We start from the raw sequence: 57,671 nt of genomic DNA, 5'->3' as shown, positions 1-57,671 counted from the left end.
TTAATTTTTACTTATGTTTGGGCTTTAGACCAGCAAGGAGACTGGGATTATGTCGATAAAATCTGTAATGTTTTTGAATCCAAAGGTGCAGTTGTTTATTTTGTGGAGCTTGAAGCAGATATTGAGGAAAGGCTTGAGCGTAACAAGAGCCCACATAGATTAGAACATAAACCGACAAAAAGAAACATTAAAGAGTCTGAACATCATTTAAGATCGACGATGGAGAAGTATAGGTTAAACTCATTGGAAGGAGAAATCACAAAAGAAAACTATATAAAAATAAACAATACACATTTGAGTGCAGAAGAAGTTGCTAAAGTTATCAAAGAAAAGTTTCGCTTATAGAAGAAAAGAGAGGTTATTAAAAAGGTTGTTTCCTAGGATGTTCATGAAGACAGGAAACCTTTCAAAATAGTAAAAGCTTTCCTCATTGATTGTTCATGAGTACAGAGATCAATGAAAATAAGACAAAGGTGGAATCATGAAGCGTTCATGAGTACAGATATCTTTGAAAATAGGACAAAGCTGGAATCATGAAGCGTCCATGAGTACAGAAATCTATGAAAATAAGAAAAAACTGGAATCATGAAGTGTTCATGAGTACAGAAATCTTTGAAAGTAGAACAAAGCGGGAATCATACGTTCCTGTGTCAGCAACCCCATTCAAACCATCATTATATAGTATAAAAAAGCCTTCCCAAATTTAGGAAGGCTTTAATCATATTACATCATATTTATGTAAACAATCCCCAATACGACCGCAAGCACAATCCGGTAAATAGCAAACGGCAGCAATTTGATGCGGCTGATCAATGCTAAGAAAAAGCGGATTGATAGCCAGGCGAAGAAAAAGGCACTGATAAAACCGACAGCAAAAAATGGAATGACGTCTGTCGTTAACATGTCCATTTTTTTAAGTAATGAAACAGCACTGGCTCCGAACATGATCGGCACAGCCATAATAAACGTAAAATCAGCTGCAGCTCGATATTTAAGCCCCATTAGTACTCCGCCTGAAATCGTTGCACCAGAGCGGGAAAAGCCAGGCCATAAAGCAATACATTGGAACAAGCCAATCAAAAGAGCCTGTTTATATGTAACTTCGTCGATTGAAGCAGCTTCGAAATGTTTATTTTGCTTTTTAGCTTGCTTCGTTTTCCAGTCAGCTAAAATCATGAGGAGTGCACCTGCTATCAAGCCAATGAGAACAGTTTCCACTCTAAATAAATACTTGTCGATAAAACTTTCAAACGTAAAGCCGAACACTACTGCAGGCAGGAGCCCAATAATGACATGCGTTAATTTTAAACGCGATTTTGACTTTGTAACAGGTACTATTTTTTCTGAGCCACCGATGTTAATACCGACCAAGCTCCACAATCGGGACCAGAAAACGATGACAACAGCCATGATTGATCCAAGCTGGATCACGACTTTAAAAGTGTTGGCGACTTCAGGTGAACCTAATAGTTCCGCTGATTTCAACAGCATATCATCAACAATAATCATATGACCTGTTGAAGACACAGGGGCAAATTCTGTCAAACCTTCTACAATTCCAAGAATCAAAGCGACAATTAAATCCCAAATATTCATAGATAAGTCCTCACTTTCATTACAATGTATTATTTTACATTTCTTTATGGAAAAAGAAAAGGCTTCTTAATCCCAAATCTATCACATATTTTAAATTAAAATAAATATATTTTAGTATTATGAAGATGGGAAGTCATATAGTATAATAATTTTTAATAATTGTTTTTCCAGGTAACTGGTTGAACAAATTCAAAAAACGCAGGAGGTGTACACCTTTCATTGAAAGGTGAACCATTTGGACATAGTCAGTTTACTCTTAATTGCAGTATTGATTGTTTTAACCGCATTTTTCGTAGCGACGGAATTTGCCATTGTCAAGATTAGAAGTTCGCGCATTGATCAGCTTGTAGAAGAAGGTAAGCCAGGAGCAAAAGCGGCAAAGCTTGTTACTACACATATGGACGAATATTTATCTGCGTGCCAACTGGGAATTACGATTACAGCACTTGGAATCGGGTGGTTAGGTGAGCCCGCTATAAAAAGTCTGACAGATCCTATGTTTGCAAAAATGGGCATCGATCCAGCTGTGTCACACATCATTTCTATTGCGATTGCCTTTTTAATCATTACCTTTCTACACGTTGTCGTCGGGGAGCTGGCACCGAAAACAGTGGCCATTCAAAAAGCAGAAATGATTACATTACTTTGTGCAAAACCAATTATTTGGTTTTATCGGATTTTGTTCCCGTTTATTTGGATTTTGAACGGTTCTGCTCGTTTAATGGTGCGAATGTTTGGTTTCAAACCGGTATCAGAACATGAAGTATCCCATTCTGAAGAGGAACTTCGAATCATCTTGTCTGACAGCTACAAAAGCGGTGAAATCAATCAAGCAGAATTGACGTATGTAAATAACATTTTTAAGTTTGATAATCGTATTGCTAAAGAAATCATGGTTCCTCGTACTGAAATGGTTTCTCTTTCAACAGAGGAAGATATACAAGATTGGATGCGTATTATTAAAGAAGAAAAACTAACACGTTACCCAGTCTATGAAGGCGACAAAGATAATATTGTTGGAATTATCAATATTAAAGATATTTTAATGGCGCAAATTAAAAACACTGGGCCTGATACAGACATGAAAATAACTCGTTTTCTAAAGCCTGTCATTCTGGTAATCGATACAATTCCCATTCATGATCTCTTGCTGAAAATGCAACAAGAGCATACACATATGGCAGTATTGTTGGATGAATATGGCGGTACATCAGGACTCGTAACGGTTGAAGATATCATCGAAGAGATTGTCGGTGAGATCCGCGATGAATTCGATACAGATGAGATTGCGGAAATTACTAAAATTAATGATGAACATTATTCGTTCAGCGGAAAAGTGCTTATCCATGAGGTGAATGATTTACTTGGAATCGATTTATCAGATGAAGAAGTTGATACACTTGGCGGCTGGATTCTATCGCAAAATTTTGACATAGCCATTAATGAAAGTATTCATGCGGAGGGCTTCACTTTTACAGTAAAAGAAGTTGAAGGCCATCAAATTCAATTTGTAGATGTTCGGAAAGCTGAGGTTTCTGTCGAAAATGACAGTTTACCCATTGAAAGTATTCCATAATAATGATCGCTCGCAACTTTAGCGGGCGATTACTTTTAGAAGTAGGGAGCATAAAATCATCAATGCTTCTATTAATATAATGTAAGCGGTTACCTAATGAAATAATGATTGGGGGATAACAGCGAATGGCATTTGAAGAATCAAAAATCAGGTTTAAAGGATCCATTTCACCAGTTATTACACCTTTCGAAGAAGATGAAAGCATAGATTTCAAGCTATTTAAACGGTTGATAGATTGGCATATCGAAAGTGGGAGCCATGGCATATCGGTTACAGGGACAAGCGGCGAACCAAGTTCATTAACCGTTGAGGAACGTGAACTTGTCATGGAAACTGCGATGAAAACGGTGGATGGAAGGGTCCCTTTTCTTCCGGGTACCGGCTCAGTCAACCATCGGGAAACCCTTCGTTTAACGAAGGCAGCCCAGGAAATGGGAGCAGATGGCGCGATGGTCATCGTCCCGTATTATAACAAGCCAAACCAGCAGGCTCTTTACAACCATTTTAAAACGGTCGCTAAATCCGTAGATATTCCCATTATCCTCTATAACATCCCCGGAAGAACGGCAGTCAATCTCGAAGTCGATACCATTGCGAGACTAGCAGAAGATTGTCCGAACATCATTGGTATTAAAGAATCCAACAAAGACTTCGAACATGTAAATCGTGTACTTTTAAAATGTGGACGAGACTTCAATTTATACTCCGGCATTGAATTACTCTGCTATCCAATGCTTGCGATCGGCGGAGCGGGACATATTAGTGCAACAGCAAACGTCGCTCCTCGCCAAGTAGCCGAAATCTATAATGCTTGGGCGGAGGGTGATGTAACACGAGCCCAACATATGCATTTTGAAATGATGCCTTTAAATGATGTGCTCTTCAGAGACACGAACCCAGCACCGGTAAAAGCAGCTCTAGGCATGATGGGGAAAATAAAGCCAGTATTACGCAAACCGATGGAGCTGCCATCAAAAGAAATCCAGCAGGAAATTCGGGAAACCTTGATGCAGTATGCGCTAGTTTTATAGGAAATCGGCGAGTGGCTCGTATTTTGGGCCGAGTGGCTTGAATCTGCGTGCGAGTGGCTCGTAAATTCTCCGAGTGGCTTGAATCTGCGCGTGAGTGGCTCGTAAATTCTCCGAGTGGCTTGAATCCGCGCGTGAGTGGCTCGCAAATTCCCTGAGTGGCTTGAATCTGGTCGTGAGTGGCTCGCAAATTCCCTGAGTGGCTTGAATCTGGTCGTGAGTGGCTCGCAAATTCTCCGAGTGGCTCGAATCTGGTCGTGAGTGGCTCTTAAATTCTCCGAGTGGCTTGAATCTGCGCGTGAGTGGCTCATAAATTCTCCGAGTGGCTTGAATCTGCGCGTGAGTGGCTCATAAATTCCCTGAGTGGCTTGAATCTGCGCGTGAGTGGCTCGCAAATTCCCTGAGTGGCTTGAATCTGGTCGTGAGTGGCTCGCAAATTCTCCGAGTGGCTCGAATCTGCACGTGAATGGCTCATAAATCACTTGATTGATCCGCAATTTCACCATAAAAAAGGAGGGTGATCCTAGTGGAACAAAAAACCGTAGAAATAACTAGTTTGCTAGCGCAATCCCAACAAGCAGACGTCAAGCTTTATATCGATGGCAGGTTTATGGAAGCGCAAGACGGAGAATACTTTGAAAATCGGTCGCCGTTTACAAATGAGGTGATTAATCGCATTGCTAAAGGTGGCCAAGTTGATATTTACCAGGCTGCAGCTGCTGCGAAACATGCATTCAAGCATGGCCCGTGGGGTAAGCTGAAAGTTGCTGAGCGCATGGTTTATATTGAGCGGATTGCTGATCTAATTGATAAGGAGGTTGAAGAGATTGCTATTTTAGAAGCTTTAGATACAGGCCTACCAATTAGCCAAACAAGAAAAATGGTATCACGAGCGGCGGAGAATTTCCGTTTTTATTCCCGTATGGTTCAGACAAGAATGCACGGGGAAGCGTATATGCAAGATGATGAGTTCCTGAACTACACTGTTTATAAACCGCTTGGGGCAGTCGGATTGATCACGCCATGGAACGCTCCGTTTATGCTGACGACTTGGAAGGTTGCACCTGCGCTCGCAACTGGAAATACGGTCATCTTAAAACCGGCAGAATTATCGCCGCTTTCAGCGAATAAACTGGCTGAAGTGATCCATAAAGCTGGTCTTCCGAACGGTGTATTTAATGTCGTGCACGGGTTTGGTGAAATAGCGGGCGCTGCCCTAGTTGAAAACACGGAAGTGGAAGCAATCTCCTTTACAGGTGAAACCACAACCGGCTCCACCATCATTAAAAATGCAGCCGATTCTTTGAAGAAAACATCAATGGAACTTGGAGGTAAATCACCGCTCATCGTTTTTGAAGACGCCGACTTGGACCGTGCGCTCGATGCCGCTGTATGGGGGATTTTCTCCTTTAATGGCGAGCGCTGTACAGCTAACTCTAGACTTTTTCTCCATAAAAATATAAAAGATGATTTTATTTCCGCCTTAAAAGAGAGGGTCGCCAACATAAAAGTCGGTAATCCAATGAATCCTTCCACCCAATTAGGTCCGCTCATTGATCAAGCTCACTATCAAAAAGTCACCGGTTATATAAAAATGGCAAAACAAGCAGGCTGCGAAGTTATTCAAGGGACAATCCCTGACGAATTAAAAGCAGGCAACTTTGTCCCGCCAACCTTACTCCTTAATGCTACGAACGATATGAAAATTAGCCAAGAAGAAATCTTTGGGCCAGTCATGGCAGTCATCGAATTTGAAACAGAAGCTGAAGTGATTGAAATGGCAAATGATGTGAAATATGGGCTTGCAGGATATGTCTGGACGAACGACATGAAGCGCGCGCATCGTGTCGCACAAGCTGTTGATGCTGGCATGCTGTGGATTAATGCGCAAAATGTGCGCGATCTTAGAATTCCGTTTGGCGGATCAAAAGCAAGCGGAATCGGCAGGGAAGGCGGCCATTATGCGATCTTAGAATTTTATACGGAACCAAAAGTGATTCACGTTGCGCTTGGCGAGCACCATATTCCACAATTTGGGAAGGAAAAATAGGAGGAGAGGGGAACCTACTATGCCCGCAAAAACTGGCCAGCAATATATTGACCGATTAAAAGCGGCGAAAAATAATATTTATATCCACGGTGAAAAGGTGGAGGATGTAACAGTGCATGCTGCCTTTAAAAACGTGATTAAATCGATGGCAGCATTGTATGACCTCCAATATGACAAGCCAGAGAAAATGCTGTACACCTCACCAACTACCGGAAATCAGGTCGGGAAGACTTTTTTACAGCCCACGACAATTGAAGATTTAATTGCTCGTAGGGAAGCAATCACCGAATGGGCGCGGACATCGGGAGGTATGTTGGGGCGTTCTCCTGATTACTTGAATGCCGAAGTGATGGCCATGGGAGTTGCCCATGAATTTTTCAATGAAGCGGATCCCATGTATGCGGCGAATGCAAAAAAATACTATGAGTATGCGCGGGAAAATGACATTAGTTTAACACATACATTGATTCATCCACAGGTGAACAGGGCGAAAGCACAATATGAGCAAAAGGATGCGAATGTGGCGCTTCATCTTGTAGAAAAAAGAAGCGATGGCATAATCGTGGATGGGATTCGGCTGCTCGCTACACAGGGCAGCATCACCGATGAAATTCTCGTTTTCCCTTCCACTGTGAAAAAAGCGGGTGAACTGGATGATCCGTATTCCTTGGCATTTGCCATACCAAATAACACTCCGGGACTGAAATTCATTAGCCGCGAATCGTTTGATTACGGCAAAAACACATGGGATCACCCACTCTCAGCTCGTTTTGAAGAAGGTGATGCAATCGTTTCTTTTGAAAATGTTTTTGTTCCGTGGGATCGTGTCTTCGTTTGTGGAAATTCCTCGATATGCAACCGGACGTTCCGGGAAACGAATGCTGTCGTTCATATGGCGCATCAAGTTTTAGCAAAAAATATTGTAAAAACGGAATTTCTTCTAGGTGTAGCATTGTGCATGATGGATGCGATTGGTATTGAACAATTCCAGCATGTCCAAGATAAAGGGACGGAGATTATGCTCACATTGGAAACAATGAAGTCCCATTTATATCGCGCGGAACATAATGCAAAAATGGATAAATGGGGCATGATGACACCCGATTATTCGGCTTTAGACGCCGCGCGCAATTGGTATCCGCGGATCTATCCACGAATTGTGGAGATTCTCCGTATTCTCGGTGCATCAGGATTAATGGGCATCCCGACACAGGCTGATTTTGAAAATGAAGAAATAGGCGCCATCATCCACCGCGGACTGCAAGGGAAGAATCTTGAAGGCTATGAGCGTGTCCAGTTGTTCAGACTCGCTTGGGATATTACGATGAGCGCATTTGGCAGCAGGCAAATGCATTACGAATACTATTTTTTCGGCGACCCAGTGCGGATGGGCATGACTTATTTCGAAGGATTTGAAAAAGATCAATATAAAGAGATGGTCAACGAATTTCTAAAAAAAGATTCATCTTCAAAGCCAAATTTTGCGGAAGTATGAGGGGGAAGAATGATGAACTTTAATATTATCCGCTGTGCAAGAACCATTTTACATGTCACAGACTTGGAGGCATCCAGGAAATTTTACATCGATGCACTCGGGTTTATTGAAACGGAGTCTGACGCCGAGCATCTTTATTTACGGGGTCTTGAAGAACATGGCCATCATAGTCTTTTACTGAAAAAGGCAGATAAACCGGCGGTTGAAGCATTGAGCTATAAAGTTTCCTCCGAAGCGGACTTGGAAATGTTATCGGAATTTTTCACGAATAAGGGCTATAAAAATAGGTGGATGGAAGAAGGAGTGCAGCATGCGATTGGGCGTGCGCTCCGTATTCAGGACTTATCCGGGCTTCCAATCGAATTTTTTGCTAAGATAGAGATAGTGGAACGCTTAATTCAGCGCTATGATTTATATAAAGGGGCCCATATCCAGCGGATTGACCATTTCAATTGCATGGTTCAAGACGTTGAAGCAGCGTATCAATTTTATATACAAGAACTCGGATTTGCCTGCTCGGAATATACCGCAGCCGCAGATGAAAAAATTTGGGCCGCCTGGCTGCATAGAAAACAAAGCGTCCATGATGTGGCCTTTATGAACGGTGAGGGACCTCGCCTTCACCATACAGGATTTTGGCTGTCGGAACCAATGGCGATTATTCATGCCTGTGATGTTTTAGCTTCAATGGGTTACGGTGGAAGTATCGAAAGAGGGCCTGGCCGCCATGGCTTGTCCAACGCATTTTTCTTGTATTTAAGAGATCCCGACGGTCACCGCATTGAACTCTACAATGGTGATTATTTAACGAGTGATCCTGATTTCAAACCCGTTCGCTGGGATATCAATGATCCACGGCGCCAAACGTTTTGGGGGCATGCCGCTCCTGATTGTTGGTTCAACGAAGCATCAGCGGTACTCGACATTGTGACTGGAGAGAAAATAGCAACGGGTATGCCGAAACTCGAGCAGCGCAAGCCGGAAACTATTATTTAGGAAGGCCTCGAGGGGAAGGGCCTAGCAAGAAGGGAATGTTGAAAAATATGGATGACCGCCTATTTAGAACAGCGATGGGTAAATTTGCGACCGGTGTTACGGTTATTACGACTGAAATTGGTGGCACTGTCCATGGCATGACAGCAAATGCATTCGTATCCGTTTCACTCGATCCGAAGCTTGTTTTAGTGTCTATTGGAGAAAAAGCGAATATGAATCAGCTTATTAAAGAGTCTGGGAATTTCGCGATCAGTGTTTTGAATGACAAGCAAGAGGATATGTCTGCTTATTTTGCAGGCCAAATTAAGGAAGAAAGAAATATCGATTTTGGCCGCTTTAATGGTATGCCTGTCATTAAAGATGCGTTGGTCAATATGACGTGCAATGTTCATAACGCTGTGATCGCTGGAGATCATACGCTTTATATTGGAGAAGTCACAGATTTAATGGTGCAAGACGGTGAACCGCTCGCCTTTTTTAATGGAAAATATAAAAAAATCATTTAATTTTATCCCGACAGTAGAAGACTTGCTGTCGGGTATTTTTAACAAGAATGGAGTGGGAATATGAGCCGCGCCAAAGCGATACTATGTGGGTCGAATGATTGGATGGAACTACTTGTCAATCCTGTTGATAGTACGGTTGAAATGAATGGAAAGACGAACAATGTTTCCGAATTGTTATGGAATCCTCCTGTATCGGGCACTATTTACGGCACTCTATTAAACTATCGGGGGCAATTGGAGAAAATAAAGGCTGAATTGAATCACCCCCCGTACAATGAACCCCCAAAGGCACCCATTCTTTACCTAAAACCTTTCAACACAGTGACGGCCTGCAATTGGCCGATTCCACTGCCTACGGGTGTTTCTGAGCTTGAAGTCGGTGCTGCCCTTGGAGTAGTCATTGGGAAAAAAGCGATTCGTGTTTATCCTGAAGAGGCAATGAATTATATCGAAGGTTACACAATCGTCAATGATGTGAGTATTCCTCATGATAGTTTTTTTCGGCCAGCGATTAAACAAAAGGCAAGGGACGGTTTTTGTCCAGTTGGTCCTTGGATTATCTGTCGGGACGCGGTATCTGATCCAGGCCAATTAGATATTCGTGTTTATGTAAACGGAAAGTTGAAGCAGGAAAATAACACTCGTCATTTGATTCGCTCTATACCGCTATTGATCGCAGAGGTGACCGAATTTATGACGCTGAATAGAGGGGATATTTTACTCGCAGGTGTTCCGGAAAAGGCCCCGCTTGTCAAAGAAGGCGACCATATCCGGATTGAAATTTCTGAAGTTGGCGCTTTGGAAAATACAGTTGTCCCGGAAGGGGAATTATCGATATGAAGCGAGCACGAGTAGCGTGTTTTGGTGCCGTTCATGAAGCAGTAGAAGTAGAGGGCAGGTTGCAGCTTGCGGACGGACGCACCGTTTCTGAGAAGGAAGTGGTTTGGCTTCCACCGGTTGAACCACGCACGACTTTCGCCCTTGGGCTAAATTATGCTGACCATGCGAGTGAACTTGATTTCAAAGCTCCAGAAGAACCACTCGTTTTTCTAAAAGGACCGAATACGTTTGTCGGTCATTTAGGTCAGACGCGTAGGCCTTCCAATATTTCTTACATGCATTACGAGTGCGAGCTTGCAGTTGTGATCAGTAAAAGAGGAAAAAAAATTAAACGCGAAAACGCCTATGAATATGTGGCAGGCTATACAATTGCCAATGATTATGCGATTCGTGATTACTTAGAAAATTATTATCGTCCTAATTTGCGAGTGAAAAATCGTGATCATTGTACACCAATCGGCCCGTGGTTTGTGGAAGCGGCTCATATTGAAGATCCAATGAATCTGGCGCTTCGCACATATGTAAATGGGGTGTTGACGCAAGAAGGTTCTACCCGCGATATGGTATTTGATATTCCTGATCTCATCGAATATTTGAGCAGTTTTATGACATTAAACGAAAATGACGTCATTTTAACAGGCACCCCGAAAGGAACAGTGAATGTGGTTGCAGGTGATGTAGTTGTAACAGAAATCGAAGGTCTTGGCAGATTGGTGAATACAATTGTAGGTGATGAGATTTTTTAAATAAAGGAGCGGAATTTGATGCCACATATTATTGTTGAATACACAGACAATATTAAAGATGAAGCCGATATTGCCGGCCTGCTAGAAAAAATCAACCGATCGATCATTTCTCACGGAAACCTTTTTCCGGTCGGGGGAATTCGCTCAAGAGCGATTGAACTTCATGATTATTTTATCGCAGACGGAACCGGCAATGACGCATTCATCCACATCACTATGAAAATTGGTGCTGGCCGGTCGGAGGAGGAGAAAACGATTGTTTGTGACCGGCTTTTCGATGTGGTGAAAAAGCATTTGGCACTCTTATTTGAAAAACACTACTTGGCTATATCTATGGATTTATACGAATTTAGTGAAGCAGGAACTTACAAATGGAACAATATTCATGAAAGATATCAAAGCTAAAAACCTTAACGAATAAAATACAATATCACTGATAAAACGGGAAAACATGCCGCCATTAATGCAATGACGGCACCGGCAAATTTCTTCTTCTCAACTTTCCAGACCGAACGGGCGTATCCGAATGTATAGTACATTAAGTATAAAGAAAATAATATTAATAAAATCTTCAACCGAATAATCAGTCCTTATCCTGTTTTTTAATGGCAGCAGGTTTTAACGTTTCTCCGAAGCTCTCAATCATCACGTCATAATTTACTTCTACCTTGGCATCTGTATATTTTTTTTCCCAATCGTAGTTTTCATACTCTGGCATCGTCCAAAATTTTCTCCTTGCTTCTAAGTACCATAAAAATGGTTCGCTTTTGAATTCGTCTTGCGTTCTCTTGATAAGTTTCATCGTTTGCTTTTCCATTCTTGCTTTAATCGATTGTTTAAGTCGTTTTTGATTTTCGATGTTTGTAGAGTAATTTGTCAGACTAGGGTTAGAAAATACTTGTATTCTTATGGGCATCGATACATTGATCTCTGGCGGCGATTTTTTCGTATTCACTTTCACTTTTGTATGACCTGGTTTCGTCATACGTACAGTAATTCGGTATTTGTCATTTATGGGATCAGGAAAAGATTCAATAAATGTATGTCCCAAGGCTTTTCTCCTTAGAAATAAGGAGATTCTTGTCTCTTCCCCGGTTAATGTACCGATCATTCTTCCGTCTTTGAAAACAGCGGACCCGATCATTTGGACAGGGTCTCCAGACTGCTGAGGAACTTGCCCTGCTTTATAGTCGTCCTCATTTTTTCGAACGTTCTCATTTTTTTCAGTAGTTGCGTAAATCGCTAAAAATAGCTCGCCTGAGAGGCGTTGAAAATAGCGATTTAAATTGGCATAAGGAACATAACCGGTATCTCTCCATCTTTGTTGCATAAAGGCATAATATTTATGCGGGCGTGTCTCCATTTTTGGCTTATTCTTTTTAATGAACTCACTTGCTTTTTCTTTACTAACAACTATATTTGTTTCCCGCCGCATTTCCGGATCTACGATGGAAGATGCTAGGATATGGTGGATCCATTTTGCCTTTGCCAATTCTTCTCCAATAATAATTGTTCGTAAATGCCCAAAATTGAGCTTTCTGGGAACGACGCTGTTTGCTAGTTCTTTCGCAGATAAAATATCTGGTGCTGTAAATGTTACGATATCACTTGGTGGTTCGTTCGGTGCAGCTGCTTTACTTGATGAGCCGACCTGCGGGTTTGCAATTTGAAAAGTAACTTTAACGAGCTTATCTTCCGTTTTATCAAGCCCGAGAGCGACGACATAAGCTTGTTGTTCCAATTCCGCTTTACCTAAACATCCGGAAAGAAAAAAAAGGGGCATGACACTAACTAGAATAAGTTTACAAGCTTTCACTCTTTCACACGCCCCTTCCACCGATCTACCGTCCATAAAAAGAAAGGGAGTAGAATAAAAATCCAAGAACTACTGATAAATAATATTTCTCTTAACGTAGTAACTTGGAAAATATTTTCCTCATGTAAGCCCAGAAGTAAGGCTAATCCTGCAAAAGGCAAAATAAGTGGTTCAAATTCAGTTAATTGTAATGCTCCAGCGAAAAGATAAGCTGATAAATACAAAGTAATGGCAAAATGGATGGCGGCAGAAATAACCCAAATCCCTAGAAATATTGCTTCAACATGTGTGATTATTTCTCCTAAAGAAGCAATTCTTGTTAATTGCTGATACGGATAAGCCATATTGATAATTTCGGGATAATCAAAGACCATCGTGTATATGGCGAGAAATACAGCGATGATTGCACAAGAAAATCCCAGACCTAAAAAGGAGGCTAACCGAAATGATTTGTAATTGCGAATGAATGAAAAAAAAACAGCAAACAAGATGATGTCGCCGTAAAGCGAACTATGAGTGATACTCTTTTTCATTATATGTGTAACTCCTGGACCTGCAATCGGGAAGAGTCGAACCCAATCTAATTCTTTCCAAGATAATATAATAAGCAAAATCAACATGATATGAATGGTCGGAATAAGAAACCAGGCGGTTCTGCCAATCGCTTCGAATCCCCTTTTCGCTACTAGAAAACTAGCAACTCCGAGCAAAAGGAATAAAAGTAAAAGAACAGGTGCCTTTGGGTAAAACATGACGTTAACAATATCGATATAACTACGACTGTTAATGAATGTACCGCTAAAAACAATCAGAAACAAACCGAAGCCGATTATACCCCCAATATATTTTCCTGTCAGATTAAATAATAGTTCCATCAAACCTTTCTCGTGTTTTTTTAATAAAGATAATAACAGAAGAAATGGAATGAGGATGATGACAAAGGAGAATATTGGCATCATCCAAGCAGCATTTTTCCCGTCTGTAAAAAGGAAGTTTGGCGTCGTATCTGTAGCCTTAATTCCAATATCAAGGATAATGATCGAAAAGAATTCTCTCGTTCCTATTTTCCCATCAGCCGTTTTGATCATTAGCCTTGATCCCCTTTCGGTTTCCCTGCCCTTGCCTTATCCTGTGGAAACGCTGAAAAAGGACGCAGCCACTGTTTCCAGACAGGGGGCCTTACGAGCATGTCCTTGGATGATGGGAGGTGAGGGGATAGTGGTGCAAAAAAAGGAACCCCATATGATTTAATGGAAACTAAGTAGGCAATCAAAAACGACAGAAATACTGAAATTCCAAAAATACCCAAAAAGTTAGCTGCTAACAAAAGGGCAAAGCCTAAAATTCTAATCGCCACATTTAAACTCGTATCTGGAATGGTAAAAGAGGCTAAGCCTGTGACTGCAATTACGACTACTAGGGTTGGACTGACAATATTAGCCTCAACAGCAGCCTGTCCGAGAATAAGTGCGCCAACAATACCAATCGTAGGACCGAGCGTGTTTGGTACTCGTACACCAGCTTCCCGTAAGATTTCAAAAGTAATTCCCATAATGAGGATTTCTACGAAAACAGGGAAAGGAATTACTTCTCTCGTTGCAGCGATTGCTAGCATTAAGTCTGTCGGAATCATTTCCGCATGGAATGTCGTCACAGCAATATAAAGCGCGGGCGTGAACACTGCTACGAATAAAGAGAATAATCGGATGATCCGAATAAAATTCCCGTATGGCATACGCAAATATTGATCTTCCACCGTATGAAATAAAGCCCAAAATGTAATCGGTACAACTAAAGCATCAGGAGAGTTATCCATCACTAATATTATGTGACCTTCCAGTAGAAAGGAAGCAGCTCGGTCAGGCCGCTCAGTCGTCAAGGTTGAAGGAAAGAGAGAATAAGGCCTTTCTTCCAAATGCTGTTCCATAATAGAAAGTGTCATTACTGTATCACTATTGATTTCGGTCAACCTTTTTTTTACTTTCTCCACGATCGCAGGATCAGCGATTTCTTTTAAGTACATAACAGAAATTTGCTGTGGTGCTCGATCGCCAACTGTAATAGACTCACACATTAATTTAGGATCCCTAATTAGACTACGGATTAGAGAGCGATTTACCGCGGCCGATTCGATGAATGCAATTTTTGGTCCTACAATCACGGTTTCCGCGGTAGGCTCCGCTACAGAACGATTTTCGAATCCAACCGTTTCGACGGATATTGCGATCTCTTCATTCTCAATAACAATGATTGTATTTCCGTTCACTAAATCTTTCACGGCATCTTGGATGCTTGTAATTTCCTTCGCATTAGCGGAAGTAAGTACATCCTTAATTAACGAGGATACAAAATCCGCTTTTTCAATATCAGTGTCAGGCTCTTCCAGCAAAGGTTCCACGATATGATTATCAATGAGATTCGTATCGACAGTCGCTTCCACGTACAATATCGTTATATTCTTCTCATAAAAAGGGAGATGAAGGTCCCGTAATTTAAGCGCAGTGTTGGCTGGATAATCGAAAGCTTTTTTGAATTTATTCACATTGGTAAGCAAATCTTTCGTCAAGAATTCTTTCTTATTTTTTTCTTCTAGAGCTGTTTTTTCTTCTTTTAAACTCTTCGTCTTTTTAAAAAAAGCCATCCATGACAACCTCCAACCAATGTAGGTGAATATTGTCAGTATGTGCCTAAAACTCCAAAAAATACGCCAACCCCGGAATAAGATTCCGGGGTTGGCGTTGGATTGTTGAGGTTATTTTATTTTCGGTTCTTTCGGTCGCAATGTTAATCCTAATTCTCGTTTTTCTTTGTTTAAAGCCTTATATAGGGAGAGCATCATTAATATCATGATGATTGAAAACGGAAACGCGGCAATGATGAGTGCGTTTTGAAGTGCTTGCAATCCTCCACTATATAAAAGAATGGCTGCCATTGCAGCAAGAATAGCTCCCCATGTGAGTTTAACCATGTTCGGCGGTGTTAATGAGCCATACGATGTTTGCATCCCGAGAACAAATGTTGCCGAATCTGCCGATGTGATGAAGAAGATCCCGACTAATAAAATGGCAACAATTGATAATAGCGATGAGAAAGGCAGCTCATTAAAAATGGCGAACAATACTTCCTCTGTCGCGAATTGAGTTAAATCAACGCCACCAGCTTGTTGAACGCTGATCGCAGTTGTTCCAAAAACTGCGAACCAAATAAAGCTGACGATCGCCGGTAATAGTAGGACGCCAATTAGGAATTCGCGAATTGTTCGCCCTCTTGATACACGGGCAATGAATATTCCTACAAATGGTGACCAAGAAATCCACCATGCCCAATAAAAAATGGTCCAATCATTAATCCACCCTCGATAATCATTATTAAGCGGGGCAATTCTGAAGCTCATTCCCACGAGATTCTGAATGTAACCTCCAAGCGTATCAGTGAACAAGTTTAAAGTAAATAAGCTTGGACCGATGAAAAACACGAGTACTAATAATAAAATAGCGAGGTACATATTCGTATTACTTAAATACTTAATCCCTTTACTTAATCCTGACCACGCGGACATGACGAATAATACTGTAACGATAGCAATAATAATGAGTTGGACAACAAAATTGACTGGAATCCCAAAGAGGTAGGCAAGCCCACCGTTAATTTGTGCGGCTCCAAAACCAAGTGTTGTTGCTACACCGACAACAGTCGCTGACACTGCGATCACGTCTATTATTGTGGCGATCCTACCTTGGGCATACTTACCTAAAAGCGGGCTAAGCGTGGCACTGATTAATCCTGGCGCACCTTTACGGTAATTGAAGTATGCGAGGGATAATGCGACTAATCCATAAATGGCCCAAGCGTGAATTCCCCAGTGGAAAAACGTAAATCTCATCGCATCTTTCAGTGCTGCATCAGATCCCGGTTCAGCAAGAGGAGGATATGCTGCGAAGTGAGAAAGAGGTTCTGCGGCCCCCCAGAAGACGAGACCGATCCCCATGCCTGCACTAAAAAGCATGGCAAACCATGTGGGCTTGGAATATTCAGGCTTTTCTCCTTCCTTGCCCAGTCTGATGTTACCGATAGGGCTGAAAATTAGTAAGAGACAAAAGCCAACAATGACAGACACTAAAATTAAATAATACCACCCAAAACTAGATGTAATGAATGATTCCACATTGGAAGTTACGGTTTCGAAACTTTTAGGCGATACTACTCCGAAAATAACTGCGACCATTAAAATGACGAAAGAAATCCAGAAAACCTTCGATATTTTACTCATATTTACACCTTTCCTATGGGAGGATTTTTACGTATAGTTTCCCATAAACTAAGTGCTCTTATTCGAGCATTGGTTTTACCTTAACAATGATTTAAGCTTTTATCAATTAAAAGGGCCATTTAGAAAATGATGCAATTTGTCATAATCTTCTACAGTATCAACATCAAAAAACAGCTTTTCATCGTCAAAATCAAGCATTTTACCATGTCGAAAAAACTCTCCGCGTAAGAGATTTTTTGCACCTATGTCTCCTTTTATTTCGAGAATTGTGGGGAACATGAATGAGGAAAATAAGACCGGCGGTCTAGTAATATGTTGATACGACGCAGCGACAAATTTGATTGAGGGCTCTTCTTTCATGAGAGTAATCATGTCATCGATCATTTGGTTCGTTATAAAGGGTTGGTCCGCGAGTAATACGATAGCGGCATTAGCTTTCTCCTTTTGTGCTTGCAATATCCCGCAGCGTAATGATGCTGATTGGCCCTCTTGAGCGGAAGGACATGTGATGAGATTGCATTTTTCATGAAGTGCCATTTCACGTGGCAACCAGTCTGGTTCATTATGTTTCGTAATCACGTATACCTTTTCCAGCGAAGATGTCAATGCTGTTTGCAATGCCAAGCTTCCAACTGTCCCATTCGCAGTAGGGAGTGCTAATTTATTTTTCCCCATTCGGCGGCTATTCCCTGCAGCGAGATAAATTCCGATGATATTCATTCGTTTCTCCGTCTTGCTGCAATCAGTTCCGCAACAATGCTGACAGCGATTTCCTCTGGACCTTCTGCACCGATAGATAGCCCAACCGGAGATTGAAGCCAAGGAGGAATCTGTCCATCCATTACCCGTTCTGTTCGCTTACGAGATCCTAATATGCCGATATAAAAGAAAGGCAATTTTTTTAGATATTGTAAAATTTTCATATCCCGCTGAAAATCATGGGTCATGATCACGACCGAATCCAAGGGATGAAACGCAATGTTTTGGATGGTTTCCTCAATATTGCCTACATAGAGAGAGTTTGCCGTGGGGAAATTTAATTTAGAGCAAAGCGCCTCACGCCAATCCAGCATGTGAACAGCGTAGCCAGTTTGTCCGGCTAATTGGGCAAGCGGACGAGCATCTTCACCCGCTCCAATGATATAAAGGTTCGGCTGAGGCCAAATTACTTGAAAATAAAAAGCTTCCTCGCCGTTAGTCTGCATTCCTGCATGTTGATGAAAAGGGGGAGTAAATTGCAATATGTCTTTCCGTTCGATTGGTAAATCTCCTTGCCAATGACCAAATGTATCTCCGCTTTCATTAATAAAAATATATTTGGTGACGTTACTGACTGATTGAATAAACAGAATAGGTTCTATTTTTTCTAACTGCCTTATTAATATAGTTAGTGATTGTCGGAATGCCAAATCAATATCTCGGACCAAAACAGAAATGATTCCGTTACAACCCGCGCCTGTCCCCCAACCGAGATCGTCTTCTGCACTTAAATCATAGCGATAAATTTCCGCTTTTCCAGTATCGAAGATTTCTTGCGCTCTGGAGTACACATCACTTTCAAGACAGCCTCCACTTAAAAGCCCGACACGTGATCCATCCTGTTTTACTAACATACAAGCTCCTTCTTTTCTATAAGCCGATCCATCGACATGAATAATGGTGGCGAGGACAGCAGGCTGATGATCAGTCAAGGCTTCCTTAACCAATTCATGAAAAGAAATCATTTCTCCACCTCTTTCGATTCAAATTTATGATTGGAAAAAGTACTTTTATCGATGATTTCTTGAAGTATTTTCTTCTTTTTATGTGAGTTAAATAGGAGTGGAAATGAACGTCCATTATATTTTTAAAAGAAATGGCTAAAACTACTGAGCATAGAAACAAAGAGGGCAGAAGCCTAGAGAAGATCTTAGATGCTTCAGCTCACGAAATAGATCCCGATATCATTATCATCGTAGCCCGCTAAAATTAAAGGGAGAAGGGTATGGTTATGGGTAAAAAAAAATTGACAACTCTCCAAAAAATAAGCTTGATTCTTAAAATGTCAATCGGATCAGCCATTTCATGGGAAATAGCAGCTATATTTGGTTCGAAACACCCATACCTCGCTCCCATTTCGGTTATTCTTTGTTTACAGGCGACCATGGTCAAGTCGGTCCGATTTTCTATTTCCCGTATTGTGAGCACGATTATTGGTGTCGCTTCAGTTCTTATTCTCGCATCATCCCTTCACCCGAATGGATGGACGATTGGTTTGATTATGTTTATCAGTCTAATTATCCCATTCGTTTTTAAAGGTAATAGCACAATGCTTCATCAAACAGCCTTGAGTGTCCTGTTCGTTTTTGTTTTCGAACATAAACTCCATGGGTACGGAATAGATAGAATCCGGGATACTATTATCGGAGTGATCATCGGGTTATTGCTGCATATGTTCTTTCATCCGCCAAATTTTACAAAAAAGGCATTAGAAGAGGTGGAAGAATTGCCGAACCTATTAATGGAAAAACTGGAATCATTGTCAGTCTGGCTTGAATCCGGAGCATCCGGAAACAATTATTTCGAGGAGGAGATGAATCGAATCCATAAACAGTTCTTTCAAGCGGAACAGCGGGTCAAGAAAGCAAAATCAAGCTTGCACTATAACCCTCTATCACAGAAAAGCAATACTATCCTCAGCAGGGGGGAGGCCCAATTGAAAACAATGAATGAGGTTGCGGTCGATCTTAATGCCATGTACGAGATCATAAATATGTGGAAAAAAGCAGGCACTCTCTCGAAAGAGGAAATGGCAGTATGGACTCAAAACTTTTTATTAATGGCATCCACTCTTCAAAGTTGGAAAGAAGGGAAAACCATCACAGACATCCAATTAAAAGAAACAATTACCGATGAAAACTATTCCTATCCCGCACTTTGGCATGCCCGCCAATTTGTCCACACACTAAAAACCAAATCATAACCATCATTCGGCAAATAACGACAAAATTCGGGTGGTGCCTGTCACCCCCCGAATAATACTGCTTTTACTGCAGCCTTAATTTCTTGGTATCCTGTGCAGCGGCAAAGATTCGATTTTAGCCATCTGTCGATCATTTCGTCATCGGCGTTCGGATGATGCTCAATTAATGCATAGCAATTCATAATAAAACCAGGCGTACAATAGCCGCATTGATATGCCCAATGGTCGATAAATGCTTTCTGAATAGGCGCTTTTTCTAATCCTTCAATCGTAGTAATTTTCTTATCGACTCCTTCGATTGCCAGCATCATACAACTATTAACGGGTTTTCCATCAATTAAGACTGTATAAGCACCACAATCTCCCTGCCAATTCAGAGTCTTTAATATGTATGTGACGATGGGTTTTCTTATGTAGGATTGTTTATCCAAACGAACGACATGAAAATTAGAAGGCAAGGACAGTTGTGAGGCATAGGCTTCCGTATAAAGAAAGCCTTACGCGAAGTTAATCTTCGCGTAAGGCTTTTTTTTTTTGAGATAAATTCTCTGTCTAGCTCCAAGGCACGGAACTGCGCTCGATTTCCCTTGAGCATCAATTTATCCACTCAACTAGCAATGGCCCCGTGCTGGCTTTACCTATAGCTATTCGTTTTTCTCCCACTTTATTTATGTTGGCCGACAATTTGCTTGATCGGTTTTCCATCGATAAAGCTCGGAGCGTCTAATTCCATCAGCTCATATAAGGTCGGTGCAATATCAATCGTGCTAATGTGATTGCGAAGCGTTCCTTTTTGAAAACCATTCCCCGCCACAAAAAATATCGGCTGGAGTGCACGGCGTTTCGGATCGCCGCCGTGATTGCCGAGGTCGTCAGCCTTATTCACTGTTTTGTCGTCATCTTGAGCGATATAGTAACCTTTTGCTGCTATAAGCATGACGTCTCCCGCATTTTTGTGATCCAACATTTCTTTTTCATTATTTCCATTTGCAATGACCTGTTCAAAAGGGCTTTCACTTATATTAGTCAGGACCTTCACCATTCCTCCCCATGCAGTCGCCGTTTCGGAAAGGCTGGTATCTTTGTTTTTAACACCGTCCCACCAATCTTTGTATAAGTATGGTATGGTTTTTATTTTTTGGAAGTAGTTTTGTTTTACTTTCATCCCTTTAAAAATCCCGACAATCTCACTTTGCAGTTTTGAACGTTCTTCTTCGGAAACGATACCGTCTTTTTCTCGTCCTTTTAAATTAAGATATATATGAGCGATTCCTCCGCTCGCCACCGCATAGGCTTTAGATGAGGCAGTATCAATTTTTCCGTCTTTACTTATTTTCAATAATCCGGCTTTCTCTAGTTCTTTATTAGGTGATATTTTGCTATGGACGGGCTCCATCCCATGGTCGGAAACTAAGAAAATTCGATCCTTTTCATTCATCGAATCTAAAACTTCACCAAGAGATTTGTCGGCCAGCTCATAAGACCATTGAACATAATTCATATATCTTTTCGATTTTTTCTTGGAAAACCCAGGCTGTCTCGGATCAACCAGCAAGTATTTATGCTCCTCATGGTCAATTTGCGGATAATATAACATTAATAAATCAGGTTGATAGTGCTCTTTTATATGAAGGGACACATCGGTACTCCACTTAGCAAAACGTTCGCTAATTTCCTCATATTCCTTGCGCGTAATCCAGTTTTCATCAAGCGCCTTATCATCATCTTGGATGGGGAGAAATCCAAATCTTGAGGAAATATCTTCTTCAAAGCCAGAAGGACCATGGATGGCGGCTGAGGTGACTGCGGTCCTGTACAATTCTGCATGTAAGAGATCTCCATTTGTTTCTTTTAATTTAAACCAAAATCCAATGTTTGGATGATCTTTAAGATCCATTGTTATAGATCCCCATTCATTTTTTTTGACAATCTCTGCAGATGCTGTATTTTTATTCGTGGAAAAATAATAAGTATCATAATCTCTTTTTCCATTATCCGAAGTGTCTACTGCTAAAATATGTACTTTCAAATTCGAATCATTTTTAAGCTTTATTGCCATCGTTGCTTCTTTCACGGGGCTGTAGCTTTTTGGCAACCGTGACCAAGATTCAGCTCGTTTAAATGTTAATGATTCGAGCGCACTTTCAGCCCAAGTATTTCCATAATAAACCGAATAAGTTGCCTCATTACCTTCTTCAGGATTAGAACCTGGAAATAAAACAGTGGCAGATGTTTTACCTTGTTTATGCGCTTCAGTCCATATAGGGGTGACATCTAGGGGAGAAAAGAATGAGCTATTTTTCTCGTTGATTTTTTGTCCCGGTTTATGAAGATTATTACTAATCATTCCAGTTTTCTCAGGCAATGCTCCAGTAGAGATGGCCGCATGGGATGTTGCTGTAAGGGAAGGGTAAATGGTCCTGAAGTTTTCCGCAAAGAATCCAGAATCCCTTACTTTTTTAAAATGGGGAAGAGTACCATCCTGCATATAATTCTTGGTGAAATCATAGCGCATTCCATCAAAAGAAATGACGATATTTGTTTGAGGGTTATTTTCTTTTGCACTAAATAAGGATGGTGAAAACAGCTGCAATCCTATTAATAGGATGAATGTGAACAGGAAAGTTTTTATATTCATAGACTTTACTTACCTCTTTCTTAATCTTGGTAGTAGGTTAAAGTCATTTTCCCTTTTCATATGTTTTAAAACTAAATACAAAAAACCCTTGTAGGAGGATCCAAGGGTTAGTTACTGACTTTGTGTATCTTCGAATATTGTAGATGCTCACTTAAAAGGTGGAGTGCGAGATCTTTATCATTGTCCTTTAAAGCTTCAAGGATGAGTCTGTGTTCCTTAATCGCTTTATTTCTTTGTACATCGTCCATGTGAGAATGAGAGACATTTGCAAAATATTGGACAATGATATCCGTTAATTGCAAGAAGAGTTCATTTTTTGTTGCCTTAATTAAACCTCTATGAAAATCAATATCCAACTCTTTGAATTTAATAGGATCGATTGTTTCGCTCATTTCAGAAATGATATGATCGAGTTCTTGTAAATGTCCGATATCCGTTTTTTCGATAATTTGCTCAATGGCGGCCTTCTCAAGAAGCTGCCTTAGCTCAAATAGTTCTTCAATTTTTTCATTATTCATTTGCCAGAAGAAAAGTAAATGATTTAAAATGACGCTTGAATCGTCCGTATTTACAAAAGCTCCTTCTCCGTGCCGAATAATAATGATTCCTGTTGACTCTAGAGTCCTTAAGGCTTCTCTGACAACGACTCGGCTCACATCAAGCATACTCGCCAAATCCCTTTCTGATGGAAGCTTATGACCTGTAGTCAATTTGTTATCAACAATATATTGACGCAAACTATCACTAACTATTTTACTTAAAGTGAATCTTTCTTTTTCTTCAATAGGTTTCAAAACGATCACCGACTTATTTTTTTATATAAAATGTATTTAATTCTCTTCTTCCCATTCATCCAGTAAGTCATATAAATGATGCAAATGATTTTTCATTGCTTGCTTTGCTTTCTCCACGTCTTTACTCATAATTGAGTCAATAATCAATTGATGTTCCTTATAAGAAACGATATAACCATCAAGATTAACAATTTCCTCTAGATGGTTCATATTAAAATATTCTGAGATAAACGATGAAAGCTGAATAAAAGTTTCGTTGCCTGTGGAATTAAATAAAGCACTATGAAAATGTAAGTCTTCACTTTTAGGCTTTTCACCTTTTTTTGCTTTTTCAAGAATGGCTTCATTCCAGATGGCCATTTGCTTAATTTGATCTACATCGTAATTTTTTATCGCCAAATCAATGGCACCGAGTTCTAAAATGATTCGTGTGTCTATTAGTTCTTTAAATCTTACTTTATCGAGCTTTAGTAATGGTGATATTTTTTTAAACAAACTTAAAAGCTTTATTTCTTTAACAAAAATTCCGCTTCCTTGCTTAATCTCGATAATCCCTTGGGATTGGAGGGTTTTTAACGCTTCTCTAACTATGGTTCGGCTTACACCAAGCATATTGATCATTTCTTTTTCAGAAGGCAGGCGATCCCCAGGCAGGCATTTTTCTTCAGAAATGTAAGTTTTTATTCGATCACTCACAACTTCTGCCAATGTTTGTTTGCGCAGTAGCACGATTTTCTCTCCTGTCGTATATATTAGGACTATTAAAAATATAATATACAATTAATCAAAGTTAGTACATGAAGCTATTAAATAAATTTTTAAAAAATAGATTGACATTTTATCTGAAAGCGTTTAATTTAAATGTTGTAGACGCTAACAAAACCGAAGTGGTTATACCATCATATAGCTGGTAGGACCATAATACACTTTGGAAAAAGTTTTATCAACTGGAAAAAAGTGTGGTAATTTCATTTACTCATACTTAAGGTGGTATGACCATAGTATGATGAAATCGCTAGGTTCAAATTAAACAAAGAATAGGATGAGATTTATGTCAGCTTGGGATTTGGACAAGTTTAAAGGTGTATTTGTTGCAATGTATTCTGCCTATGATGAGGCCGGAGACGTTTGTGAGGAAAGAGTAAAAAAGCTAGCACGTTATTATGTAGATTCAGGCGTGAAAGGATTATATGTCGGGGGAAGTTCCGGCGAAGGGATTCTTCAAAATGCTGAAGAAAGAAAAAAAGTGCTAGAGGCAGTGATGAAAGAGGTTGGTGAAGAACTGACAATCATTGTGCATGTCGGTGCCAACTCTACTAGAGAGAGTGTAGAGCTTGCAGTTCATGCGGAAAAATGGGGTGCAGATGCAATTTCAGCTGTTCCAGCAATTTATTATCGATTATCAGAAAATTCCGTAGAGAAACATTGGCAAGAAATGATTGATAGCACATCTCTACCGTTTATTATTTATAACATTCCACAAACAACAGGCTTCCATTTAACACAATCTTTATTTAAGAAAATGGCTGCCCAGGAGAAAGTCATTGGCATTAAAATGTCTGGCGAAAGCGTATTTGAACTTCAACAGTTTAAAGCGAATGGCGGAAAAGAATTTATCGTTTATAACGGGCCAGATGAGCAATACTTAGGTGGAAGAATGATGGGAGCAGATGGCGGAATTGGCGGTACATATGGAGTAATGCCTGAGCTATTCTGTCAATTGGATACTTACTTTAAGCAGGGTGAAATCGAAAAAGCACAAGCATTACAAGATAAAATCAATGCTATCATTACGAAACTATTGAGCTATCCTTCACTTTATGGCGCTACGAAAGCAATTTTAAGTTTAAGAGGCGTTGAAACGGGAGCACCGCGTTTACCGCTATTGCCCGTGGAAGAGAAGCACTGGGAAGACTTGAAAAAACTTAACGAAGAAATTGAAAGTGCAATGAAGGTTTACGCTTAAATCTCTTCGTTTGGAGATAAGGAGGGAAAATATTGTCAACAAGAGCAACTGCCTTAAATACGAAGAATCCTAAAAAGGAATCTTTAACGCAAGTAAAAAGTGTAAAACAATCCAAGTGGGAACAAATGAAAAAAATGAAATTGCTCTATATCATGCTTTTATTTCCCGCAATTATGCTATTTATTTTTAACTATCTCCCAATGTATGGGGTGATTATCGCCTTTAAACACTTTTCACCGGGACTTGGTATTTGGGATAGTCCATTTAATAACTTTGAGCACTTTAAAAGATTGTTTACAGATTTCATGTTTATAAGAGCGTTAAAGAACACGCTGCTGATCAGTATTTTAAAAATTGTAATCGCATTCCCAGCGCCAATCATTTTTGCAATTTTGCTAAATGAGATTCGTAATCAAAAATTCCTAAAAGTGACGCAATCGATTTCCTACTTACCGCATTTCATGTCTTGGGTTATTTTATCGGCAATGGTTATCGAAGTATTTTCTCCGCAAAGAGGAGTCGTCAATTTCATCATTACAGCTTTTGGCGGAGATCCAGTTAACTTTTTAGCAAGTAAAATATTCTTTATCCCTGTCCTAATACTCACCGATATTTGGAAGGAAATTGGATACGGAGCGATTATTTATTTAGCAACCATCGCATCGATTGATCCGGCACTTTATGAAGCCGCTGATATGGATGGAGCAGGCAGATTTAAGAAAATGATCCATATTACATTGCCTTCCATTATGCCAATGGTTATCATCCTATTCATCCTTCGTCTAGGAGGTATCTTGAATGCAGGCTTTGACCAAATCTTAAACTTGTATAATCCACTTGTATATGAAGTAGCAGATATTATCGATACGTATGTGTACCGAAGCGGGTTGGAGCAATTCCAATTTGATTATGCAACCGCGGTTGGTTTGTTTAAAAACGTCATCGGCATCATCTTCATTTTAGGCGCGAATGCAATTATTCGCAGAAGAAGTGAACATGGAATTTGGTAGAAAGGAGGATGAGCATGCAAAACAGCAAAAAGTTTTCATTATTTGAACTACTATTAATCATTGGATTTACGCTATTTTCGATTGTCGTATTGTATCCTTTCTGGCAAACGATCGTCATTTCATTTTCCGATCCGAAACAGATATCTGGACTAGGAATGAATCTATGGCCAGAAAGTTGGATTCCAGATGCGTATCAATATGTGTTTAGCTACGGAAGCATTATGAAAGCATATGTAAATACGATTGTTCGTACTTTATCAGGAACATTTTTAATCGTCGCATTCACGATGTTAGCCGCTTATCCTCTATCAAAAAAGGATTTGCCATATCGAAATACAATCACAATCTTCTTTTTAATCGCTATGTTTTTCTCAGGCGGAATTATTCCAGATTACTTATTAGTTAAGAATTTGGGATTACTTGATACGAGATGGGCGCTAATTTTACCGTCTGCTGTCAACGTGTTTTATATCATAATTATGAGAAACTACTTCATGACCATTGATAAGGGAATTGAAGAATCCGCAATTATGGATGGGGCAGGCTATTTTACGATTTTGACAAAAATTATTTTGCCATTATCTAAGCCCGTCATTGCAACAATTGCCCTATGGGCAGCTGTTTACCACTGGAATGAATGGTTCCACGCATTGGTTTATATGCAAGATGATGCGAAAACCGTTTTACAAATCATTGTTAGGGATATGTTGACCGCGATGGATGCATCTCAATCTGAAAACGCGGCTGCCATTGGAGCAGGTGGAGGTTCTGGGAACTTGCTATTAGCTAATGTGCGCGCTGCGACTGTTATGATTTCAATTGGGCCGATTGTTTTGGTATATCCATTCGTTCAAAAATATTTTATTAAAGGTATTATGATTGGATCACTCAAAGGATAAGAGGGGGAAGAAAGATGAGAAAAGCAAAACGCGCGTTTTTAGGTACCTTCATGGCAGCTGCATTAGTTATCTCGGGCTGCGGTTCTAAGTCAGGCAAGAATAATGAGGAGCCTGTCGATGTATCAGCGCTTCCTGAGGCTGGAGATTTCTCGGAAGAAGTAGCATTAAATCTTTCAGGATCTTTTACAAGAGGTAAAGCAAAAGATGGAAGCTATGTTCAAAACCGATTAGAAGAGCAATTTAACGTTAAAATCAAAAATACAAAGGTAGATACTTGGGATGCAGAACAAACAAACTTAATGGTTGCTTCTGGGGACTTACCTGACACATTTTCATTCACAGCGGGTGGTCAAACAGCACAGGAAATGTTTGATTCAGGTTTAACGAGAACAATTCCTAAAGAAATGCTAGAAAAATATGCACCACGTTATATGAAAATGTTAGAAGAAAATCAGCCTGGACCAATTATGAATTTAAAAGAAGGTTCAGATAATGAATATTTACAATTGCTTGGACAATATGCACACGTAGATGGTTTAGCTTGGGGACCAACATTACGTCTTGATTGGCTAGAAAAGCTAGGCTTCGAAACACCGGGGAAAATGAAAGCGGTTGGGCCAAGCGGCGGACGTGAGAAGATTTACTTTACTGAATCTGCTTACACGATAGAAGAGTTAGAGGAAATATTAAAAGCATTCACTTTTAATGACCCAGATGGAAATGGTAAAAATGATACGTATGGTCTATTACCAGCGAATAATAACTTAAACTGGGCAACTTCACTTATGGGCGCTTTCGGTTTAGGTACTGAATACAATTTTATCGAGAATGATCAATTAGTTAGAATGGAAGTATCAGAGAAATATAAAGAGTTCCTGAAGTTAATGGCAAAATGGTATAAGATGGGGATCATCGATCCAGAATTTACAACATTAGATGAAAAAATGGGCTGGGAAAAGTACAAAACTGGAAAAATCGGTTACTTTATTGCACAACCTTCATACTTGGCAATGGATGACTGGGCAAGAGGACGCGCTCCACAAAATATCGTAGAAAACCCTGATTCAACTGCGAAAATCCTTGCAACAGCACCAGAAATTGGTCCAGATGGACAACAAGGTCTTAAAGCATATTTACCAGTTGTTAACTTAGCAGACTCTTTCTATATTGGAAAGAAAGTAACAGATGAGCAATTAGCGCGTATTTTACAAATGTTTGATTATATCAACTTTGATAATAATGCAAGATGGACAGTGTTCGGTGAAGTTGGCGAACATTCTGAGTGGGAAGGCGAGCCTAATAAGTCAGCACTTAAAGTTAAACCTGGTTTATCTTTAGAAGAAGGTGACACTGGATTCTGGGCTTACAACTTCCGTACGTATGATAAAGAAAGAGTACAATGGATTAATTCTGAGTACACATTGAAATTAAAAGATGAGTTTTATGCTCGTGAAGATGTTAAAGAAAAAATGTTAATTCGTCCGTATAAATGGGATCTTTTAAATCAAACAAAACTGAAAGAACTTGAAAAACGTTATAGCGGTCAGCTGAACACAATTGTTGATGAGTTTAGAATGAAAGCCATTGTCGGAGAAGTAGATATCGACAAAGAGTGGGATAAATATGTTGAAAATTGGATGAAAAACGGTGGTAAAGAGCTTCTTGAAGAGCTAGATAAAGCACCTTTAGTTACTGACCTTTTACAAGGTAAACAATAATGGAAGGCTGTCCCACGGTGCATTGCACTGGCGGGACAACCTTTTTCTAATGTATTCAATCTAAATGATAGGGAGATTTGCAGCATGCCAAATATTAAAACGGAAGCGGTTTATTATCCTGGTTTTGCCGGTTCAAAAGCATATCGAATTCCATCTATGATTACAACATCTAAAGGAACAGTTATCGCTGGGATCGATGCAAGAATTGTAGACCAAAGAGACAACCCGAATAAAATTGATGTGAGCATTCGACGCAGTGAAGATAATGGAAAGACGTGGGGACCGATTCAAAAGCTCGTTGCTTATGCCGGAGAAGGATTGGACGGAGCAGCAGCGATTGATACGTCACTTGTAGAAGATAAAGAAACAGGCACGATCTTTATGCTTTTCATGCATACACCAGGCGGAATCGGTCTTTGGGCGAGTGAGACGGGAGTCGGTTTTGATTCAGATGGACGCAGAAAATTATTTGACGATGCGGGCACTGTTTATTTTCTAGCAGAAGATGGGAAGGTTTATGACGCGGAAAATAACGAAACAGCTTATACAGTAGATAAAGAAGGATACGTTTTTAAGGATGGTCAAGCAGCCGGCAATATGTATTTTAAAAAAGGCATTGATCCGAATGAAAGCTTGCTTGAAGCAAGAACTTCATTTTTACAAATCATTCAAAGTGAAGACGATGGGCTTACTTGGTCAGAACCAAGAGAATTAAACGGTATGGTTAAGGAAGAATGGATGCGTTTTATTGGTTCTGGACCTGGATGTGGTATTCAATTACAGCATGGAGAAAAAGCGGGACGCTTAGTGCTCCCAATCTATTTTTCAAATGAAGCGGGAAAATTATCATGTGCTTGCATATATAGTGACGATCATGGTGCTACGTGGCAGCGCGGAGAATCTCCGAATGATGGACGTGAATTAGATGGTGAAATCCTTTCCGCTGAAACAATTTCTGAAGAGAAACAATTTTTGACGGAATCTCAAGTCATTCAACTGCCTACAGGTGAGCTTAAATACTATTTAAGAAACCATTATGGCTTACAAAGAACAGCTGTGACAACAAGCACGGATGGCGGGGAAACTTGGGGCGAAGTGACATTTGATGAAACCTTGGTAGACCCCATTTGCCAATCAAGTGTTGTGCTTTATCCTGATCAAGGGGATGGGAAAGTACGTGTCCTATTCTCAAATCCAGCGGACGAAAAAACGAGAATAAAAGGAACGGTCCGCTTAAGTGAGGATGGCGGAAAAACATGGCCATATAGCAAAGTGATTGAAGACGGCTATTATGGATATTCATGCTTAACAGTTCTTGCAAACGGAGAAATTGGTATCCTTTATGAACGTTTGAATGATATTAATGATTGGAATAAGATGGATATCCAATTCGGGACGTTTACGCTGGATTGGTTAAAGTCTTAAAACAGAGTTAAAAATGCAAATTCCAAAAGTATTTTTACTTTTGGAATTTGGTGTTTTATTTTATTACAACTATAGGGAGATGAGTACATGGACCGTCAATCTTTTTTTTCAAGCATACATAAAAATTTAATCGTATCATGTCAAGCCCTTGAACATGAGCCGCTCCATAGTTCATATATTATGGCGAAGATGGCTAAGGCAGCTAAGGAAGGAGGAGCAGTAGCGATTAGAAGTAATTCTGCCGTAGATGTGGCCGCTATTAAAGAGGAAACAGGACTTCCGGTCATTGGCCTAGTGAAAAGAGATTATCCGGATAGTGAAATTTTTATCACAGCGACACTAAAAGAAGTGAAGGAACTGCTAGAGGTCGAACCTGCCGTCATTGCCATGGATGCTACGATTCGCAAAAGACCGAATGGGGAAACGTTAAAGGATTTGGTTCAGTTTATTCACAAGCAAAGCAACACACTAGTGATGGCTGATATTGCCACGATAAAAGATGCAGAATATGCGATTGAATGTGGAGTTGATATGATTTCAACTACACTTTCTGGTTATACAGCGGATAGCCCAAAACTAGATGGACCTGATTTCGATTTAGTTGAACAGCTTTGTAAAACTTCGCCTATCCCAATTATCGGAGAAGGACGGATCAACACGCCAGAACAAGCACGTAAAATGCTGGAATTAGGGGCTTGGTCGATTGTTGTAGGAAGTGCCATATCAAGGCCACAGTTGATCACAAAATCATTTGCAGAAGGCATTAATGCGAAATGAAGCAATATTTAGCATTTGATATCGGAGGAACGCAAATTAAATATGGGCTTGTGGACGAAGCAGGCAATATTATTTCCAGTGAGTTAATGGACACAGAGGCATATCGCGGCGGTCCTTCTATTATTGAAAAAGTCATTGAGATGGGCAAAAAAATCATTGAAAGTCATCGGGTGGCTGGAGTTGCCATCAGTACTGCAGGCCAAGTGGATATCAACACAGGAATGATTGTTGGCGCAGGTGATACCATTCCCAATTATACTGGGGTAGAAGTGAAGAAACTTGTTAGCGAAGCTCTCGGATTGCCAGTTGAAGTCAGAAATGATGTCGATTGTGCTGCCCTTGGCGAGCAGTGGCTTGGTGGCCATGATGTGAATGATTTTATCGCCTTAACTGTGGGCACTGGAATTGGCGGCGCGATCGTCATTGATGGGAAAATGTTTTCAGGACATTCCTTCAGTGCAGGTGAGTGGGGATATATGCTTGTAGAAGGAAAACCTTTCGAAAGTGTTGCATCTGTTTCCGGATTAATTAACCTTGTTAATGAATATAAAGAAAAACGTGACTGGACAGGAAAAGAAATTTTTGCGTTATATGATGAGGGAGATGCAGAGATTAAACGAGCGGTAGAAATATTCTTCAAGCACTTAGCCATTGGGATATCCAATCTTATATACATTTTCAACCCCGAAAAAGTCATTATCGGCGGAGGGATTACGGCAAGGGGTGAGCAATTTTTGCAGGAAGTCCAAGGCGAAGTTCAAAAGTACTTGCAGCCTTCCTTTTACAAAAATACGGAAATCGTCCTCGCAAAACTCTCCAACCACGCCGGAATGGTTGGCGCAGTGTATAACTTTATCACGAGACAAACCATTAACGGTTGACAAGAGGCTATATGTTCGTGAGTGGCTCGAATACCCCTGAGTGGCTCGAATATGCTGGTGAGTGGCTCGAATATGCCCGTGAGTAGCTCGAATATGCTCGTGAGTGGCTTGAATACGCTCGCGAGTGGCTCGAATATGCCAGTGAGTGGCTTGGATATCCTCGTGAGTGGCTCGAATATGCCAGTGAGTGGCTCGAATATGCTGGTGAGTGGCTCGAATATGCCCTCGAGTAGCACGAATACCACTATAATTGGCCGAATATCCTAGTAATCGGCTTGCAAACGTTCATCTGTATGAACGAATTGTAAAGACCCACGTAACTAAAGTTACGTGGGTCCTATTGATCACCATAAATTATGGCCTTATTTTATTAAATACATTTTTTACTTTCTCAACGACTAGCCCGGATCCGCCGTTTTCTTCTACTCCTTCAACCATCATCGCGATTAATAGTTCTGGTTTTTCGGGATTGTAGGCTACGAACCAGCCATTTTCTTTACCTTTTTCACCTTGCTTTTCTTTCGCAAGCTCAGCTGTACCAGTTTTGCCTGCGAGGGGGAATCCTTGGATTCTAGCACCTCGGGCGGTTCCGTGTGGATCCTCAACAACTTTTCTAAGTGCTGTATTTAATTTTCCTGCTTGTTCTTCATTGACAAGCTTTTCCTTCCAAATTTGGCCATGTTCTTCACTAGCCAGCAATATTGGTTTAATCATATTGCCTTTATTTATGAACGGTGTATAGGTGCTTGCCAAATGCAGAACATTCATTTCTACCTGGGCTTGACCATAGCTTGAGTCAGCTAAAGCCATCTCTGAGTTGATGTTTCCAATCGTTGATGTCTCCATTGGAAATAAGTAAGATAATTCCTCTTCGAAGCCAAAATCTTTCAACCCAGCAATAAATTTATCCTTGCCAAGCTCAAGGGTCGTTTGTGCAAAATAAATATTGTCCGAATAAATCAATGCTTTTTCTAAATCGATTGGTACTCCTGGATTAGATACTCTTTTTACCCTGTAGTTACCCCATGATTCATCTTTTTTCCATGTTAAATCATCAATTTTTAATGCTTTTTGCCAATCAATCGTACCTTCATTTAATCCGATGGCAGCGGTAATTGGCTTAATCACGGATCCAGGTGCAAAGGTTGAATTAAATCGGTTCAATAACGGATTGTTCTTATCTTCTTGCAATGATTTCCACTGTTCATTCGTTGCACCTAAAGTAAGGGTGTTCGGATTATAGCTTGGGCTGCTCACTAAGGCGAGTGTCTCTCCTGTCAGAGGATTCAAAGCTGAAGCCGTTCCAGGCTTGCCGCCAAGTTCATCGAAAATCATTTGTTGAATAGTGCCATCAATTGTCAGCTGGACGTCTTCACCGTCTTTCACAGACTTTTCGGCAAGGACAACCTCAGTTCCATCTTCTTTATTGATGACAATTTTAACACCGGATTCTCCTCTTAAGCGGTCTTCAAGTACTTTTTCCAATCCTCTTTTTCCGATTAGATCGGTGCTTGAATAGCCCTTGCCTTTATTCTTTTCCAATTCGTCTGCCGTGATTGCTCCAACATTCCCGGTTAAATGAGCAGCAGCTTCTCCTAATGGATACACCCTTGCTTCAACCTCTTTCCGTTGGACACCTGGGATTTTCCCCAATTGTTCACGCAACTCCTTGTCATTCTCTGCAATCACTTTAATCGGAACAAAGTGTTCAGGCTGAACCCATGAGGCTCCTAATGCTTTTTCGATCTGTTCAGTGCTAACTCCTAATAAATTCGATACTTTTTTGATAATCTCTTTTTCTTGGTCTTTCATTTCAATAGGAACCAAACCGATTTCGATTGCAATCCCGTTTTCGGCAAGTCCATTACCATTGATATCTATAATACTGCCCCGTTTAGCTGATGTAGTAGGAAGCGAGATTTTATCCCCTTCTTGTAGTTCGGGGAAAATAAAAGTCGTGTCCCAATTCAGAAACCAATTTTTTGTTTCATCAATTTCTTCATTTACAAGTTCAGCTTCGTGATCAAAGGCAATCTCTCCAGCAAGACTATCCATTTTTACTGAAAAAGGGAGTTTGACCTGTTCTTCTTTTGTGTCCTCTAAATCTTCCGGCTTTTCGTATTGTACAACTAGATTCTTTATCTCTAAGTCTTCATATATTTTTGTGTAACGATTCGTAAAATCTTCTTTTGAAATTGTTGCTTGTGCCTCTGCTGATAGGTAATCATACATCTTGTCAAACTTTTGATCGTTCCATAGCTTTACATATTCAGCAAATCGATTTTCCGGTTTTGGTTTATCCTTATTACAACCAGAAATGATAATAGTGAAAGTTAATAGAAATAAGATGATTAAATACTTTTTCATATGTACGCCTCCCATTAATATAATTGTAACATTAATTGACTTCATTTTTTATGCTAAAATAGAGCTAGCGAAGGGGGTCTCTCCTTCAATTACATATAGCAAGGAGACGAATCATGGAGAAAATTCTTATTTTTGGGCATAAAAACCCTGATACGGATTCAATTTGTTCAGCAATCGTTTATGCAGATGTAAAGACAAAGCTTGGATTAAATGTGGAAGCTGTACGTCTCGGAGAAGTAAACGGTGAAACGCAGTTTGCTTTAGATTATTTTCAAGCAACAGCACCACGTCAAGTCGCGACAGTTGCGGACGAAACGAATAAAGTCATTTTAGTTGACCACAACGAGTGTCAGCAAAGTGCGGACGATATTGGTCTCGTACAAGTGGTAGAAGTGATTGACCATCACAGAATCGCAAACTTTGAAACAACTGACCCGCTATATTTCCGTGCTGAGCCTGTTGGCTGTACTGCAACCATTTTGAAAAAAATCTACAAGGAAAATAATTTAGAAATCAGTAAACAAATGGCAGGGCTTATGCTATCCGCCATCATTTCAGATTCTTTATTGTTTAAATCGCCAACATGTACGGAAGAAGACATTGCAGCTGCTCGTGAACTAGCAGAAATTGCTGGCGTGGACGCAGAGGCTTATGGACTCGATATGCTTAAAGCTGGAGCGGACGTAAGCAGTAAAACAGTTGACCAACTGCTTTCACTGGATGCAAAAGAATTCAAAATGGGCAATGCAAGAGTAGAAATCGCCCAAGTGAATGCGATTGGTGTTGAGGAAGTACTTGGACGAAAAGCAGAAATTGAAGAGGCATTATCACAGCTCGTTGCTGAGAAAAAACTCGATTTATTCTTGTTTGTCGTTACGGATATTTTGACGAACGATTCAACTGCAATCGCAGTCGGCCAAGCAGCAAAAACAGTTGAGCAAGCATTCAATGTGACGCTAGATGATAATAAAGCGGTGCTTAAAGGTGTTGTATCTCGTAAAAAACAAATCGTGCCTCCATTGACGGAAGCGTTGAATAAGTAATTGTGGAAGGGCAGCTATTGCTGTCCTTTTTATGTGCTCTTTATTCAAGCAAGTTTATGTTCACCACGTCGCAAAGCAGCAGGGGATTAGCCGAAGCGATTTTTCAGCTGCTTTACTGTCCTTTTTCTTCGAATTATATTATAATTTTGAGAATTCGAAGTAGATAAAAAGGAGTTTGTTCATTTTGAAAGTAGCTTATTTAGGACCTAGAGGAACTTTTTCAGAAGAAGCGGCAATGCGTTATTTTTCAAATACAGATATTGAGCCGATCCCGTATGGGAATATAGTGGACGTGCTCGAAGCGGTAGATGAGCAGCAAGTGGAAAAAGGAATTGTACCGATTGAAAATGCAATCGAAGGCACAATTACGATGACAACCGATGGTTTAGTGAATTACGATGTGTGGATCGAAGGGGAAGCCATTCTACCTGTTAAATTACATTTATTGATGGTAAAAGGGGCAAGTTTGGAAACTATAAAGGAAATATGGTCGATTCCGCCCGCATTGGCCCAGTGCAGAAAATTCACGAAGGAAATACAAGCCGAAACCAAGCATTACAGCAGTACCGCAAATGCGGCTGAGTCTGTTCGGATAGAGGGCAGGGAGGATGTTGGTGCAGTAGCGTCTGAATGGGCTGCAAAAACATTTGATTTGGACATTGCAAAAAGAGATATCCACGATCATGAATGCAATTCAACGAGATTTCTAATCGTTTCAAAACTTCAAAATGAAGTACGGAATGTGTCTAAATCGATGCTTTTGATTACGCCTACTGAAGACCGTCCCGGCTTGCTGGCGATTATCTTAAACGTTTTTTCATCGCTCGGAGTCAACCTCACATGGATCGAATCACGACCAACGAAGAAAAAATTAGGTACATATCGATTTTTCATTGAAGCGGCACTGGGTATAGAAGAGGACAACTTGAAAAAAGCTATCGCCATTTTGGAAACATACGGCCATCATGTCCGTGTTCTTGGCAGCTATGATGCTAAAAGGTTATAAAAGAAAGTAAAAACGAGGTGTAGAGATGAAAATAGAAGTATGGTCTGATTTTGTATGTCCGTTTTGCTATATAGGGAAACGTCGGCTTGAAGAAGCGCTATCGAATTTTCCTCATCGCGATCAAGTGGAAGTGGAATTTAAAAGCTATGAACTAGACCCGAATTCTCCAAAGGACAGCAATCAAAAAATCCATGAAGTACTCGCGGCTAAATATGGCATGAGTGTAGAAGAAGCTAAAAGAACGAACGAAGGAATTGGTCAGCAAGCTGCAAGCGTCGGCTTGACGTTCAATTTTGACAATATGAAACCAACGAATACGTTTGATGCACATAGGCTCGTACATTTCGCCAAGACAAAAGGTAAGGATAGCGAGCTCACGGAGAAATTACTATATGCTTATTTTACAGAATCGAAGAATTTAAGTGACAAAGATACACTCGCGGATATTGCTGCAACAGCGGGACTTGAGCGAGAAGAAGCAACCGGCATTCTTAACGATGAACAGGCTTATGCTGATGACGTACGATATGATGAAAATACCGCCCAGCAAATTGGAGTGCGTGGCGTACCGTTTTTTGTAATCAATCAAAAATACGCGATTTCCGGTGCTCAGCCCCCTGAAACGTTTCTCGGAGCACTTGAAAAAGTATGGCAGGAAGAAAATGCCGCTCCTGTTCTTCAGGATTTATCTGGAGATGCCGATGATGCGAGTTGTGTAGATGGCAACTGTGCAATTCCAAGTGAAAAAGAATAAATTGATGAAGCCGACTCTTCCAAGGGTCGGTTTTTATTATGACATTTCCTGTAGATTCCTTTATAGTAGAATCAGTAGATTATTGGGAGGATGGCAGGCATTGAAAGGTTTTAGGTTAATATTAATATTAATTTTGTTGATGACTTTAATGACAGCTTGTCAGCCCGCGAATAAAAAAGTAGAATTGACCATTTCAGCGGCCGCCAGTTTACAGGAAGCTCTAGGTGAAATAAAAAATACTTTTGAAAAAGACCATCCAAATACAAAAATCCTTTATAATTTTGGCGGGTCAGGAGCCTTAAAGCAGCAGATTTCTCAAGGGGCTCCCGTCGATTTATTCTTCTCAGCAGCAGTCGATAAATTTGATGAACTAGTTAATGAAGGTCTAATTGAAAAACAGAACTCAACAATATTGATAGGGAACGATCTCGTGCTCATTGTTCCTGCTGAATCGAGCGAGACTATTCAGTCGTTGGCGGATTTACTGGGGATAGATAAACTGGCCATTGGTACTCCAGACTCAGTACCTGCCGGGAAATACGCGGAGGAAGCGTTGGAAGCTGAAGGTGTCTTGAAAGCGGTCAGCAAGAAATTGGTTTACACAAAGGATGTCCGGCAAGTACTTACATATGTTGAATCAGGCAATGTGGATGCAGGGATCGTATATAGGACGGATGCACTTTCATCCAATAAAGTAAGAATCGCAGCGGCAATTGACGAAAAAATGCATGAACCAATTGTTTACCCACTTGGCATTGTAAAGACCAGCAAATATCAGGATGAAGCCACGACTTTTTATCAATATTTACAAAGTGAAGAGGCGCTAACCGTTCTGAAAAAGTATGGTTTTAAAGGATTGGAAGAATAATGGCAACTGATTTTTGGTCTCCGATAAAATTATCACTGGAAGTTGCGTGTATTTCTGGTTTAATCGTTTTGGTTTTTGGAGTTTTAGTAGCCAGATTTATGGCGCAAACTGATTTTAAAGGAAAAACGATTGTAGAAACGGCGATTCTGTTGCCTTTAGTATTATCACCTTCAGTAATTGGGTTTTTATTAATCTTTGCCTTTGGTAAAAATAGTCCGTTTGGACAAGTGATAGAATGGTTTTTTAACAAGCCAGTCATGTTCACATGGTGGGCCGCTGTGATCGCCTCGTCGGTAGTGGCACTTCCGCTCATGTACCAATCTGCGAAGACTGGGTTTGAAAGTGTGGATAAAGATATTGAAGAAGCAGCACTCGTCGATGGGGCCGGACATTGGTTGGCTTTTTTGTATGTTACAATACCGCTGTCTTTTAAAGCAATCATTTCAGGAGGCATTTTAAGCTTTGCGAGAGCGCTCGGTGAGTTCGGAGCTACACTAATGTTTGCCGGAAATATTCCTGGTAAAACGCAAACGATTCCAACGGCCATCTATGTCGCCATTGAATCTGGTAATATGAAAATGGCGTGGTTATGGGTGGGATGTACAATCCTTATCTCGATCGCCATGCTTATGGCTGTAAAGCTAGTTAAGCCATGAAGAAACGGGAGGTTTAATAATGAAAAAATATTTTTTAATTCGTATTCTCGTAGTATTTTTATACATAGCTGTTCTTTGGTATGGCTTGAAAGTGCAAACGAATGTCGGCTATATTGTAATCGCGGTTGGCATGATCCTCGGTTTGATCATCAACTATATTAACTACCGGGTAAATTTCAAAGGAAGATTGGATCAAAACAAGAAATAAAAGAGCAAACTCTCCAGTTATCCGCTGGAGAGTTTGTTCATTAAGTATCTTACACTTTTCAACACGAATTGCACAAACACCTCCGCAAACACGAGTCCCATGGCTATCGCTCCTGATATGATAAAAGCTTTCGTTGCAAGCGGAATGGCACCAGAATAATCATTACTGACGACGTGGCGCATCGCATCATAGGCAGATCCCCCAGGTACGAGGGGGATAATGCCTGCCACAATGAAAATAATGATTGGTGTTTTATAACGTCTTGCCATCACATGCCCAATCAACGAAACGGTAAAAGCTCCAGAGAAGGCGGCCTGGACAACATCTACACCAGCATCAGACATCACGATGTAGACAATCCATCCGATCATCCCAACGAGCCCGCATTGAACCAAGGATTTCTTTGGTGCGTTAAAAATGATTCCGAAGCCTGTGGCTGCGATGAAGCTTAATATTAGATGGGTAAGAAAATAAGACATAGGCAATCTCCTTCCGCAATTATCATAGCCATAACGAAAACACGACAGCCACTCCCGCGCCTATCGCAAATGCAGTTAAAAAGGCTTCTGCTCCTTTGGAGACGCCCGATACGAAATGGCCTGCCATGAGATCGCGGATGGCATTGGTAATTAAGAGCCCTGGTACAAGCGGCATAACTGACGCGATGACAATCAAATCAAGCTCAAGGCCGAAACCGGCTTTCACCATAAACAGCGCCAACAGCCCGATAACAAACGCTGCCGAAAAATCGGCGAATAATTTTACCTTTGTAGAATGTTGAGTAAGCAGAAGTATTGAGAAACCTGTACCGCCGACGAGCAATGCAGGTGTGAAATCTGACCAATTACCTTTGAACATAATCAAAAAACTACCGCTTGCAAGAGCTGCTGCAATAATCTGAAGCCAGATTGGGAATGACAGATTCGCTTCGTCCACGTTTTTTAGCTCTAAAAAAGCCTCTCTAGCTGTTAGTTCCTTGCTCGCCATTCTTCGGGAAATGTCGTTTACTTTTGCAATTTTCTCTAAATCCGTGCCCCGTTCACTGATCCGGACAAAATGAGTGGGGTTTAGGCCTTCCAATGAAAAAATGATTCCTGTAGGCGTCACGAAGCTCTGGCTTTCCGGCAAGCCACATGATGAAGCCATACGCAACATCGTATCTTCCACACGATATGTCTCTGCACCGCTTTGCATCATAATCCTGCCAGCTAAAAGACATGTTTCTACGACTGTCTGCTCATCGCATTGATTATTTTCCAAGTTGTTAACCCCCGTTTTGCATATCAGGAATTTTAATTTTTAATGTAAAATTGTTTTCGGCTGCAATAAAATCAAGAACACCATGATGCTTTTTCACTATCCGCATGATTTGCTGTGTTCCGATACCTTCGTGGCTTCCACCCTTTGTTGTGTGTGCCCGTTTTGTATAGATTCGTTCGATCGTCTCATTTTCGAGTGGCATGGTATGATTCTTACAAGTAATGATCCAAAAGCCGGTTTGTTTCCTGCTATGGAAGACAATTTCTGCCTGCTTTTTCGTTTTAGTTTGATATTCTTCAGCAGCTTCCAGCGCATTTGTTAACATATTACTAATAAAAGACACAAGTTCATAGTCAGAAAGGGGAAGACCGGATACAGCTTGTTGTATATGATAGTCCAGCGAAATCCCTTTGTCCCGCGCTTGGTCATGATAGGAAAAAAGAACGCCCGCCCCGACATTGGATTCCCCTCGTAATAAGTCATCTATTTCCGTATAGCGATCACGAATTTCATTTTTATATGTATCTATATTTTCCGTATGCTGAAGTACGGCCGTATACTTTTGCAAATCATGTCGCTGCTGTCTTAGCTCATGTAATAAGTTTGTTTGCTGCTCATAGTTTCCAATCATCGCCTTATTTTTATCCATCTCTGAGCGGAAACTTAAAGACATGAACTTCAATGCCCCAAGCTGCAATAATAATCCAACTGTTATGTAAGGTGAATCTGTTAAAATGGCAGCTAATAACCAAGATGAATGCATCCCGGCAGTAATGACCTTCCAAGAACAAGGAACTGGTTTTCTATTAAATTCAAACAGCTGCCATATTGCTCCTGGTACAAGCAGGCCCGTCATCATAAGACTGTTTATCGAAGCTGTCCACACAATGGCAACAATCCATGGAATGAGCATGATCAAGGGCTTCACACCTCAAAAATAATATTTTTGTAAATAATCCATTTTCTCTTTCGTCAGCATCGCGATTTGCTTCGTGCCTTCAAAAGAGACGCTATATGACTTTTTTGTATAAATAGAAAAGCTTTTTACATAGTGCAAATTAATAAGGAACGAGCGGTGTGAGCGGATGAAATTATTCTCGCGCAAGCTTCCTTCGAGTTCATTCATTGTTAAGTATGCTTCATATGTATCATTGATTGTATGTATGGTTGTTGAACGGCCAGTACGTTCCGCAAAAATGATATCTTTTTTCGGGATCATTTCAATATGTCCTTTTTGCTTAAGGATAAGCCTTCCTGTCAGGTTGCCGGCATGCTGTTTTTCCCTGTATTTATTGAGCGCCTGCAGTAATCGTTCCTTTTTATACGGCTTTAAAATATAATCATGAACATTCAGCTCAAAGGCATGGACTGCGTACCCACTTTTAGCTGTGACAAAAATGACCGTAATGAGCAGCCCGTGTGTCTGAATCAAGTCTGCGAGTTCATATCCAGAAATCCCTGGCATTTCGATATCCGCGATTAATAAATCAATTTCGTTTTTTTGTATCTCTTTATAAGCTTCTTCAGGATTTGTTGTGGCAAAAATAAGTTTAACATCCTCTTCGCCTTCTAAAATAAACTTCAATTTATCAAGGTCAATGTCCCTGTCATCCACAATACCCACTTTGATCATCCGATGACGTCTCCTTTTACCATACTATTCCATATTATAAAACATTTTCGTAAAAGCCGCTGATGAAGTTTTTCGCCCCATTCGCGACATGTAACTCCCTTTTCGCGACCGGATGGCAGACGAAGATGAGGTTTAGTCTTACAATACAATTAAGAATCACGGATAAGGAGATGAACGGCATGATTGTTGTTGATAAGGTTTCCAAACAATTTAAAGATAAAAAGCAAATAGTAAAAGCCGTCGATTATATTTCACTGGACATTAAAAAAGGGCATGTTGTCGGCTTGATTGGAGAAAATGGAGCTGGAAAAACGACGTTGCTTCGCATGCTTTGCACGTTAATTGAACCAGATGAAGGGACGGTCACGCTCGAAGGCCAGAATATTTTTGAACATAAAGAGCGGGTGCGTTCACGGTTGGGTGTCCTCTTTGGGTCAGAAACTGGCTTGTATAATAGATTGACAGCACGTGAGAATTTAGAGTATTTCGGCAACCTGTACGGGATGACATCACATGATATTAAAAATCAAATAGAAATGCTTGCGAAGCGGTTCGGCATGCGGAAGTACTTGGATCGAAAAGTGGAAGGCTTCTCTAAAGGTATGAAACAAAAAGTTGCGATTGCACGTACGCTTATCCATGATCCGGATATTGTCCTGTTCGATGAGCCAACGACAGGGCTTGATATTACTTCTTCAAACATTTTCCGAGAGTTCATTTACCAGTATAAAAGTGAAGGGAAAACGATTGTGTTTTCCACTCATATTATGGACGAAATTGCTCAGCTTTGTGAAGATGTCATTATGATCCATAAAGGCCAGTTGGTCTATCAGGGCGGTCTTGAAGAGCTTTACGCACAAGAAAACAGCCGCGATCTCAACTATTTATTCACATCTAAAGTTGTCAGGGGTGATCTATATGTTTAAAACAATTTTTTTAAAAGAAATGAAAGATGTTCTTCGGGATAAACGAAGCATTACGTTGCTAGTACTTTTTCCAATTTTGATGATGGCTGGGCTGACCATTTTCTATGATAAAATTCTAACTTCCGATCATGAAGATGAGTTTACGATGGCGGTCGAATCAGGTACAGATTCAGAATTGCTTGCACAGATAGGTACCTATTTGCCGACTTTTACGATTGAAACCTATAGTGATGTACAAAAAGCAGTCGAAAATAAAGAGGTTCAGATTGGGCTCGCTCTCGATCCTGAATGGAAAGGGAAACTTGAATTACAGGAAACAGTCCCAGTTAAAATCATCTTCGATCCGGGCAGCCAAGATTCTTCCAAGGCATCTACTTTAGCCATGGCAGCATTCACCAAATGGCAGCAAGATACTGTTCAACTTCGTCTAGCGGGACAAAATATTGACAGCAGTGTGGTCGAAGTTTTCCAGATTGAAGCAAAAGCGACGAAAGATGAAGATAATGCGATAGCATCATTTATGCTCGCTATTTTGATACCTTTGCTAATTCCTATTGCCATCGCCAACGGCTCGTATCCGTCAGCAACAGAGCTTTTTGCGGGGGAGAAAGAGAAGAAAACGATTGAAGCACTTCTTATTACGCCGGTAAAACCAATGAAAATATTAATCGCAAAATGGTTAACCATTGCACTGCTCGGTATTTTTACAGGACTCCTATGCGTTGGGGTAATAAGCTTACTCATGAACTTTACAACAGAATTGAAAAAAGGGCTGGCAACCATTATAAATCCAGCTGAATTTGTGACCATGAGCCTTGTGTTAATTATCCTGTTTGCTATATTCATTGCTGAAGTGCAAATGATTTTAAGTATGCTGGCAAATTCGGTAAAAGAAGCGGGCTACTATATTACACCGGTGATCGGTATTATTACATTCCCGATGTTATTCATGTTTTTTGCTGGTGAAACTTTAAATCTTCCACTCTATTTGGCGCCGGTTATGAACTTATTCTTGTTCGTCCGTGATGCTTTTAGCGGCCAGTTGACTGCAAGTGCATTTGCGATTGCAGCCGGAAGCTATGTACTGCTCATTGCTTTTCTTTTTCCAATCGCTGTAAAGCTTTTTGGCAACCATCGGTTAATGCTCGGAAAATAATGGTTGACATTACCGAATATTTTTAATATTATCATTATCAACTAATAAAAAATTAGGCAATGATGAAGAGTAGTAGCCTGTGTGTCACTGTAGAGAGCCGGTGGTTGGTGCAAACCGGTGTGTACGTACAGAGGAATGGACTTCTGAGCTTCCAAACCGAACCTTCATGTAAGGAGTAGGCTTTGGCGAAAATCCCGTCGTTACAAGGGAACCCCCATGTGTGTGATCAATATGCATGCGTGAGGTTGAGAGAGCTGTTTTTCAGCTAAAAAAGGTGGCACCGCGGTCCTTCGTCCTTTGGATGAGGGGCCTTTTTGCGTGGAAAAGCGGAAGGCGCCTACAAAGGAACATCAGCTAAGAGCGCCACGTCCTTTGGCAACGCCGATGTGACCCGCATCCTGCGGGCCTCCGACAAGCACAAGACAAGCGCTGACAGAAGGCGTCTTTTGCCTTCCGAAGCGATTGGCTTGTGACCTCGAGGGGCTGGCGACTGTAGCTAGACAATTCGAAAAATAAAATATGTACAAAAACGTTGATCAAGAAGAGTAAGTCTAATGATTTCGGAACAGAGAACCGGTGATGGTGGGAATCCGGTGCGAAAGCTTAGACTGAATGGACTTGTGAGTGGTTTCCTGAAAATATAGTAGGGAAACACGGTTTTCCGCCGTTATATGGATAGGGCATCGGAATTGTTCCCGTGCCTGAATGAGAAAGGCACCCGTTAAGGGGTCCTAATTCGAGGTGGCACCGCGGTTATTATCGCCCTCAATAAATGCAGATACATGCATTTATTGGGGGCTTTTTGTATTGAAAAATAGAGAGGGGAATGAAAAATGCAAACGAAGAATGTAAATTTTAAAATGACAAAATTGAATGGTGATGTATTGACGCCGATTACTGTATTTTTGCGGTTGGAAGGTGTGAAAAAGTTCTTACTTGAGAGTTCCCTAAAGCATAGTGAACAAGGGCGTTACTCGTTTATCGGTGTAAATCCAATCATGGAAGTGGTCGGCTCCTCTGACAAAGCGATGGTCGTTTCTACTGATGGGACTGTTATGAAGGAAGAAACAGGACTGCCACTCCAAACATTGCAATCATCCCTTCCAAAGTTAGATTTAGAGCTGCCATTTCCTTTTTACGGGGGTGCAATTGGATATGTAGGGTATGATGCGATTCGTCAGTACGCACAAATCGGCTTGGAACTTAAAGACGAAATCGGCATGCCGGATATTCACTTCATGGTGTATGAAGATGCAGTTGTTTTTGATCATTTAGCCCAGTCCATCTATATTTTGGCGATTGATTTGGATAGAAGCCGATCAGAAGAAGAGCTTGAGCAGCGGCTTGTGGAATTGGAGGAGCAAATTTCCCGAAAAGAAGCAGATGAGTCACTTGCGGAGTGTGGAATCGATTTTCAACCACAAATGGATAAGGATGAATTTATCCATCGCATTGAAAAAGCGAAGGAGCATGTGATCTCCGGCGAGGTCCAGCAAGTTGTATTATCACAAAGAATGAAGGGCAGTGTTGAAGCCGATCCATTCCACTTTTACCGGGTATTAAGAAACTCAAATCCATCGCCATATATGTTTTACGTTGATTTTGGCGACTATGTCGTTCTCGGTGCATCGCCGGAAAGCTTTATTAAAACGGATGGCCGTCAAGTTTCGACGAATCCAATTGCAGGGACGCGGCCAAGGGGACAATCTTCGGAAGAAGACAGTGCGCTTGCTGCAGAACTTTTAGCCGATGAAAAAGAACTATCGGAACATCGGATGCTCGTTGATTTAAGCTGTGATGATCTGTCCAAGATTTGTGAGGAACATAGTATTGAGGTTAAGGACTATATGAAAATCGAACACTATCGCCACGTCATGCATATTGTCTCGGAAGTAGAAGGGACTTTGGAGAACGGAAAGTCTGGGATTGATGCATTGATCTCCTGCCTACCTGCTGGCACTGTTTCCGGCGCGCCGAAAGTTAGAGCCATGCAAATTATAAACGAGCTGGAAGAAGCGAAACGTGGTGTTTATGCCGGTGCGATTGGATATGTCAATGCAAACGGGAATGTCGACTTCGCCTTGGCGATCCGCTCACTCGTCATTAAAGATCAGCAGGCCTATTTGCAGGCTGGTGCTGGGATTGTGGCCGAGTCGGTCGCTGAGCGTGAATATATGGAGACAATTAACAAAGCGAGGGCATTACTTAGTCCGAGGCCATTTTAACATCTAGATAGTAATAAATAATGAATCGGGCAGTCATAAACTTCCTCTTTTTTCATGTAGCTTTTTGTCGGATTATGTCTGAAGAATCATTTGTTAAAGCGTTGACACTGATAAATAGCGCATGCTAAGATATGAACATTCAAACAATTATTAATTTTAAAGAAAGGGAGGCTGCGAATCATGAAAAAGTTCATTGTATACGATCAAAAACTGAATATGAAAGTGGCCTGTCGATCTTAAATATTAGGATAATCAATTTTCAAGAAAAGACACAGGCGCACAATACCCCTGTGTCTTTTTTATGTGAAGCATAGCTGCGCACATTTTTAAGGGCGCAGCTATGCTTTTTTGTGTTTTTGGCTAGAAATATAATGTGAAGGAGGAAATACGATGACAAACATGATTGTTTTACTGATGAAAATGATGGAGCTGGAGAGTGGGTAGCTATGATCGAAAGGTAGAAAAAGAGGGGGTTAATTTATGTTTGATGTACTAATAAAATTAAGCTGGTTTTTTAAACAACATTGGAAGCGCTATGCTATTGCGCTTGTGCTACTTGGATTTGCGAATGTATTTGAAGTGATTCCGCCGTTTATTCTTGGAAAGGCGATTGACCATATTTTCTTAGGGTCATTAACAATCAATACGTTATTGATCTATATCGGGATTTTGGCAGGCGGAACGATGCTTAACTACGGAATCACTTACGTCTGGCAGCATCAATTATTCGGAGGGGCGTTCATCGTCGAAAAGATGCTCAGGTCCCGGTTTATGAACCATTTGTTAAAGATGACGCCGACCTTTTTTGAAAAAAATCGAACGGGCGACTTGATGGCGAGAGCAACAAACGATTTAAGGGCCGTTTCGATGACAGCAGGTTTCGGGATCTTGACTTTATTTGACTCGACGATGTATATGTTGACGATTTTATTGACAATGGGATTCCTTGTATCGTGGAAACTCACACTCGCCGCTGTATTGCCATTACCGGTTTTAGCGTGGATTATTACGATTTTTGGTGCAAAAATCCATGATCGTTTTATTAAGGCGCAAGATGCCTTTGGCGATATGAATGACCGGGTGCTTGAATCGGTTGCAGGGGTACGCGTTATTCGTGCCTATGTCCAGGAGCGCGCCAGTGAAGCTGATTTTCAAAATATGACTGAGGATGTGTATCAAAAAAACATCCATGTAGAGAGAATTGACGCGCTTTTTAACCCAGTAACGAAAGTGATTACAGGGGTTAGCTATATTATTGGGCTGTCATACGGGACGTATCTTGTTTTTCATCAAGAAATTTCGCTCGGACATCTCGTGGCATTTAACGTTTATTTAGGCATGCTCATTTGGCCAATGTTTGCGATTGGCGAATTAATTAATATTATGCAGCGCGGAAATGCTTCATTGGACCGTGTTCAGCAAACATTAAGCTATGAAGAAGATGTGAAAGATCCGCTATCGCCAAAAACGATTGAACGCCCGGAATCAATTCAGTTTTCCAATGTGACATTCCGATATCCATCCGCAAAAACGGATAATCTTAAGAGTATTTCCCTCCAAATTGAGCGCGGGGCAACAATTGGTGTTGTTGGTAAAACCGGAAGTGGTAAAACGACATTCATTAAGCAATTATTGCGCGAATATCCGATGGGTGATGGCGATATCATCATTTCTGATGTCAGTATGTCTGATCAAACAAAAGATCAAGTACGGCGCTGGATGGGCTATGTACCTCAGGATCATGTGCTGTTTTCGAGAAGTGTGAGGGAAAATATTTTATTCGGCGATGAAAACGCAACAGAGGAAGAGCTTAGGAAAGCGATTCGCCTTGCATACTTTGAAAAAGATTTAGAAATGTTGCCAGAGGGGCTTGAGACGCTCGTTGGCGAAAAAGGCGTAGCACTTTCAGGTGGGCAAAAGCAGCGGATTTCCATTGCGAGAGCCCTCATCAAAAATCCCGACCTGTTGATTTTGGATGATTCATTGTCAGCTGTCGATGGAAAAACAGAGTCAAGGATCATCAGGAATATAAGGAAAGAGCGCAGCGGGAAAACAACTATTATTACAACACACCGATTATCTGCGATTGAGCATGCCGATTGGATTATCGTCTTTGATGATGGAAAAATTGTGGAAGAAGGGACACATGTGGATCTGCTCGCAGCGGGTGGCTGGTATAAAGAACAATATGATAGACAGCAAGTGGAAGATTCGCTCGCAGAGGAGGTGCATTCATAATGGTAGGTAAACGATTATTCCGATATGCATTATTTTTCAAAGGGCTCATTATCGCCGCGCTGGCGATGCTCACTGTATCGGTCGGCGCCGATGTCCTTGGCCCATTTGTAGTGAAAAAATTAATTGATGAACATATTTTAGGTGTCGAGGATCACTGGTTGGAAACAGACCAAACGGAATCTTCCGTCCTTTTTGAAGGGAAATCGTATGTTAGAGGCATTTACGCAGATGGAGGAAAAGTTTCCGAGAATAGCGAGAAAGCGACTATTTTACAAGTAGGCAGAAGCTTTTATTTTATTGATCAGGAAGTACCGTTTGAAGGAGATCGCTCCGTAAAAACAGGAAAACTGACGATTTCTAATCAGGGGAAAACAACCACATATGATGCGAAAAAGCTTTCAATCAGTGAGGCGATCAGTTTTTATCAACCTGAAATACCGTCGATGATTAAGCTTATGGTCTTTTACTTTTGTTTGTTCGTTGTTGCGGCAATCTTTCATTACGGACAATATTTTTATTTGCAGAAAGCGGCAAACCGGATTATTCAAAAAATGCGAACCGATATTTTCAGCCATGTTCAGCGGCTTCCTATCCGCTATTTTGATAATTTACCAGCAGGAAAAGTAGTGGCAAGGATTACAAATGATACGGAAGCCATTCGTGAACTGTATGTGGCTGTATTATCTAACTTTTTTACTGGGATCATATATATCACCGGGATTTATGTGGCAATGTTTATTTTAGATGTGAAGTTAGCAATGATCTGTTTGATCCTGTTGCCAATATTGTACGGCTGGATGCTGTTCTACCGCAAATTCGCATCGAAGTACAATCATGTAGTCCGCTCAAAAATTAGTGAATTGAATGCGATGATCAATGAATCAATCCAAGGGATGACGATCATTCAGGCATTCCGACGCGAAAAGCAGATGAGCAAGGAATTTGAAGAGTTAAATGAAACATATTTCCGATATCGAAACAAACTATTAATATTGGACGCCTTATCATCACATAACTTTGTGGGTGTTTTAAGGAATCTTGTTTTTGTCGGGTTCATCTGGTATTTCGGTAGCGATGCACTTGGAGCTCATTCGGTTGTGACGATTGGTGTTTTATATGCATATGTCGATTATATTAACCGTTTATTCCATCCAATCACGAATATTGTGACTCAGTTCTCCAATCTGGAGCAGGCCCTCGTAGCGGGGGAGCGCGTGTTCCGTTTGCTTGATGAACAAGGAGAAGAAGTAAGCGTCGAAAAAATGAATCGATATAAAGGAAACGTCACCTTTGACCATGTTTATTTTGGCTATAAGGAAAACGAATATGTTTTAAAGGATATTCATTTCGAAGCGAAACAAGGGGAAACGGTGGCACTTGTCGGTCATACAGGTTCAGGAAAAAGCTCGATTATGAACGTGCTGTTTCGTTTTTATGATTGTAATGAAGGAGAAATCCGCATCGATGGAAAAAACATTCAAGACTTTCCGAAACAGACGCTTCGCGACCATATGGGCATCGTATTGCAGGATCCATATTTGTTTACGGGAACAATTGCTTCAAATGTTAGCTTAAATGATCCACGGATCACCCGCGATAAAGTGGAGGCTGCGCTGAAAGCGGTCGGAGCAGACCGAGTATTGAAAAACCTTGAAAAAGGCTATGATGAGCCAGTCGTAGAAAAGGGAAGCACATTGTCATCAGGACAGCGCCAGCTTATTTCGTTTGCACGCGCGCTTGCTTTCGACCCAGCCATCTTGATTTTGGACGAAGCGACATCAAGCATCGATACGGAAACAGAAACAATCATTCAAGAGGCGATGGAAGTGCTGAAAAAAGGCCGGACCACTTTCATTATTGCCCACCGTCTGTCCACAATCAAAAACGCAGACCAAATCTTAGTCTTGGACCGCGGAGCCATCGTAGAGCGCGGCAACCACGACGAACTAATGGAGAGAAAAGGCAAATACTATCAAATGTACCAACTGCAACAAGGCCAAAAAGCCAATGCCGGCTAAACCATAAAAGACAAAACCCCTGGATTCACTTCAAATTGAAATGGACCCAGGGGCCTTTTTTTCGACAAAATCCGGGGCGTGCCTGTCACTTGTCGAATTTCTTATACTATTAAAAATGTCAGTACCGATAGGAGGATGGATACGGTCACGATGGCGATGAGTGGCTTTAGGGCTTTTGTTCGGACGTCGAGCAGGCTGACATTCAGTCCAAGGCCAACCATGGCGGCGGTGATGATCCATGTCGTACCGGTTGAGATGGCGTTTAATGCTTCGTCTGAAACCGGGATGGAGTGGCCAAATACATAGCTTCCAAGAATACTCATCGCAATGAATCCGATCAGGAACCAAGGAAAGTCAATTTTGGCAGAAGCGCTATCTCCAGCAGCTTTGCGATTCATCCAATACATAAATATAAAGCAAAGAGGAATCAATAGGAAAACACGCCCTAGTTTTGCAAGTAGACCCATTGCTAATCCTTCTTGTCCGCCAGCTGCAGCAGCTAGAACGACTTGTGCAATTTCATGGAGGCTGATTCCTGCCCAAACCCCGAATTCTGCATCTGTTAACGGAATAATTGGCCGTAAAACGGTGTAAATAATCGCGAATATCGTGCCGACAAGGGCAATAATCCCGACGCTAATTGCTGTATCCTCGTCTTTTGATTTAATAATCGGTGCAATTGCCGCAATGGCGGCAGCACCGCAAACGCCGGTTCCGACCCCGAGTAAAAGAGAAATGGTCGGATTCGCCTTTAATCGTTTAGCAAGCCAGACAATAGAAAAGATGGAAAAAATAATGACACCAGCGTCAACGACAAGAAGACCAAGCCCGTCTTGTAATATGGTATGGATATTTAGTTTTAGCCCGTAAAGGATAATGGCAAGTCGGAGTAGTTTTTTCGATGAGAAAACGACTCCGGGTCGAAGTGCTTCGGGATATCCGAAAAGCTGACGATATACAATTGCAATTACAATCGCCGAGGCCAATTGTCCAACTAAATTAAAACCAGGTGCTTTGGCAAGTAAATAACCTAGAAAGGCGATGAAGAAAGTAAATGCAATTCCGCCCGCCATCGCAGTTGAAACCGATTGTTTTGCGGGTAATCTTTGGCCAAGTTCATTTGACATATAGGAACCTCCGTAAAATAAGTGCTTTTTACGCTTATAGACCATAAGCAAAGCGCTTTCGCTTTTCCTAGCATAATTTATTTTTAGATATAAGGAAAATAAATCATTATAATAGTGATGATAAGTAAATGTATATGATGGGAAGTGAAAAGCGGTGGATCAGCAATTACACGTGTTTGTAACTGTAGCTGAAAAAGAAAATTTTTCACGTGCGGCGGAGGAGCTGCATATGACCCAGCCAGCTGTTAGCCAGTATATCCAAGCGTTTGAACGCGAAATCGGGACGAGACTTTTGGAACGAAGTAATAAATATGTGAGGTTAAACAAAGCGGGGGAAATCGTCTATCATCATGCAAAGGAAATATTAGGGCTGTACACGAAAATGCAGCGGTTGGTCGATGATGTGACGAATAAAACAAGTGGACCAATCAACATCGGTGCGAGCTATACGTTCGGAGAATATGTGCTTCCTCATATTATTGCGAAAATGCTCGATCAATTTCCGCTTGTCAATCCTTCCATTACGATTGGAAACACAAGAGAAATCGCTGAACTCGTTCTCGGACATCAAATGGATGTTGGGATTGTGGAGGGCGATTTTAAAAGTAATAAATTAATGATCGAGCCATTTGCGAAAGATGCGATGTATATCGTTATGGCGCCAGGTCATCCACTCGCTCGTACGGACAGGAAGATTGAGGCTCATGAACTAGAGGAAGCGACTTGGATTGTCCGAGAAAATGGATCCGGTACTCGGGATGCCACGGAAGAAATGTTTCGATTACTCGGAATTCGCCCCGGAAAAATGATGGAATTCGGCAGCATCCAGCTCATTAAAGAATCGGTCGAAGCAGGTCTTGGCATCAGTTTGCTATCTGAATGGGCAATCAGAAAAGAGCTCTCAATGGAAGCTTTAAAAATTGTCCAAGTTGACGGACTTCCTTTCACTAGAGAGTTTTCCATCGTTACCTTGTCGCCTTATAAAACAAAAGCGCTGGATACATTTTTGGAATTAGTTCGTGAAAATAAGATGCAGCCGAATTTGTTCGGGGGACGAGAGTGAAAAAGGAATGAGGGCCGTTAAGATTGGAGCCCTAATTTCGTTTTTTCCGAGATTTGAAGGGGCGTACTGGCCGTATGACATGTTCATTTATGATTTTAGCTTTGATAAGGCTCAATCCGGCGATTGAAGACCCAATTTCGTTCTTTCAAAATAAGGTCATCAATCCATAAACGCAATTATATATATGCCTTCGATTGATTATTCAAACGTTCCTTTCACTACTGCAGCCCCATTCTCCACCATCACTTGACCCATCGCAATAACTGTTTCAATCTCCAATGTTTCACGATGCAAAATGACGACATCCGCGTCTTTTCCTTCTGCGATCGTCCCTTTCTGAGCAAGCTTCAAGATTGCTGCCGGATTTTCGGTAATCACGCGGAGCGCTGTCTCGGGTGCCAGCCCTTCGCTAAGAATGGCATCGCGAACTTCTTCAAACAATGTAGCGACTTTTCCAACTTGCAAGCCGATGAATTCACCGTTCTCATCGAATTCCGGCAAGCTTGCTTGTCCATCCGACGTAAACGTAATTTGCGAAGAGTTAACACCTGCTTCAAGCATTTTTTTTAAAGCGATGCTGCATTTTAATTCGCTATCTTCAAGAAATTGCGGGATCGTACTCGTTGTAAAATCAACATAGCCACCTTTTTTCGCGAACTCGATTCCGGCCTCGAACAAATGACGGTTGCGATTCATATGCGTCGGGTAAAATTGGCGAATCGGAATGGATGTTGTTTCCACAACTTCTTCAATCACTTTCAAACATTCACGACTATCGCCGACATGAATATTGACTATTCCGGATTTTCCAGACAAGATGCCTCCAATGCGTGCAGCAGAAGCAATTTTTGCCATTTCTTCAACTGTCGGCTGTGATGATCGGTGATCGGCAATCGCAATTTCTCCTACGCCGATAATTTTATCGATTAAAATGATGTCATCTTCAATTTTACCTGTCAGCGTTTTGACTGGAACTTGGTAAGAACCCGTTTGGACAAAGCAAGTGAGTCCTTCTTCTTCTAATCCACGCGCTTTCGCAATTAAATTCGACATCGTCCTCGTTGTTCCGTCAGTTCCTAGGACACCAACCAATGTAGTAACTCCTGCTAGTGTAGCATCCGTTAATTGTAATTCGGGAGTGCGCGTTTTATAACTGCCTTCGCCACCGCCACCAATGAGATGAACATGTGCATCGATGAAGCCAGGAACGACCATTTTCCCAGTGGCATCAATCACGCGTATCTCCACAAATTCATCCGGCATTTCAATTTGATCTTGAATAAATCCAATTTTTTGATCCACTATTAAAATATCTTTTTTTCCTAAAAAATGGGGAGCGTAAATGTCTCCGTTTTGGATCAATGTCAACAAATTAAATCGCCTCTTTTCATGAAAAATCTACCATCAATTATTCATAATAAATTATTAAAAATAGTATTGCAGTATTTTGGCATTTAGGTATAATATACTGAGTCTAAAAGTAAACTCAAAGTATTGTATAAGTAAACTTAGTTTACTGGCTGTTTACTTATAATAAACATAAATGAGGTTCTGATAAATGCAAATCGGGAAAAAAATAAAAAATTTGCGACTGAAAAAAGGGCTGACCCAGGAAGAACTTGGTGAGCGTACAGATTTAAGTAAAGGATATATTTCACAGCTCGAACGAGAATTGAGTTCTCCGTCTATCGATACATTTTTCAACATTCTTGAAGTGCTTGGCTGTACACCGAAACAGTTTTTTGATGAGGAAGAAAGGGAACAGAAGGTGGTGTACGGAGAAGATGATCAAACGGACTACATCGATGAAGAACGGGGATACGAAATTCAATGGCTTGTTCCGGAATCAAACGAAAAGGAAATGGAGCCGATCCGTCTCACTCTTGAGGAAAAAGGTGAATTTAAACAATTCGAGCCTTCTTTGTCAGAAACATTTGCGTATGTGCTGAGCGGACGAGTGATGATTAAGCTTGGGAGACGCACATACTATGCAAAAGCAGGCGAGGCGATTTATTTTCACGCGGCTGACGAACATCAAATTACGAATGCGTACAAAGGAAAATCCGAACTACTTTTAGTAGCGACAGATTCCTATTTATAATATGAAACTAATTGGAGGGCCTATAATGACAAATAATACAATTATTCGCTTTGAAAATGTGTCAAAGCAATATGATGATGCAGTAATTTTAGATGATGTCAGCTTTGAAATTGAGCGAGGTAAATTTTATACCCTCCTTGGCCCATCAGGCTGTGGGAAGACAACAATCCTTCGCTTGATTGCAGGTTTTATTGAACCTTCAAAAGGAGCAATCTATTTTAACGGTAAAAAAATTAATAATATTCCTGCGAATGAGCGTCAAGTGAATACAGTTTTTCAAGATTATGCCTTATTCCCGCATTTAAATGTTTTTGAAAATGTCGCGTTCGGGCTGCGGATTAAAAAAATGAAAAAAGCTCAAATAGACGAAAAAGTAAAAGAAGCACTTAAATTCGTCAACCTTGCCGGATATGAAAATCGGGAAATAACTGAAATGTCGGGTGGACAAAAACAACGTGTTGCGATAGCGCGGGCGATTGTCAATGAACCGGAAGTCATCCTTCTTGATGAACCGCTCTCGGCGCTCGACTTAAAACTTAGGACAGAGATGCAGTATGAATTGAGGGAATTGCAGCAGCGACTTGGTATTACGTTTATTTTTGTTACTCATGACCAAGAAGAAGCGTTAGCGATGTCAGACGAAATTTTTGTCATTAATAAAGGGAAAATTCAGCAGAGCGGGACGCCAATCGATATTTATGATGAGCCGATTAATCGATTTGTCGCTGATTTCATTGGCGAATCAAATATCATCGATGGTGTTATGATCGAGGATTTCAAGGTGGAATTCGGCGGAAAGCAATATGAGTGTGTGGACCGAGGGTTGAACCCGAATGAAAAGATAGAAATTGTCATTAGACCTGAGGATTTGGAGATTACTACACGTGAACAAGGAGATTTACACGTCCAAGTGGATTCCCAGCTATTCCGCGGCGTTCATTATGAAATTTGCTGCTACGATCAAGCAGGGAACGAATGGCTTGTCCATTCAACGAAGAAAGCTCAAGCAGGAGAAGAAATCGGGCTTCGCTTTGATCCTGAGGCGATCCATGTTATGCGCTTCGGGGAAACAGAAGAAGAATTTGACAAACGTTTGGAAGCTTATGATGAGGTTAGCCATGCAAAATAAGACGCGGAATTTTTATCTTATCCCTTACGTATTTTGGATTATTTTCTTTGTAGTGGCGCCCATTTTACTCGTTTTCTATTATTCCTTTTTTGATATCGAAGGCAATTTCACGCTTGGAAACTATCAGAAGTTTTTTACTCCTGTCTATTTAAAAATGACACTGAGCTCTTTTTGGTATGCATTTCTCATTACAGTTTTTTCTTTGTTAATCGCCTATCCAACAGCGTATTTACTTACGAAAACAAAGCATAGACAGCTTTGGTTACTATTAATTATATTACCTTCTTGGATTAATTTGCTTTTGAAAGCTTACGCATTTCTCGGCCTATTCGGAGCATACGGCCCCGCTAATAGTTTTTTAGAAGTGATTGGAATTGGCTCAAAGCAAATTTTATTCACTGACTTTAGTTTCATCTTTGTTGCTGTTTATATATTTATTCCATTTATGATTTTACCGGTATATAATGCACTGGAAAAATTGAATCCTTCCTTTATCGATGCAGCGAGCGATCTTGGAGCGTCAGCATGGACAACATTTCGAAAGGTTATTTTCCCATTAACGCTCGATGGGGTGAAATCGGGATGTCAGGCGGTCTTTATCCCGGCACTATCATTGTTTATGATTACAAGGCTCATTTCGGGGAACCGTGTCATCACGCTTGGAACAGCCATTGAACAGCATTTCCTCGTTACTCAAGACTGGGGAATGGGTGCGACGATCGCCGTCTTTTTAATCATTGCGATGGCAGTCATTATGATCTTGACAGGCCACCGGAAGCGAGGTGATTTGGCATGAGGGGAAAGAACAAACTTGGTAATGTATATTTATTCTTCGTTTTTCTTATTTTGTATGCGCCAATCCTTTATTTGATGTATTACTCGTTTAACAGCGGTGGTTCTATGAGAAATTTTGAAGGCTTTACGCTTGAATGGTATACGGAAGTGTTTCAGGATACACGGTTGCTCATTATTGCTCTGAATACGTTGATCATTGCACTGTTGTCAGCCGCAATTTCTACCATACTTGGGATAATAGGTGCTCTTGCCATTATGTATGTAAAAAAACTTCGGACTAAAAACACGCTGCAAACGCTGAATAATGTGTTGATCGTTAGTCCAGATGTGATCATTGGAGCATCGTTCCTGATTTTCTTCACGATTATTGGAATCAAACTCGGCTTTACATCTGTTTTGCTTTCACATATCGCTTTCAGCGTTCCGATTGTTGTGATCATGGTGCTCCCAAAGCTGCAGGAAATGAGTTCATCATTAATTGATGCCGCTCGTGATCTAGGTGCGAGCAACTGGGATATTCTTTCGAAAGTCATCTTGCCTTATATTACACCAGGCATTTTTGCCGGCTTTTTTATGGCGTTAACATACTCATTGGATGATTTTGCTGTCACGTTTTTCGTAACAGGGAACGGATTTTCTACATTGTCAGTCGAAATTTATTCACGGGCGCGCCAAGGGATCTCACTTGAAATCAATGCCTTATCAACGCTTATTTTCTTGTTTACGATCGCACTTGTCATTGGCTATTACTTTATTAATCAGCGCAATGTTAAATCTGCCGCAGCGGGGGTGAGGAAATTATGATGAAACTCGTTAGGGTATTTTCACTGATTTTTATTGTTTCCTTTGCCCTTTTATATTTATCGACACAAATGAACTCCTCCCAGGGTTTTACAAGCGGAAATACACTAAGTATATACAACTGGGGCGATTATATTGATCCAGATTTAATCAAAAAGTTTGAGAAAGAAACGGGAATGAAAGTTGTTTATGAAACTTTTGATTCTAATGAAGCGATGATGACAAAAATTTCTCAAGGTGGAAATGCATACGATATTTCGATTCCGTCAGAGTATGCGATCAGCAAAATGAAAGAGGAAGATTTGCTT

The 57,671-nt window shown here is 40.8% G+C and carries 55 protein-coding genes and 2 other annotated features (2 of these 57 only partly in view); of the genes, 37 read left to right on the top strand and 18 right to left on the bottom strand.

The window, feature by feature from the left end:
• A protein-coding gene (locus KHA88_RS16470) for an AAA family ATPase (RefSeq protein ID WP_213108375.1) crosses the window boundary here: on the top strand, positions 1–345 show its 3' portion. It extends 213 nt beyond the left edge of the window; 345 of the gene's 558 nt are visible here — the last part of the coding sequence; its start codon lies off the left edge, out of view; the stop codon is at positions 343–345.
• A gap of 378 nt (positions 346–723) precedes the next feature.
• On the opposite strand, the gene KHA88_RS16465 is transcribed toward KHA88_RS16470, so the two are convergent.
• Entirely contained in the window at positions 724–1,596 is an 873-nt protein-coding gene (locus KHA88_RS16465; protein WP_249306133.1) for an undecaprenyl-diphosphate phosphatase, read from the bottom strand.
• A 235-nt stretch (positions 1,597–1,831) separates the two neighbouring features.
• Between KHA88_RS16465 and KHA88_RS16460 the strand changes: the two genes are divergently transcribed.
• From KHA88_RS16460 to KHA88_RS16420, 9 genes are all read left to right on the top strand, one after another.
• Positions 1,832–3,172, top strand: coding sequence for a hemolysin family protein (locus KHA88_RS16460; protein WP_213108374.1), 1,341 nt, complete (start codon positions 1,832–1,834; stop codon positions 3,170–3,172).
• Positions 3,173–3,297: 125 nt separating this feature from the next.
• On the top strand, positions 3,298–4,203 hold the full coding sequence (gene hpaI / locus KHA88_RS16455; RefSeq protein WP_213122517.1) for a 2,4-dihydroxyhept-2-ene-1,7-dioic acid aldolase: 906 nt from the start codon (positions 3,298–3,300) through the stop codon (positions 4,201–4,203).
• Between the two features lie 544 nt (positions 4,204–4,747).
• Positions 4,748–6,250, top strand: a complete 1,503-nt coding sequence (hpaE, locus tag KHA88_RS16450) for a 5-carboxymethyl-2-hydroxymuconate semialdehyde dehydrogenase (RefSeq protein WP_430413676.1) — start codon at positions 4,748–4,750, stop codon at positions 6,248–6,250.
• Between the two features lie 19 nt (positions 6,251–6,269).
• Complete coding sequence (hpaB, locus tag KHA88_RS16445; protein ID WP_213108372.1) at positions 6,270–7,745, top strand: 4-hydroxyphenylacetate 3-monooxygenase, oxygenase component; 1,476 nt, start codon at positions 6,270–6,272, stop codon at positions 7,743–7,745.
• A 12-nt stretch (positions 7,746–7,757) separates the two neighbouring features.
• Positions 7,758–8,741, top strand: a complete 984-nt coding sequence (gene hpaD / locus KHA88_RS16440; protein WP_213122516.1) for a 3,4-dihydroxyphenylacetate 2,3-dioxygenase — start codon at positions 7,758–7,760, stop codon at positions 8,739–8,741.
• Between the two features lie 47 nt (positions 8,742–8,788).
• Positions 8,789–9,247 (top strand): flavin reductase family protein, encoded by a 459-nt coding sequence (locus KHA88_RS16435; protein WP_213099431.1) that lies wholly within the window; start codon positions 8,789–8,791, stop codon positions 9,245–9,247.
• 60 nt (positions 9,248–9,307) lie between these two features.
• Complete coding sequence (locus KHA88_RS16430; RefSeq protein ID WP_213108370.1) at positions 9,308–10,087, top strand: fumarylacetoacetate hydrolase family protein; 780 nt, start codon at positions 9,308–9,310, stop codon at positions 10,085–10,087.
• Positions 10,084–10,833, top strand: a complete 750-nt coding sequence (locus KHA88_RS16425; protein WP_213108369.1) for a fumarylacetoacetate hydrolase family protein — start codon at positions 10,084–10,086, stop codon at positions 10,831–10,833. The genes KHA88_RS16430 and KHA88_RS16425 overlap by 4 nt, the downstream gene beginning before the upstream one ends.
• Before the next feature lie 18 nt (positions 10,834–10,851).
• On the top strand, positions 10,852–11,238 hold the full coding sequence (locus KHA88_RS16420; protein WP_213122515.1) for a 5-carboxymethyl-2-hydroxymuconate Delta-isomerase: 387 nt from the start codon (positions 10,852–10,854) through the stop codon (positions 11,236–11,238).
• Between the two features lie 178 nt (positions 11,239–11,416).
• Here KHA88_RS16420 and KHA88_RS16415 read toward each other — a convergent pair whose 3' ends face one another.
• The 6 genes from KHA88_RS16415 to KHA88_RS16390 all read right to left on the bottom strand — a co-directional run bounded on the left by KHA88_RS16415 (position 11,417) and on the right by KHA88_RS16390 (position 18,643).
• Positions 11,417–12,649 carry a Ger(x)C family spore germination protein gene (locus tag KHA88_RS16415; RefSeq protein WP_346728994.1) on the bottom strand — a complete coding sequence of 411 codons (1,233 nt, stop codon included), beginning with the start codon at positions 12,647–12,649 and terminating at the stop codon, positions 11,417–11,419.
• A complete protein-coding gene (locus KHA88_RS16410) occupies positions 12,646–13,737 on the bottom strand; it encodes a GerAB/ArcD/ProY family transporter (RefSeq protein WP_213099094.1) in 1,092 nt (363 codons plus the stop codon). The genes KHA88_RS16415 and KHA88_RS16410 overlap by 4 nt, the downstream gene beginning before the upstream one ends.
• Positions 13,737–15,290 carry a spore germination protein gene (locus KHA88_RS16405; RefSeq protein ID WP_213108366.1) on the bottom strand — a complete coding sequence of 518 codons (1,554 nt, stop codon included), beginning with the start codon at positions 15,288–15,290 and terminating at the stop codon, positions 13,737–13,739. The genes KHA88_RS16410 and KHA88_RS16405 overlap by 1 nt, the downstream gene beginning before the upstream one ends.
• 111 nt (positions 15,291–15,401) lie before the next feature.
• Complete coding sequence (locus KHA88_RS16400) at positions 15,402–16,919, bottom strand: glycine betaine uptake BCCT transporter (RefSeq protein ID WP_213099096.1); 1,518 nt, start codon at positions 16,917–16,919, stop codon at positions 15,402–15,404.
• Positions 16,920–17,021: 102 nt separating this feature from the next.
• Positions 17,022–17,639, bottom strand: a complete 618-nt coding sequence (locus tag KHA88_RS16395) for a nucleotidyltransferase family protein (RefSeq protein ID WP_213122514.1) — start codon at positions 17,637–17,639, stop codon at positions 17,022–17,024.
• On the bottom strand, positions 17,636–18,643 hold the full coding sequence (locus KHA88_RS16390; protein ID WP_213108364.1) for an XdhC family protein: 1,008 nt from the start codon (positions 18,641–18,643) through the stop codon (positions 17,636–17,638). Before KHA88_RS16390 ends, KHA88_RS16395 begins: the two co-directional genes overlap by 4 nt.
• A 131-nt stretch (positions 18,644–18,774) precedes the next feature.
• Here KHA88_RS16390 and KHA88_RS21490 point away from each other — a divergent pair, with 131 nt between their 5' ends.
• Positions 18,775–18,885 carry a capping complex subunit for YIEGIA gene (locus tag KHA88_RS21490; RefSeq protein WP_430413669.1) on the top strand — a complete coding sequence of 37 codons (111 nt, stop codon included), beginning with the start codon at positions 18,775–18,777 and terminating at the stop codon, positions 18,883–18,885.
• A gap of 24 nt (positions 18,886–18,909) precedes the next feature.
• Positions 18,910–19,881, top strand: coding sequence for an FUSC family protein (locus tag KHA88_RS16385; RefSeq protein WP_213108363.1), 972 nt, complete (start codon positions 18,910–18,912; stop codon positions 19,879–19,881).
• A gap of 41 nt (positions 19,882–19,922) precedes the next feature.
• Here the strand turns inward: KHA88_RS16385 and KHA88_RS21040 are convergent, their stop codons facing one another.
• The 4 genes from KHA88_RS21040 to KHA88_RS16365 form a co-directional block, all read right to left on the bottom strand.
• Positions 19,923–20,294: a (2Fe-2S)-binding protein gene (locus KHA88_RS21040; RefSeq protein WP_346729203.1), complete on the bottom strand. Its 372-nt coding sequence runs from the start codon at positions 20,292–20,294 to the stop codon at positions 19,923–19,925.
• A 251-nt stretch (positions 20,295–20,545) separates the two neighbouring features.
• Positions 20,546–22,519 carry an alkaline phosphatase family protein gene (locus KHA88_RS16375; RefSeq protein WP_213122513.1) on the bottom strand — a complete coding sequence of 658 codons (1,974 nt, stop codon included), beginning with the start codon at positions 22,517–22,519 and terminating at the stop codon, positions 20,546–20,548.
• Between the two features lie 107 nt (positions 22,520–22,626).
• Positions 22,627–23,322 carry a FadR/GntR family transcriptional regulator gene (locus KHA88_RS16370; protein WP_213099102.1) on the bottom strand — a complete coding sequence of 232 codons (696 nt, stop codon included), beginning with the start codon at positions 23,320–23,322 and terminating at the stop codon, positions 22,627–22,629.
• 27 nt (positions 23,323–23,349) lie between these two features.
• A complete protein-coding gene (locus KHA88_RS16365; protein ID WP_213099103.1) occupies positions 23,350–24,042 on the bottom strand; it encodes a FadR/GntR family transcriptional regulator in 693 nt (230 codons plus the stop codon).
• Between the two features lie 322 nt (positions 24,043–24,364).
• On the opposite strand from KHA88_RS16365, the gene KHA88_RS16360 reads away from it, so the two are divergent.
• The 8 genes from KHA88_RS16360 to KHA88_RS21485 all read left to right on the top strand — a co-directional run bounded on the left by KHA88_RS16360 (position 24,365) and on the right by KHA88_RS21485 (position 32,256).
• Positions 24,365–25,279, top strand: coding sequence for a dihydrodipicolinate synthase family protein (locus KHA88_RS16360; protein ID WP_213099104.1), 915 nt, complete (start codon positions 24,365–24,367; stop codon positions 25,277–25,279).
• A gap of 32 nt (positions 25,280–25,311) precedes the next feature.
• On the top strand, positions 25,312–26,289 hold the full coding sequence (locus KHA88_RS16355) for an ABC transporter permease (RefSeq protein ID WP_249313259.1): 978 nt from the start codon (positions 25,312–25,314) through the stop codon (positions 26,287–26,289).
• Positions 26,290–26,303: 14 nt separating this feature from the next.
• Positions 26,304–27,188: a carbohydrate ABC transporter permease gene (locus KHA88_RS16350; RefSeq protein WP_249308647.1), complete on the top strand. Its 885-nt coding sequence runs from the start codon at positions 26,304–26,306 to the stop codon at positions 27,186–27,188.
• Positions 27,189–27,202: 14 nt separating this feature from the next.
• Positions 27,203–28,906 carry a type 2 periplasmic-binding domain-containing protein gene (locus tag KHA88_RS16345; RefSeq protein WP_213122512.1) on the top strand — a complete coding sequence of 568 codons (1,704 nt, stop codon included), beginning with the start codon at positions 27,203–27,205 and terminating at the stop codon, positions 28,904–28,906.
• 84 nt (positions 28,907–28,990) lie between these two features.
• Positions 28,991–30,331: a sialidase family protein gene (locus KHA88_RS16340; RefSeq protein ID WP_213122511.1), complete on the top strand. Its 1,341-nt coding sequence runs from the start codon at positions 28,991–28,993 to the stop codon at positions 30,329–30,331.
• Positions 30,332–30,418: 87 nt separating this feature from the next.
• A complete protein-coding gene (locus KHA88_RS16335) occupies positions 30,419–31,108 on the top strand; it encodes an N-acetylmannosamine-6-phosphate 2-epimerase (RefSeq protein ID WP_213122510.1) in 690 nt (229 codons plus the stop codon).
• On the top strand, positions 31,105–31,989 hold the full coding sequence (locus tag KHA88_RS16330) for an ROK family protein (protein WP_213122509.1): 885 nt from the start codon (positions 31,105–31,107) through the stop codon (positions 31,987–31,989). Before KHA88_RS16335 ends, KHA88_RS16330 begins: the two co-directional genes overlap by 4 nt.
• A gap of 21 nt (positions 31,990–32,010) precedes the next feature.
• The gene (locus KHA88_RS21485) at positions 32,011–32,256 is read left to right on the top strand and encodes a hypothetical protein (RefSeq protein WP_430413717.1); all 246 of its coding nucleotides are present in this window, start codon (positions 32,011–32,013) and stop codon (positions 32,254–32,256) included.
• A gap of 87 nt (positions 32,257–32,343) precedes the next feature.
• On the opposite strand, the gene KHA88_RS16325 is transcribed toward KHA88_RS21485, so the two are convergent.
• Positions 32,344–34,356: a penicillin-binding transpeptidase domain-containing protein gene (locus tag KHA88_RS16325; protein ID WP_213122508.1), complete on the bottom strand. Its 2,013-nt coding sequence runs from the start codon at positions 34,354–34,356 to the stop codon at positions 32,344–32,346.
• 113 nt (positions 34,357–34,469) lie between these two features.
• Between KHA88_RS16325 and KHA88_RS16320 the strand changes: the two genes are divergently transcribed.
• The 6 genes from KHA88_RS16320 to KHA88_RS16295 all read left to right on the top strand — a co-directional run bounded on the left by KHA88_RS16320 (position 34,470) and on the right by KHA88_RS16295 (position 38,891).
• The gene (locus tag KHA88_RS16320) at positions 34,470–35,399 is read left to right on the top strand and encodes a manganese-dependent inorganic pyrophosphatase (RefSeq protein ID WP_213122507.1); all 930 of its coding nucleotides are present in this window, start codon (positions 34,470–34,472) and stop codon (positions 35,397–35,399) included.
• Positions 35,400–35,583: 184 nt separating this feature from the next.
• The gene (gene pheA / locus KHA88_RS16315; protein ID WP_213108354.1) at positions 35,584–36,405 is read left to right on the top strand and encodes a prephenate dehydratase; all 822 of its coding nucleotides are present in this window, start codon (positions 35,584–35,586) and stop codon (positions 36,403–36,405) included.
• Positions 36,406–36,430: 25 nt separating this feature from the next.
• Positions 36,431–37,159, top strand: a complete 729-nt coding sequence (locus KHA88_RS16310) for a DsbA family oxidoreductase (RefSeq protein ID WP_213108353.1) — start codon at positions 36,431–36,433, stop codon at positions 37,157–37,159.
• 139 nt (positions 37,160–37,298) lie between these two features.
• Positions 37,299–38,027, top strand: coding sequence for a molybdate ABC transporter substrate-binding protein (gene modA, locus KHA88_RS16305; RefSeq protein ID WP_213108484.1), 729 nt, complete (start codon positions 37,299–37,301; stop codon positions 38,025–38,027).
• Entirely contained in the window at positions 38,027–38,683 is a 657-nt protein-coding gene (gene modB / locus KHA88_RS16300) for a molybdate ABC transporter permease subunit (protein WP_213108352.1), read from the top strand. The genes modA and modB overlap by 1 nt, the downstream gene beginning before the upstream one ends.
• A 19-nt stretch (positions 38,684–38,702) precedes the next feature.
• Positions 38,703–38,891 carry a hypothetical protein gene (locus KHA88_RS16295; RefSeq protein ID WP_213108351.1) on the top strand — a complete coding sequence of 63 codons (189 nt, stop codon included), beginning with the start codon at positions 38,703–38,705 and terminating at the stop codon, positions 38,889–38,891.
• Positions 38,892–38,908: 17 nt separating this feature from the next.
• On the opposite strand, the gene KHA88_RS16290 is transcribed toward KHA88_RS16295, so the two are convergent.
• The 4 genes from KHA88_RS16290 to KHA88_RS16275 are packed head-to-tail and all read right to left on the bottom strand — an operon-like array spanning position 38,909 to position 41,784.
• Positions 38,909–39,370: a threonine/serine exporter family protein gene (locus KHA88_RS16290; RefSeq protein ID WP_213122506.1), complete on the bottom strand. Its 462-nt coding sequence runs from the start codon at positions 39,368–39,370 to the stop codon at positions 38,909–38,911.
• A 22-nt stretch (positions 39,371–39,392) separates the two neighbouring features.
• On the bottom strand, positions 39,393–40,151 hold the full coding sequence (locus tag KHA88_RS16285; protein WP_213122505.1) for a threonine/serine exporter family protein: 759 nt from the start codon (positions 40,149–40,151) through the stop codon (positions 39,393–39,395).
• 4 nt (positions 40,152–40,155) lie between these two features.
• Positions 40,156–41,064 (bottom strand): sensor histidine kinase, encoded by a 909-nt coding sequence (locus KHA88_RS16280; RefSeq protein WP_249308695.1) that lies wholly within the window; start codon positions 41,062–41,064, stop codon positions 40,156–40,158.
• Between the two features lie 18 nt (positions 41,065–41,082).
• The gene (locus tag KHA88_RS16275; protein WP_213099121.1) at positions 41,083–41,784 is read right to left on the bottom strand and encodes a LytR/AlgR family response regulator transcription factor; all 702 of its coding nucleotides are present in this window, start codon (positions 41,782–41,784) and stop codon (positions 41,083–41,085) included.
• A gap of 179 nt (positions 41,785–41,963) precedes the next feature.
• Here KHA88_RS16275 and KHA88_RS16270 point away from each other — a divergent pair, with 179 nt between their 5' ends.
• From KHA88_RS16270 to KHA88_RS16250, 5 genes are all read left to right on the top strand, one after another.
• Positions 41,964–42,710: an ABC transporter ATP-binding protein gene (locus KHA88_RS16270; protein ID WP_213099122.1), complete on the top strand. Its 747-nt coding sequence runs from the start codon at positions 41,964–41,966 to the stop codon at positions 42,708–42,710.
• The gene (locus KHA88_RS16265) at positions 42,703–43,866 is read left to right on the top strand and encodes an ABC transporter permease (RefSeq protein ID WP_213099123.1); all 1,164 of its coding nucleotides are present in this window, start codon (positions 42,703–42,705) and stop codon (positions 43,864–43,866) included. The genes KHA88_RS16270 and KHA88_RS16265 overlap by 8 nt, the downstream gene beginning before the upstream one ends.
• Before the next feature lie 50 nt (positions 43,867–43,916).
• Positions 43,917–44,167 (top strand) — a binding site (T-box leader).
• A gap of 222 nt (positions 44,168–44,389) precedes the next feature.
• Positions 44,390–44,636 (top strand) — a binding site (T-box leader).
• Between the two features lie 63 nt (positions 44,637–44,699).
• Positions 44,700–46,091, top strand: a complete 1,392-nt coding sequence (gene trpE, locus KHA88_RS16260) for an anthranilate synthase component I (protein WP_213099124.1) — start codon at positions 44,700–44,702, stop codon at positions 46,089–46,091.
• A 480-nt stretch (positions 46,092–46,571) separates the two neighbouring features.
• Positions 46,572–48,329, top strand: coding sequence for an ABC transporter ATP-binding protein (locus KHA88_RS16255; protein ID WP_213122504.1), 1,758 nt, complete (start codon positions 46,572–46,574; stop codon positions 48,327–48,329).
• A complete protein-coding gene (locus tag KHA88_RS16250; RefSeq protein ID WP_249308649.1) occupies positions 48,329–50,347 on the top strand; it encodes an ABC transporter ATP-binding protein in 2,019 nt (672 codons plus the stop codon). Before KHA88_RS16255 ends, KHA88_RS16250 begins: the two co-directional genes overlap by 1 nt.
• A gap of 101 nt (positions 50,348–50,448) precedes the next feature.
• On the opposite strand, the gene KHA88_RS16245 is transcribed toward KHA88_RS16250, so the two are convergent.
• Positions 50,449–51,420, bottom strand: a complete 972-nt coding sequence (locus tag KHA88_RS16245; protein ID WP_430413719.1) for a YeiH family protein — start codon at positions 51,418–51,420, stop codon at positions 50,449–50,451.
• 208 nt (positions 51,421–51,628) lie between these two features.
• Between KHA88_RS16245 and KHA88_RS16240 the strand changes: the two genes are divergently transcribed.
• The gene (locus KHA88_RS16240; protein WP_213108342.1) at positions 51,629–52,537 is read left to right on the top strand and encodes a LysR family transcriptional regulator; all 909 of its coding nucleotides are present in this window, start codon (positions 51,629–51,631) and stop codon (positions 52,535–52,537) included.
• Between the two features lie 198 nt (positions 52,538–52,735).
• Here KHA88_RS16240 and iadA read toward each other — a convergent pair whose 3' ends face one another.
• Positions 52,736–53,908, bottom strand: a complete 1,173-nt coding sequence (gene iadA, locus KHA88_RS16235; protein WP_213099128.1) for a beta-aspartyl-peptidase — start codon at positions 53,906–53,908, stop codon at positions 52,736–52,738.
• A gap of 187 nt (positions 53,909–54,095) precedes the next feature.
• Here iadA and KHA88_RS16230 point away from each other — a divergent pair, with 187 nt between their 5' ends.
• The 5 genes in view from KHA88_RS16230 to KHA88_RS16210 are tightly spaced (at most 25 nt apart) and all read left to right on the top strand, a layout consistent with a single transcriptional unit that may run on beyond the window.
• Positions 54,096–54,638, top strand: coding sequence for a helix-turn-helix domain-containing protein (locus KHA88_RS16230; protein WP_213108340.1), 543 nt, complete (start codon positions 54,096–54,098; stop codon positions 54,636–54,638).
• A gap of 25 nt (positions 54,639–54,663) precedes the next feature.
• The gene (locus KHA88_RS16225; RefSeq protein ID WP_213099130.1) at positions 54,664–55,767 is read left to right on the top strand and encodes an ABC transporter ATP-binding protein; all 1,104 of its coding nucleotides are present in this window, start codon (positions 54,664–54,666) and stop codon (positions 55,765–55,767) included.
• A complete protein-coding gene (locus tag KHA88_RS16220) occupies positions 55,757–56,563 on the top strand; it encodes an ABC transporter permease (protein ID WP_213099131.1) in 807 nt (268 codons plus the stop codon). The genes KHA88_RS16225 and KHA88_RS16220 overlap by 11 nt, the downstream gene beginning before the upstream one ends.
• A complete protein-coding gene (locus KHA88_RS16215) occupies positions 56,560–57,366 on the top strand; it encodes an ABC transporter permease (protein ID WP_213122503.1) in 807 nt (268 codons plus the stop codon). Before KHA88_RS16220 ends, KHA88_RS16215 begins: the two co-directional genes overlap by 4 nt.
• On the top strand, positions 57,363–57,671 hold the start of the coding sequence (locus tag KHA88_RS16210; RefSeq protein ID WP_213122502.1) for an ABC transporter substrate-binding protein. The gene runs 765 nt beyond the window's last position; the window shows 309 of its 1,074 coding nt (coding positions 1–309); the start codon lies at positions 57,363–57,365; the stop codon falls past the right edge of the window. Before KHA88_RS16215 ends, KHA88_RS16210 begins: the two co-directional genes overlap by 4 nt.

It is taken from the genome of Lederbergia citrea (assembly GCF_018343525.1).
Lineage (GTDB): Bacteria > Bacillota > Bacilli > Bacillales > Bacillaceae_C > Lederbergia > Lederbergia citrea.
This window is presented reverse-complemented; position numbering and strand designations above follow the sequence as displayed.

Excerpts from the sequence above, each read along its gene's own strand:
- KHA88_RS16465 (WP_249306133.1), bottom strand. The coding sequence starts at position 1,596 with ATGAATATTTGGGATTTAATTGTCGCTTTGATTCTTGGAATTGTAGAA.
- hpaI (WP_213122517.1), top strand. The coding sequence starts at position 3,298 with ATGGCATTTGAAGAATCAAAAATCAGGTTTAAAGGATCCATTTCACCA.
- hpaB (WP_213108372.1), top strand. The coding sequence starts at position 6,270 with ATGCCCGCAAAAACTGGCCAGCAATATATTGACCGATTAAAAGCGGCG.
- hpaD (WP_213122516.1), top strand. The coding sequence starts at position 7,758 with ATGAACTTTAATATTATCCGCTGTGCAAGAACCATTTTACATGTCACA.
- KHA88_RS16435 (WP_213099431.1), top strand. The coding sequence starts at position 8,789 with ATGGATGACCGCCTATTTAGAACAGCGATGGGTAAATTTGCGACCGGT.
- KHA88_RS16430 (WP_213108370.1), top strand. The coding sequence starts at position 9,308 with ATGAGCCGCGCCAAAGCGATACTATGTGGGTCGAATGATTGGATGGAA.
- KHA88_RS16425 (WP_213108369.1), top strand. The coding sequence starts at position 10,084 with ATGAAGCGAGCACGAGTAGCGTGTTTTGGTGCCGTTCATGAAGCAGTA.
- KHA88_RS16420 (WP_213122515.1), top strand. The coding sequence starts at position 10,852 with ATGCCACATATTATTGTTGAATACACAGACAATATTAAAGATGAAGCC.
- KHA88_RS16410 (WP_213099094.1), bottom strand. The coding sequence starts at position 13,737 with ATGATCAAAACGGCTGATGGGAAAATAGGAACGAGAGAATTCTTTTCG.
- KHA88_RS16405 (WP_213108366.1), bottom strand. The coding sequence starts at position 15,290 with ATGGCTTTTTTTAAAAAGACGAAGAGTTTAAAAGAAGAAAAAACAGCT.
- KHA88_RS16400 (WP_213099096.1), bottom strand. The coding sequence starts at position 16,919 with ATGAGTAAAATATCGAAGGTTTTCTGGATTTCTTTCGTCATTTTAATG.
- KHA88_RS16395 (WP_213122514.1), bottom strand. The coding sequence starts at position 17,639 with ATGAATATCATCGGAATTTATCTCGCTGCAGGGAATAGCCGCCGAATG.
- KHA88_RS16390 (WP_213108364.1), bottom strand. The coding sequence starts at position 18,643 with ATGATTTCTTTTCATGAATTGGTTAAGGAAGCCTTGACTGATCATCAG.
- KHA88_RS21490 (WP_430413669.1), top strand. The coding sequence starts at position 18,775 with ATGGCTAAAACTACTGAGCATAGAAACAAAGAGGGCAGAAGCCTAGAG.
- KHA88_RS16385 (WP_213108363.1), top strand. The coding sequence starts at position 18,910 with ATGGGTAAAAAAAAATTGACAACTCTCCAAAAAATAAGCTTGATTCTT.
- KHA88_RS16375 (WP_213122513.1), bottom strand. The coding sequence starts at position 22,519 with ATGAATATAAAAACTTTCCTGTTCACATTCATCCTATTAATAGGATTG.
- KHA88_RS16360 (WP_213099104.1), top strand. The coding sequence starts at position 24,365 with ATGTCAGCTTGGGATTTGGACAAGTTTAAAGGTGTATTTGTTGCAATG.
- KHA88_RS16350 (WP_249308647.1), top strand. The coding sequence starts at position 26,304 with ATGCAAAACAGCAAAAAGTTTTCATTATTTGAACTACTATTAATCATT.
- KHA88_RS16345 (WP_213122512.1), top strand. The coding sequence starts at position 27,203 with ATGAGAAAAGCAAAACGCGCGTTTTTAGGTACCTTCATGGCAGCTGCA.
- KHA88_RS16340 (WP_213122511.1), top strand. The coding sequence starts at position 28,991 with ATGCCAAATATTAAAACGGAAGCGGTTTATTATCCTGGTTTTGCCGGT.
- KHA88_RS16335 (WP_213122510.1), top strand. The coding sequence starts at position 30,419 with ATGGACCGTCAATCTTTTTTTTCAAGCATACATAAAAATTTAATCGTA.
- KHA88_RS16330 (WP_213122509.1), top strand. The coding sequence starts at position 31,105 with ATGAAGCAATATTTAGCATTTGATATCGGAGGAACGCAAATTAAATAT.
- KHA88_RS16325 (WP_213122508.1), bottom strand. The coding sequence starts at position 34,356 with ATGAAAAAGTATTTAATCATCTTATTTCTATTAACTTTCACTATTATC.
- KHA88_RS16320 (WP_213122507.1), top strand. The coding sequence starts at position 34,470 with ATGGAGAAAATTCTTATTTTTGGGCATAAAAACCCTGATACGGATTCA.
- KHA88_RS16310 (WP_213108353.1), top strand. The coding sequence starts at position 36,431 with ATGAAAATAGAAGTATGGTCTGATTTTGTATGTCCGTTTTGCTATATA.
- modA (WP_213108484.1), top strand. The coding sequence starts at position 37,299 with ATGACTTTAATGACAGCTTGTCAGCCCGCGAATAAAAAAGTAGAATTG.
- modB (WP_213108352.1), top strand. The coding sequence starts at position 38,027 with ATGGCAACTGATTTTTGGTCTCCGATAAAATTATCACTGGAAGTTGCG.
- KHA88_RS16295 (WP_213108351.1), top strand. The coding sequence starts at position 38,703 with ATGAAAAAATATTTTTTAATTCGTATTCTCGTAGTATTTTTATACATA.
- KHA88_RS16290 (WP_213122506.1), bottom strand. The coding sequence starts at position 39,370 with ATGTCTTATTTTCTTACCCATCTAATATTAAGCTTCATCGCAGCCACA.
- KHA88_RS16280 (WP_249308695.1), bottom strand. The coding sequence starts at position 41,064 with ATGCTCATTCCATGGATTGTTGCCATTGTGTGGACAGCTTCGATAAAC.
- KHA88_RS16275 (WP_213099121.1), bottom strand. The coding sequence starts at position 41,784 with ATGATCAAAGTGGGTATTGTGGATGACAGGGACATTGACCTTGATAAA.
- KHA88_RS16270 (WP_213099122.1), top strand. The coding sequence starts at position 41,964 with ATGATTGTTGTTGATAAGGTTTCCAAACAATTTAAAGATAAAAAGCAA.
- KHA88_RS16265 (WP_213099123.1), top strand. The coding sequence starts at position 42,703 with ATGTTTAAAACAATTTTTTTAAAAGAAATGAAAGATGTTCTTCGGGAT.
- trpE (WP_213099124.1), top strand. The coding sequence starts at position 44,700 with ATGCAAACGAAGAATGTAAATTTTAAAATGACAAAATTGAATGGTGAT.
- KHA88_RS16255 (WP_213122504.1), top strand. The coding sequence starts at position 46,572 with ATGTTTGATGTACTAATAAAATTAAGCTGGTTTTTTAAACAACATTGG.
- KHA88_RS16250 (WP_249308649.1), top strand. The coding sequence starts at position 48,329 with ATGGTAGGTAAACGATTATTCCGATATGCATTATTTTTCAAAGGGCTC.
- KHA88_RS16245 (WP_430413719.1), bottom strand. The coding sequence starts at position 51,420 with ATGGCGGGCGGAATTGCATTTACTTTCTTCATCGCCTTTCTAGGTTAT.
- KHA88_RS16230 (WP_213108340.1), top strand. The coding sequence starts at position 54,096 with ATGCAAATCGGGAAAAAAATAAAAAATTTGCGACTGAAAAAAGGGCTG.
- KHA88_RS16225 (WP_213099130.1), top strand. The coding sequence starts at position 54,664 with ATGACAAATAATACAATTATTCGCTTTGAAAATGTGTCAAAGCAATAT.
- KHA88_RS16220 (WP_213099131.1), top strand. The coding sequence starts at position 55,757 with ATGCAAAATAAGACGCGGAATTTTTATCTTATCCCTTACGTATTTTGG.
- KHA88_RS16215 (WP_213122503.1), top strand. The coding sequence starts at position 56,560 with ATGAGGGGAAAGAACAAACTTGGTAATGTATATTTATTCTTCGTTTTT.